General features: G+C 44.0%; 43 protein-coding genes (1 of these 43 running past the window's edge). 25 read left to right on the top strand and 18 right to left on the bottom strand.

Features of this window, described 5'->3' with window-relative positions:
• The 4 genes from ACLI09_RS11275 to ACLI09_RS11260 form a co-directional block, all read right to left on the bottom strand.
• On the bottom strand, window positions 1-710 hold the 5' end (the start) of the coding sequence (locus ACLI09_RS11275; protein ID WP_411419729.1) for a glycoside hydrolase family 3 C-terminal domain-containing protein. 1,540 nt of this gene lie to the left of the window's left edge; the window shows 710 of its 2,250 coding nt (coding positions 1-710); the start codon lies at window positions 708-710; its stop codon lies beyond the left edge, outside the window.
• A 94-nt stretch (window positions 711-804) separates the two neighbouring features.
• Window positions 805-2,805, bottom strand: a complete 2,001-nt coding sequence (locus ACLI09_RS11270) for a glycoside hydrolase family 97 protein (RefSeq protein ID WP_411419728.1) — start codon at window positions 2,803-2,805, stop codon at window positions 805-807.
• A gap of 67 nt (window positions 2,806-2,872) precedes the next feature.
• On the bottom strand, window positions 2,873-5,272 hold the full coding sequence (locus ACLI09_RS11265) for an alpha-xylosidase (protein WP_411419727.1): 2,400 nt from the start codon (window positions 5,270-5,272) through the stop codon (window positions 2,873-2,875).
• A 30-nt stretch (window positions 5,273-5,302) separates the two neighbouring features.
• Complete coding sequence (locus ACLI09_RS11260; RefSeq protein WP_411419726.1) at window positions 5,303-5,530, bottom strand: hypothetical protein; 228 nt, start codon at window positions 5,528-5,530, stop codon at window positions 5,303-5,305.
• A gap of 262 nt (window positions 5,531-5,792) precedes the next feature.
• Between ACLI09_RS11260 and ACLI09_RS11255 the strand changes: the two genes are divergently transcribed.
• Complete coding sequence (locus ACLI09_RS11255; protein WP_411419725.1) at window positions 5,793-6,512, top strand: NUDIX hydrolase; 720 nt, start codon at window positions 5,793-5,795, stop codon at window positions 6,510-6,512.
• Window positions 6,513-6,611: 99 nt separating this feature from the next.
• On the opposite strand, the gene ACLI09_RS11250 is transcribed toward ACLI09_RS11255, so the two are convergent.
• Together ACLI09_RS11250 and ACLI09_RS11245 are read right to left on the bottom strand one after the other, a co-directional pair.
• Window positions 6,612-8,510 carry a CASTOR/POLLUX-related putative ion channel gene (locus ACLI09_RS11250; RefSeq protein WP_411419724.1) on the bottom strand — a complete coding sequence of 633 codons (1,899 nt, stop codon included), beginning with the start codon at window positions 8,508-8,510 and terminating at the stop codon, window positions 6,612-6,614.
• A 39-nt stretch (window positions 8,511-8,549) separates the two neighbouring features.
• The gene (locus tag ACLI09_RS11245; protein ID WP_411419723.1) at window positions 8,550-9,944 is read right to left on the bottom strand and encodes a hypothetical protein; all 1,395 of its coding nucleotides are present in this window, start codon (window positions 9,942-9,944) and stop codon (window positions 8,550-8,552) included.
• Window positions 9,945-10,135: 191 nt separating this feature from the next.
• On the opposite strand from ACLI09_RS11245, the gene ACLI09_RS11240 reads away from it, so the two are divergent.
• Both ACLI09_RS11240 and ACLI09_RS11235 read left to right on the top strand, forming a co-directional pair.
• Window positions 10,136-10,810 carry a GDSL-type esterase/lipase family protein gene (locus ACLI09_RS11240; RefSeq protein WP_411419722.1) on the top strand — a complete coding sequence of 225 codons (675 nt, stop codon included), beginning with the start codon at window positions 10,136-10,138 and terminating at the stop codon, window positions 10,808-10,810.
• A 1-nt stretch (window position 10,811) separates the two neighbouring features.
• Window positions 10,812-11,954, top strand: coding sequence for a methionine aminotransferase (locus tag ACLI09_RS11235; RefSeq protein WP_411419721.1), 1,143 nt, complete (start codon window positions 10,812-10,814; stop codon window positions 11,952-11,954).
• 16 nt (window positions 11,955-11,970) lie between these two features.
• Here ACLI09_RS11235 and ACLI09_RS11230 read toward each other — a convergent pair whose 3' ends face one another.
• Genes ACLI09_RS11230 through ACLI09_RS11220 form a run of 3 tightly spaced genes read right to left on the bottom strand, consistent with a single transcriptional unit; the run spans window position 11,971 to window position 15,945 of the window.
• Window positions 11,971-14,493 (bottom strand): carboxypeptidase-like regulatory domain-containing protein, encoded by a 2,523-nt coding sequence (locus ACLI09_RS11230; RefSeq protein WP_411419720.1) that lies wholly within the window; start codon window positions 14,491-14,493, stop codon window positions 11,971-11,973.
• On the bottom strand, window positions 14,480-15,388 hold the full coding sequence (locus ACLI09_RS11225; protein ID WP_411419719.1) for a FecR family protein: 909 nt from the start codon (window positions 15,386-15,388) through the stop codon (window positions 14,480-14,482). Before ACLI09_RS11225 ends, ACLI09_RS11230 begins: the two co-directional genes overlap by 14 nt.
• A gap of 41 nt (window positions 15,389-15,429) precedes the next feature.
• The gene (locus tag ACLI09_RS11220) at window positions 15,430-15,945 is read right to left on the bottom strand and encodes an RNA polymerase sigma factor (RefSeq protein ID WP_411419718.1); all 516 of its coding nucleotides are present in this window, start codon (window positions 15,943-15,945) and stop codon (window positions 15,430-15,432) included.
• 101 nt (window positions 15,946-16,046) lie between these two features.
• Here ACLI09_RS11220 and ACLI09_RS11215 point away from each other — a divergent pair, with 101 nt between their 5' ends.
• The 4 genes from ACLI09_RS11215 to ACLI09_RS11200 all read left to right on the top strand — a co-directional run bounded on the left by ACLI09_RS11215 (window position 16,047) and on the right by ACLI09_RS11200 (window position 22,904).
• Window positions 16,047-17,060 carry a hypothetical protein gene (locus tag ACLI09_RS11215; protein WP_411419717.1) on the top strand — a complete coding sequence of 338 codons (1,014 nt, stop codon included), beginning with the start codon at window positions 16,047-16,049 and terminating at the stop codon, window positions 17,058-17,060.
• Between the two features lie 115 nt (window positions 17,061-17,175).
• On the top strand, window positions 17,176-18,636 hold the full coding sequence (locus ACLI09_RS11210) for a T9SS type A sorting domain-containing protein (RefSeq protein ID WP_411419716.1): 1,461 nt from the start codon (window positions 17,176-17,178) through the stop codon (window positions 18,634-18,636).
• Window positions 18,637-18,833: 197 nt separating this feature from the next.
• Window positions 18,834-20,849 carry a M43 family zinc metalloprotease gene (locus ACLI09_RS11205; protein WP_411419715.1) on the top strand — a complete coding sequence of 672 codons (2,016 nt, stop codon included), beginning with the start codon at window positions 18,834-18,836 and terminating at the stop codon, window positions 20,847-20,849.
• A 240-nt stretch (window positions 20,850-21,089) separates the two neighbouring features.
• Window positions 21,090-22,904, top strand: a complete 1,815-nt coding sequence (locus tag ACLI09_RS11200) for a hypothetical protein (protein ID WP_411419714.1) — start codon at window positions 21,090-21,092, stop codon at window positions 22,902-22,904.
• A gap of 68 nt (window positions 22,905-22,972) precedes the next feature.
• On the opposite strand, the gene ACLI09_RS11195 is transcribed toward ACLI09_RS11200, so the two are convergent.
• Window positions 22,973-23,653, bottom strand: a complete 681-nt coding sequence (locus tag ACLI09_RS11195; protein WP_411419713.1) for a Crp/Fnr family transcriptional regulator — start codon at window positions 23,651-23,653, stop codon at window positions 22,973-22,975.
• Between the two features lie 102 nt (window positions 23,654-23,755).
• Between ACLI09_RS11195 and ACLI09_RS11190 the strand changes: the two genes are divergently transcribed.
• The 8 genes from ACLI09_RS11190 (at window position 23,756) to ACLI09_RS11155 (ending at window position 32,449) form a co-directional block, all read left to right on the top strand.
• Entirely contained in the window at window positions 23,756-26,128 is a 2,373-nt protein-coding gene (locus ACLI09_RS11190; protein WP_411419712.1) for a heavy metal translocating P-type ATPase, read from the top strand.
• A gap of 144 nt (window positions 26,129-26,272) precedes the next feature.
• On the top strand, window positions 26,273-26,446 hold the full coding sequence (gene ccoS / locus ACLI09_RS11185) for a cbb3-type cytochrome oxidase assembly protein CcoS (RefSeq protein ID WP_411419711.1): 174 nt from the start codon (window positions 26,273-26,275) through the stop codon (window positions 26,444-26,446).
• A gap of 2 nt (window positions 26,447-26,448) precedes the next feature.
• Entirely contained in the window at window positions 26,449-28,647 is a 2,199-nt protein-coding gene (gene ccoN, locus ACLI09_RS11180) for a cytochrome-c oxidase, cbb3-type subunit I (RefSeq protein WP_411419710.1), read from the top strand.
• A 5-nt stretch (window positions 28,648-28,652) separates the two neighbouring features.
• Window positions 28,653-28,850 carry a CcoQ/FixQ family Cbb3-type cytochrome c oxidase assembly chaperone gene (locus ACLI09_RS11175; RefSeq protein ID WP_411419709.1) on the top strand — a complete coding sequence of 66 codons (198 nt, stop codon included), beginning with the start codon at window positions 28,653-28,655 and terminating at the stop codon, window positions 28,848-28,850.
• Between the two features lie 12 nt (window positions 28,851-28,862).
• Window positions 28,863-29,768: a cbb3-type cytochrome c oxidase N-terminal domain-containing protein gene (locus ACLI09_RS11170; RefSeq protein ID WP_411419708.1), complete on the top strand. Its 906-nt coding sequence runs from the start codon at window positions 28,863-28,865 to the stop codon at window positions 29,766-29,768.
• 5 nt (window positions 29,769-29,773) lie between these two features.
• On the top strand, window positions 29,774-31,192 hold the full coding sequence (gene ccoG, locus ACLI09_RS11165; protein ID WP_411419707.1) for a cytochrome c oxidase accessory protein CcoG: 1,419 nt from the start codon (window positions 29,774-29,776) through the stop codon (window positions 31,190-31,192).
• 11 nt (window positions 31,193-31,203) lie between these two features.
• A complete protein-coding gene (locus ACLI09_RS11160) occupies window positions 31,204-31,653 on the top strand; it encodes a FixH family protein (protein ID WP_411419706.1) in 450 nt (149 codons plus the stop codon).
• An 88-nt stretch (window positions 31,654-31,741) separates the two neighbouring features.
• Entirely contained in the window at window positions 31,742-32,449 is a 708-nt protein-coding gene (locus tag ACLI09_RS11155; RefSeq protein ID WP_411419705.1) for a sulfite exporter TauE/SafE family protein, read from the top strand.
• Between the two features lie 22 nt (window positions 32,450-32,471).
• Here the strand turns inward: ACLI09_RS11155 and hemN are convergent, their stop codons facing one another.
• Entirely contained in the window at window positions 32,472-33,836 is a 1,365-nt protein-coding gene (hemN, locus tag ACLI09_RS11150; RefSeq protein ID WP_411419704.1) for an oxygen-independent coproporphyrinogen III oxidase, read from the bottom strand.
• Between the two features lie 400 nt (window positions 33,837-34,236).
• On the opposite strand from hemN, the gene ACLI09_RS11145 reads away from it, so the two are divergent.
• Window positions 34,237-36,642, top strand: coding sequence for a gliding motility-associated C-terminal domain-containing protein (locus tag ACLI09_RS11145; protein ID WP_411419703.1), 2,406 nt, complete (start codon window positions 34,237-34,239; stop codon window positions 36,640-36,642).
• A gap of 35 nt (window positions 36,643-36,677) precedes the next feature.
• Window positions 36,678-37,484, top strand: a complete 807-nt coding sequence (locus tag ACLI09_RS11140; RefSeq protein ID WP_411419702.1) for a T9SS type A sorting domain-containing protein — start codon at window positions 36,678-36,680, stop codon at window positions 37,482-37,484.
• 105 nt (window positions 37,485-37,589) lie between these two features.
• Here ACLI09_RS11140 and ACLI09_RS11135 read toward each other — a convergent pair whose 3' ends face one another.
• From ACLI09_RS11135 to ACLI09_RS11125, 3 genes are all read right to left on the bottom strand, one after another.
• A complete protein-coding gene (locus ACLI09_RS11135) occupies window positions 37,590-38,015 on the bottom strand; it encodes a response regulator (protein ID WP_411419701.1) in 426 nt (141 codons plus the stop codon).
• Window positions 38,016-38,161: 146 nt separating this feature from the next.
• Entirely contained in the window at window positions 38,162-39,217 is a 1,056-nt protein-coding gene (locus ACLI09_RS11130; protein WP_411419700.1) for an AMP-binding protein, read from the bottom strand.
• Window positions 39,210-40,139 carry a lysostaphin resistance A-like protein gene (locus ACLI09_RS11125; RefSeq protein WP_411419699.1) on the bottom strand — a complete coding sequence of 310 codons (930 nt, stop codon included), beginning with the start codon at window positions 40,137-40,139 and terminating at the stop codon, window positions 39,210-39,212. The genes ACLI09_RS11130 and ACLI09_RS11125 overlap by 8 nt, the downstream gene beginning before the upstream one ends.
• 200 nt (window positions 40,140-40,339) lie before the next feature.
• Between ACLI09_RS11125 and ACLI09_RS11120 the strand changes: the two genes are divergently transcribed.
• Window positions 40,340-42,898, top strand: a complete 2,559-nt coding sequence (locus ACLI09_RS11120) for a TonB-dependent receptor domain-containing protein (protein WP_411419698.1) — start codon at window positions 40,340-40,342, stop codon at window positions 42,896-42,898.
• A gap of 113 nt (window positions 42,899-43,011) precedes the next feature.
• Here the strand turns inward: ACLI09_RS11120 and ACLI09_RS11115 are convergent, their stop codons facing one another.
• The 4 genes from ACLI09_RS11115 to ACLI09_RS11100 all read right to left on the bottom strand — a co-directional run bounded on the left by ACLI09_RS11115 (window position 43,012) and on the right by ACLI09_RS11100 (window position 47,797).
• Window positions 43,012-43,776: an SDR family NAD(P)-dependent oxidoreductase gene (locus tag ACLI09_RS11115; RefSeq protein ID WP_411419697.1), complete on the bottom strand. Its 765-nt coding sequence runs from the start codon at window positions 43,774-43,776 to the stop codon at window positions 43,012-43,014.
• Between the two features lie 73 nt (window positions 43,777-43,849).
• Complete coding sequence (locus ACLI09_RS11110) at window positions 43,850-45,490, bottom strand: UxaA family hydrolase (protein ID WP_411419696.1); 1,641 nt, start codon at window positions 45,488-45,490, stop codon at window positions 43,850-43,852.
• A gap of 17 nt (window positions 45,491-45,507) precedes the next feature.
• Window positions 45,508-46,815 carry an L-fucose:H+ symporter permease gene (gene fucP, locus ACLI09_RS11105; RefSeq protein WP_411419695.1) on the bottom strand — a complete coding sequence of 436 codons (1,308 nt, stop codon included), beginning with the start codon at window positions 46,813-46,815 and terminating at the stop codon, window positions 45,508-45,510.
• Window positions 46,816-46,945: 130 nt separating this feature from the next.
• Window positions 46,946-47,797, bottom strand: coding sequence for an AraC family transcriptional regulator (locus tag ACLI09_RS11100; RefSeq protein ID WP_411419694.1), 852 nt, complete (start codon window positions 47,795-47,797; stop codon window positions 46,946-46,948).
• Between the two features lie 145 nt (window positions 47,798-47,942).
• On the opposite strand from ACLI09_RS11100, the gene ACLI09_RS11095 reads away from it, so the two are divergent.
• The 7 genes from ACLI09_RS11095 (at window position 47,943) to ACLI09_RS11065 (ending at window position 57,443) form a co-directional block, all read left to right on the top strand.
• On the top strand, window positions 47,943-48,956 hold the full coding sequence (locus ACLI09_RS11095) for a zinc-binding alcohol dehydrogenase family protein (RefSeq protein ID WP_411419693.1): 1,014 nt from the start codon (window positions 47,943-47,945) through the stop codon (window positions 48,954-48,956).
• A 12-nt stretch (window positions 48,957-48,968) separates the two neighbouring features.
• A complete protein-coding gene (locus ACLI09_RS11090) occupies window positions 48,969-49,769 on the top strand; it encodes an SDR family oxidoreductase (protein WP_411419692.1) in 801 nt (266 codons plus the stop codon).
• Window positions 49,770-49,771: 2 nt separating this feature from the next.
• Window positions 49,772-50,608, top strand: a complete 837-nt coding sequence (locus tag ACLI09_RS11085) for an amidohydrolase family protein (RefSeq protein ID WP_411419691.1) — start codon at window positions 49,772-49,774, stop codon at window positions 50,606-50,608.
• 44 nt (window positions 50,609-50,652) lie between these two features.
• Window positions 50,653-50,985 (top strand): L-rhamnose mutarotase, encoded by a 333-nt coding sequence (locus ACLI09_RS11080; protein ID WP_411419690.1) that lies wholly within the window; start codon window positions 50,653-50,655, stop codon window positions 50,983-50,985.
• Between the two features lie 31 nt (window positions 50,986-51,016).
• On the top strand, window positions 51,017-52,963 hold the full coding sequence (locus tag ACLI09_RS11075) for a glycoside hydrolase family 97 catalytic domain-containing protein (RefSeq protein ID WP_411419689.1): 1,947 nt from the start codon (window positions 51,017-51,019) through the stop codon (window positions 52,961-52,963).
• Window positions 52,964-52,988: 25 nt separating this feature from the next.
• Window positions 52,989-55,601, top strand: coding sequence for a TIM-barrel domain-containing protein (locus ACLI09_RS11070; protein ID WP_411419688.1), 2,613 nt, complete (start codon window positions 52,989-52,991; stop codon window positions 55,599-55,601).
• 90 nt (window positions 55,602-55,691) lie between these two features.
• A complete protein-coding gene (locus ACLI09_RS11065) occupies window positions 55,692-57,443 on the top strand; it encodes an alpha-L-fucosidase (RefSeq protein ID WP_411419687.1) in 1,752 nt (583 codons plus the stop codon).
• The last annotated feature ends 228 nt before the right edge of the window (window positions 57,444-57,671 follow it).

Below are 57,671 nucleotides of genomic sequence, written 5' to 3'. Positions count from 1 at the left end.
GCTTTTGTAATGGCAGCTTCAAAAGCGGGTAAATAAATTTCGCGTAGTGTGCGTTCGTCCATCTGCACATCTACAGTACCACGGTTAGTTTCCTGGTTGTTAGCGGCAAAGTGCTTAATGCACGCCGCCACATCCTGTTCTTGCAGGCTAACCACATAGGGTACTATAAGGCTCTTGTTAAGAAAAGGGTCCTCAGTAAGGTATTCAAAGGTACGGCCTCCCACGGGGGTACGTACTATATTAAAAGCAGGGGCTAATAAAATATCCTTGCCACGTGCACGCGACTCTTCGCCTATTGATTTTCCAAAAGTGGCAGCCATTTCCGGGTTCCAGGTTGCAGACAGGCCACCTCCCGCAGGGTAAAAGGTAGCAAAGTCATCGGTACGTCCGGCTGGCTTCCAGCTCATACGCTCTATCTCTTCCCGAACACCCAGAGGGCCGTCGGCCATGTGCACTTCAGGGATGCCCAGATGCTCCACCCCCTGGTTAGTAAACATGCTGTAGCCGTGTAGCATGCCCACTTTTTCTTCGAGGGTCATCTTGCTTACAATCTCATCAATTTTGGCATCATACTCATCGCTCATGCCTTTTGCTTCATAGGTAGCGGCTACTTCGCCGGAAGAAGCGGTTTCATCTGTTGTTTTCTCTTCTTTGCATGAGGCCATGAGGAGGACAGCCGCAGCCGAAAAGCATAAAATTTTTTTGTTCATACGTGTGGGTTTGTAAAAAATTATTGGGTTACTATATTTCTTAATATAATTTCAGCCTAGACCTTGTGCCTGTAATAAAAGCGTTTGTACGTTGCTATAGTTTTTTAAAGCGTACTGCTGCACCTCCTGAACCGCCCAGGTTAAGCGTGAGCGCGTCTTTAGCTGTAACGGTTTTTCTGCTAACGGCAACTTCACCAGGGTTGTGGGTTTCATCTGTCCCCGGCGCGTCGGCATATATCTGTGCTTCATACTTCGCACCTTTTTCAAGGAAGCTTAACTGTACCTCCAGCTTACGTGCTTTTTCGTTGGTAAGGCTGCCCAGGTACCAGTCGGCGCTGTTGCGGTCTTTACGGGCTGTGGTTATATATTCGCCTATTTCACCGTTTAGCACTTTAGTATCTTCCCAGTCGGTAGGTACATCTTTAAGAAACTGAAATTCCGGCTGCCCGGTATAGTTCTCCGGAAGGTCGGCCAGCATCTGTATTGGTGAATACAGCGTTACATATAGCGCAAGCTGTTTGGCAGCAGTGGTATGCACACGCTTGCCGGGATAGCCCTGTTTTATTTCCACGTCAATAACGCCGGGTGTAAAGTCCATAGGCCCGGCCAGCATGCGGGTAAAGGGCAATATAGTTTCGTGGCTTGGCGGGTTGCCTTCGCTCCAGGCGTTATACTCCATGCCGCGCGCGCCTTCGCGTGCCATCATGTTAGGATAGGTGCGGCGCTCGCCGGTATCTTTTATAGGTTCGTGAAAGTTTACCGCGAGGCCATACTGCGCGGCTTTTTCGAGAACGTAGCGGTAATAACGTACCCCAAACTGCCCGTGGTGCCACTCCTTCATGTTGAGTTTGCTGCCTACCTGGCCTATTTTTACATTGTGTATGCCCAGGCGCTTGTAAAGCGCAAAGCCCTCGTCTATCTCTTTAAGGTAGTTAACAAGGTTAGAACCGGTTTCATGATACCCTATAATACTTACACCTTTTTTATTTCCGTACTCCACTACTTTTTCCAGGTCAAAATTATCAGCGTTTTTAGTAAAGCTAAACATGTGCATCTTGTTTTCATACCATGCGGGTGTCCACCCTTTGTTCCATCCTTCTATAAGCATGTAATGAAACCCTTCTTTAGATGTAAAGTCTATATATTCTTTAGCATGCTGAGTGGTTGCCCCTTGTATTTCGCCTTCCCAAAAGCTGTATTTGCCAATGTGCATGGCCCACCATATACCGGTGTACTTAAAAGGGTGTATATATGAAAGGTCTTTCAGCTTATTAGGTTCATTGAGGTTTAATATAAGGTACGATTCTATGAGGTCGCCCGGTTTTTCACCTATTTGTATGGTTCGCCACGATGAGGTAAAACTGCCTTTGTAGCGTGCCTTAATGCCGTCTGACCAGGGAACCAAATCAGATTTAAGGTTGGCTCCCGAAGTATGCTCGAGCACCATGCTGGGCCAGTCTGCAAGGTTAGCCTCGTGAAAGCTTATAACATTTTTTTTGTTTTCAACGGTCATGGGCGTATGCACCTTGCCCAGGGTGCTAACCGGCGCTGCTGTATACAGGTATTCGTATCGGTTTTCCTGGTAGGCAGGTATCGACCATGCTTTGCCGTCTTCCTTAAGGTTAAAGGTGGTAACTTCGTCCATAATAAAGATACTGTCTTTTACACCCTGTTCCGGGAATACATAGCGAAACGCCACGCCATCATCAAAAGCGCGAAACTCAATATTCAGTTTGTGTTTGTTTGCATCCTTGCTTTGCAGCTGCACCACCATCTCATTATAGTGGTTGCGGATGTTTTTCTTTTCGCCCCAAACCTGTGTCCATGTGTCATCATGTTGCGAAGTTTTGATAGCAGCCACCTCAAAGTTTTTGCTTAGGTCGTCACCTTTCAGCAAAAAGCCCATGGGCGAGGTAGTAATGATATCCTCCTTACCGTGCCGCACCGCATAGGTGGGAACGCCGTTCGTAAGGGTAAATGTTATGTTGTTTTTTTTGCCTGGGGAAGCAATCTGCTGGGTTTTATCCTGGGCCATGCCCGAAAGTGATGCAACCGATGCTACGATAAGCAGTATGTAATTCTTCTTTTTAGTCATAATCGTATTTAAATCATAGAAAACTCAAAAGCCTGGCAAGGCTGAATTAACTATCGAGGTATTTAGCTTATTTTATCCATTCTGTTTTAAACGTGGTTTTGCCATTAAGGGGGTTAGTGCCCACCTCAAAGCTGCTGCCTTTTTTTGCCATGCTTATAGTTTGTACGGCATCGCCACCCGGAAGGTACACTTTGCCTGTTGCCGTGTTAGTAGCGCCAGTAGCATAAACTTTTAATGTAAGCTTGCTCCAGTCCATATCCTGGGTGCTTTGCGCAAGTTTTATATGTGGGATAACTGCGCCGTTTCTAACTAAAACCACGATAGGGATATCGCCTGCCTTGATCTTGTGCCAGCCGCCCTGATAAACTTGTTTTGTTTGATAATCTATCCATTGCCCCGGCGGAAGGTAAACGTCGCGCTCGGTAACTTCTTCCAGCAAGGGCGCAACTAAAAGGTCTGAACCAAACAGGTACTCATTATCTATAAGCCATGAGCCAGGGTCGTTAGGGAATTCTACAAACAACGCCCGTAGCATGGGCAGGCCTTTTTCGGAACTTTCTTTTGCCTGCGCATAAATGTAAGGCATTAGCTCATAACGCATATTGTCGGCCTTTTGGTAACCTTTCAAAAAATCTTCGCTGTACAACCAGGGTTCGCGTGGGGGCTCTCCATGGCTGCGCACGTGGCTGGTAAGCATGCCAAATGGCGTCCACCTGCGGTATAGCGGCTCAGGCGATTTTGTTGCAAACCCGCCCAGGTCGTGGCTCCAGAAACTAAAGCCCGATAAGCCCAGTGACAATCCGCCACGAAGCGTAGCGGCAATAGCGCCGTTATTGGTTTCAGCATCGCCTCCCCAATGTAAAGGGTAACGCTGGCTGCCGGCCCAGGTGCTGCGAGCCCATATAAGGGTGTAGCCTTTTTCTTTTTGTGTAATCTCGGCCACAGCTTTATTGTAGCGCAACGGGTATAAGTTGTGCTCATAAAAACCGGTGCGGCCATTGCTGTAAATACCATCGGCGGGGGCTGCCTCGCCAAAGTCTACCTTAAACACGGCAACGCCCTGGTCAAACAAATGTTTTAGCTTGCCCTGGTACCAGGCTACAGTTTTAGGGTTAGTAAAATCAAGCACCGCATCTTCATACGGCAGATTACCCTTACGGTCTTTAACAGCAAGGTTTTGATCTACAATTTCTTTAAACAGGGTGTTTTTAGGCGTAAAGTACGGCAGTTGCCACAGGCATACGTTAAAGCCGTCTTTCTTCATATCGGCCATCATTTTTTGAGGGTCGTCAAAACGCGCCGATGCAAACTCATAGTTGTTTCTCCAGTCTACGTCAAACCAGCCGGTGTCAAAGTGGATAACATCACTGGGTATTTTATACTTACGAAGGTTTTTGGCAACTTCACGGCCTTCTTTCTCTGAAAAATAGGTGATGCGGCTCATCCACAGGCCAAACGACCATAGTGGCGGCATTGCGGCTTTGCCGGTAAGGTCGGTATATTCATCAAGGATGTCTTTTGGCTCACCGATAAAAAAGAACAAATCAGCCTCATCGTCGCCCAGCATCATTTTGTTAGCGCTGGAGTAGTATTTACCAAAGTCAACAGTAATAGGCGCAGAGGTGTGCATAAATACGCCGTAGCCGCGGCTGCTCATGTAAAACGGGATGGGTTTATACTGGGTTTCGTTCTGCACGCCATTAGCATCGTCCGTCCAGAGCACCATTTTCTGGCCGCGCTTGTTAAAGTTGGTAAACGATTCGCCACAGCCAAATATCTTTTCATCCGGCTCCAGGCTGAACACGGGCGCCATATTGCGGGAATAATCGCTGTTGCGGCGCACGTAGCTAAAGGGCAGGGTAGGGGTGTAGGTGTTTTGCAGGTCGCTGTTGTGAAGCGTTGATGTAAGCAGTTTTCCCGCAGCATCATATATTTTTACATGCCAGGGCTTTGCAATAATTTCTACCCAACCGTATTTGCCGGTATATTTGTGCCCGGTGGCTGTTTTGCTGTATTTCCAGCCTTCGGGGTGGTTTGGTGCGGTACCGTTTATCAGCATAAGCGATTCCTGCGGCTGGTGAAACTGCGGCCCCGATGTCATTTTTATGCGCACTGTGCGGTCTGATACAAATTGTATGGTAAACGGCTGCATAGGTTCTGCTTCATATTCGGTAGCGGGGAACTCGTTAGCAGTAACCAGTTCCGGCTTCATTTCTATGTTATTAAAAGCCTGTTTGGCTTTGTAATTATACCTTAGGTATTTAACAGTTCCTTTGCCCGTGGCAGGGTCAAACGAAGCTAGTTCGTCGGCAAAGTAAAAGGTATTAAGGTAGTCTTCAAAATCTTTGCTAACGTCAATAGGAACGTTAAGTACGTTTGCATTTTGTATCTGTGCAGAGAGTGTTTTAGTCCCTGCCAGAAACAGGGCTGCAACGGCTGCAAATACATAAAAATTTTGTTTGTTCATGGGGTTATAGTTTGTGAGCAACAGAAGCTTTTATAATTTTTGTCGATTAAAATATGCAGCCTCGCGACTTTTGGCTAATTGCTGCAAAATGCCTTTACAGTAGCTACGAAAGCCTTTTTTGTACTGATTTTGCCAGCCGAAAAAAAAAGGTGTAATTGCTAACTCAAAGTCAGGTAGTTTTACCGAAGCAGCAATCGGTTGTTTTTCAGTATTAAATACCGATAGTTTTGTAGAAGAACTGCCTGAATCGATTCCCAAAAACTGCATTAATTGTTATATATGTAATGATTTAAATAACAAAGCTGGGTTGTAACCAAAATAAACACGGAAAACGGGTTTCTAATGGTTAATTTGACCACAATTATACGAAATAAATTTCTGAAATTAACAAAAATTATCTATAATAATTTTATTATTCTTAAGCGTTTGATTAAATATTAAAGTATGCGGAAATTTTTAGGTTTACTGGCACGTTACCTAATTTTTGCTATATTCGTGCCTGTATTGTTGAAATAAGCCGATGCTGAAAAAATTTATAGATAAAGAGTCAGGAAAAGTAGTAGAGCGCACGGTAATAAATGCAATAACCATAGACTGTGTAGTGTTTGGTTTTGACGAAGGCAGCCTGGAAGTTTTGCTTGTACAGCACGGTGAAGGTATACGTAAAGGGGAGTGGGGGCTGCCGGGTGGCTGGATTAAGGAAACCGAAAGCACCGATGCCGCCGCGCACCGCATCCTGGCAGAACTTACTGGCCTTGATGATATTTACCTGGAACAACTAAAAGCCTTTGGCGAGCCAGACCGTTTCCCGTTAGGACGGGTTATAACCATAGGCTATAATGCCCTGATAAAGCGTGAAGATTATAATATTAAGGCAGGCTCTACAGCAAGCGCTGCGCAGTGGTATAAAATAAAAGACATACCCAGGCTTATATACGACCACAACGGTATACTCGATTACAGCCTTATGCACCTGCGCCACCGGGTAAAACAGGAGCCTATAGGCTTTAACCTTTTGCCCGAAAAATTCACCCTTTTTGAGCTGATGCGGCTTTATGAGGAAATTTTAGGAACGGTAATGGATAAGTCTAACTTCAGGCGCAAGTTTTTAAGGATGAAGCTGTTGGCGCCTTTGGATGAAAAACAAAAAGATGTATCGCACAGGGCGGCACAGTTGTATAAGTTTGACGAAAAAATTTATGAAAAACTCACTAAGAAAGGCTTTAGCTTTGAGTTTTAAATAAAAAAAATCCTTTATGCAAAGGATTTTTTTTATGGGTCGAACAATATCGGATTTCTCTACTTCAATGCATCTCGCTGTAGCGGTTTAAAGTAGCTGCTAATCTTCCGCAACAACTATTAGTTTATCTTCCGGGCTCAAGGTAATCGCGTCGCTTTTTACGGGGCTTACTTTTACACCATAAGCCTTTTCACTATCAAAGGCTTCGGCCTGTATCCGGTAGCCTATGGCAATTTCGCCTTTGCGGCGGGCACTTTCCAGCAGGGTATAGAATGTGGTGGTTTCACCTGGTTTTATGTAATTAGATGCAGGCTTCAGGTAAATTTCGCTTCCTTCGCTGTCCATAAGGTCTTCAAAAACGTCCATCAGTTTTTTATTTTCACTTACCTGGCTCATCATCAGGCTTATCAGTTTGTCGCTAACAATAAAATCATCTGCTTTGGTTACTTCCGCAAGGTCCCGGTTGCGGATGTCGAGCATTTCACTTACAATTTTAAGGTCTACATCTTTCTCCTCGCAAATGCGGCGCAGGTGCAGTAATGTTATCAGGGTGCCGGAGTCGGCCTCCTGCATTTCAAGGTCATCTTTATAGCACAGTACCTGTACGCTGTTGTAGCTTGTAACGTCAAGGTTGTCGAGCACGTCTTTACCGGTAGTGTCCTGGTGGGCAAATTCTATGGTAATATTTTGCAGTTCGCCCGCTACTTCCGCTACCTGTTCGCCATATTTATCAAAGGTAGAAACCACTTTTATAAACGAACCTGCGCCTACATAGTTATCAAGCTCCCGTATAATGATTTGTGCACGCTGGTTCCATCCAAGCAATAAAGTACGTTCTACACCCGGTTTTTCACTCTGGCCGTTTACAATTATACCCTCATCAATTTTGTACTGTGGGTTATTGTTTACAATAAGTGTGTCGTCGTCTTCGGTAATGGCAATAACTTTATCACCGGGCTGTATTACATAATCCATGGGCGGGTTTACCTTAACGGTACCATCGGCAAACTGCAGGCCAAATACGGTAGAATCTTCATAGGCAAAAAGGCTTTCGGCAAAGGTTTTGCCTACAAGCAGTTTTTCGTCGTTAAAATATATTTCGGCGCCGTCAAAATCCATGAGCTCCTGGTATACCATGCTCAGGCCACTTTGGCGGGAGGTTTGTACCATAATACGCGAAATAACATCGTCGGTAAGTATAAGCTCTACTTCATCCTTGCCTACCATGTGGGCCACCTCAAGGTTTTTTTTGTCTTTAATTTCAGCTACAATATGGTAGGGCTCGGTGCGCCGGTTAGGATTATTGGTAATGGCTAATATGGTTTTTATGGTTTGCGAATCGGCATTGCCTTCCTCGGGTGCCAGTATGATTATCGACTTAGAATCATACGGATTGGCAATATTAAGGTCGGTAAGGTCATTAGGCGAACCACTGCGGCAAATAACCTTCATATTTTTCATCTTGCCTATTTTGTCGCGTATTTCGTCTTCCATTTCTACCTTATCCTTATCGGCAAGAATTACAATGCGTGGTTTTTTCTGGTTTTCGCCGGCTATGCACAGTTCAGAAATTATGGTAAATACCTTAGACGACCAACCGAGTATAAGCGTATGGTCTTTTTCGATAACAAAGCTGCGGCCCTTCCGCATTTCTTCCAGCTGGCCTTCTATACCGCTGCTCAGTACACCAATAAGGGTTGAGATGATAAAGATACCGCCAAGCGTAACACAAAATGCCACTATACGGAAACTCCAGCCTTCGTCTCCGCCCATGGTACCGCTATCGAGCGTGCGCATAAGGCTTTGCCAAGAGCCTTCTACAAAGCCTATGGCATCGGCATCGCCCGGGCCTATGCCAAAAAGATAAATAACAAAACCGGCTAAGAGTACCACTAAAAGTGATAAGAGGCCGAGCAAGCCTATCATGGCCATGGGCCCCTTGCTCATAAGGTTGTCAAATTTGTAACGTAGTTTACTACCGGAGGTAATTTTGTTCATTGTTTTAAAGGTATTATGGTTTATGGTTTATGGTTTATTTTATTGCTTTGCCAGGGGTATTCTTTCAACTAAAGAATTAATTGTGCCTTCATACTGTTTGAGTTTCTCATTGTATTTTATGGTGTTGTACTTAATTTCTGTAAGCGGTTTTGCCTGGTAATTTATTAACCCGTATTTATTTCCCTTTTTCACCTGAATGTGCGAACTATAAAACAATAATTCATCATACAAAAAAGGGGTAAGCAACCCGGATGTATGTGCAAGTGCATAACTATTACCCTGCTTTACCGAAAAATATAGTGTAGGGTAGGTGTAATAGGATTCCAGTTTTATAGCATCATACGCTATATCTAGTACCGGTTTTCCGTCTTTGCGGAGCACGCCAAATTTTCCTTCATTTTCTACGAATAACAATTCCTCATCCACTTTTTCAATCTTATCAAAAAACATAACCTCTTTCCACGAGGGGAAGCTTATAAGGGCCTGCTTATTATTACGGACACCTATGAAAAGCAGCGGACCTGTAGTATATATGAGCTTTAAATCATCATATACATACGGATGTACCACGTTATATTTTGCGTCTATAAAAGTGGCCTTGCCGTCTTTTTTTACTTTCATATAGCCTTTTAACAACGGGATGGCCTGCCAAAAATCGTACTTTACCTCGCTATAGCTATCGCTTAGCTGTTGGTTTTTTATATCGATAAAAAAATAGGTGCCGTCTTTTTTTGCCAGCAACCCAAAAGGCGTATACTTTATATCATTGTAATCAAACGGTACCAGGGTTTGGTTTTTAGGGCCTATAACCCCAAAACGGCCCTTACTGCCTACCACAGCATATTGGTCATTTACAAAATTTACAGACAGCCCCGCCATGTTGTATAACGATTCGTCTGCCTTATTTTCCTTAGGGTTTATATCAAATTTAATTTCAGTGTAATTACCGTCTTTAAAAAATGGTCGATCGCTTTTTTTCTCTAAAATGGATTTTGGATTTATTTCCCCAGATTCGCTTACAACCAGATAATATGTGGGTTTAAAGCTTTTCTTGCTTTCTCTGTCTTTGCTAACGTAGTCATAAGAAGCTCTACCCGTTCCTCCTTCCTGTTTTGCAGGCTCTGTATATTTTTTTAAACGAATTGTGGCAAGGTAAGTGGCAGTATAAGTAGTAAGGCTAGTATTGTAAAGCGAAGCCGCATCATAAAAATAAACACTTAATGTAATGTAATCACGGTCGTTCCTAACATTGTACCCCGGAAAAAAATAAACTTGCTTTGAATCTTTAGCCTGTTTTAAGGTACATTCTTTTAAAATGCTGTACATGAGCTTCTCATCGCCGGTAAGCCCGGAGACCGGTTTAGCGTTTTCTTTTTGTTGTGCCCAACAGGAAACAGATAAAAACAATATGAGCAAAAAGTTATGCAGTGCCATTATAAAGGTTGGTTTTATACCTGAAATTTAACTGTAAAGATTTTCTCTTAAAAATATCTTAAATTTTAATTAGGAGTAAAGTTAATTAAAAAAACATCTGAATATAATTTGTGTTAAAAAAAGTGCGCCGTTTAACCCTGGCAAATGCATATTATATTTTTAAGTACATTTACGATTAATCAAAACACAAAATGAAAAAAAGGTTCTTAATAGCATTCGGCTTACTGGCAATGCTTTGTTCCGCGCAGGAAAACCACAAGTATGACTCGGATATAGCCACCATAAAAAAATATGACAACATCTATGAGCCTGCTCAAAATCCCATACTTTTTGTGGGCAGCTCGTCCATACGCAAGTGGGGGCATTTGCAGGAGGCTTTTGGCAATTATAATGTTATTAACCGTGGTATAGGCGGAGCCGTAACTGACGATATAACTCATTATGTTGACGACCTTGTGTTTAAATACAAACCGCGACAGATAGTGCTTTACGTGGGAGAAAATGATCTCCCCGATAACACTAAAACTGACGATATAATATTGCAAAAAACCATCTCACTCTATACTGCTATACGCGCAAAACTGCCCGAAGTACCCATTGTATATATAGCCATGAAGCCAAGCCCGTTGCGTGACAACTACCAGCAAAAATGTAAAGCGGCAAACGACAAGATTCGTAAATTTTTATCGACGGAAAAAAATGCTGTGTTCGTAGATGTCTATACGCCGATGCTGGCTAATGGCAAGTCGCGCCCCGAACTTTTTGTGGAGGATATGCTGCACATGAATGCGAAGGGATACAGCATTTGGGAGGAAGCGGTAGCACCCTATTTGCTGAAAGAAGAAACTGCAAAGAAAAAAATGTAGTATGAAGTTTAAATCGAAACTACCTTATATAGAGGGGCATATATTTTCGTATATGTCGGGGCTGGCAAACCAGTACAATGCCATAAACCTGTCGCAGGGGTTTCCAAATTTTGAGCCGGCGCAGGAACTTAAAGACCTTGTAGCCCGCTGCCTTGCAGAAAATACAAGCCAGTATGCGCCCATGCCCGGATTGCCTGCGCTGCGTGAAGAAATTGCCCGTAAGGCGCTTAAATGCTTTGGGATAAGCGTGAACCCTGATAGCGAGGTTACTATAGGTTGTGGCGCTACCGAAATGATATTTACTGCGATTGCCGCTTTTGTGTGGCCAGGCGACGAGGTAATTATTATTGAGCCGGGGTATGATTGCTACCGCCCGTCCATAGATGTTGCCGGCGGAAAGGTGGTTGTATACAAAATGAAAGCGCCCGAATTTAAAATAAACTGGCAGGAATTTGCGAACTACATTACGCCTAAAACCCTTATGATATGCATAAGCAGCCCTAATAACCCCACCGGTTCCCTTATGAATAAGGAGGATATGGATGCACTTGCAGGGCTGGTTAAAGGTACTGACATTATAATCCTGAGCGATGAAGTATATGAACACATGGTTTTTGATGGCGCCGTGCACCAAAGCCCGCTTATTTACCCGGAGCTTAGGGAACGAACAATATCGGTATTCTCTTTTGGTAAAACCCTGCACATAACCGGTTGGCGTATAGGCTATGCCATAGCGCCCCAACAGCTTACCAATGAACTTCGAAAGGTGCACCAAAACACAGTTTTCAGCGCCAGCCACCCGTTGCAAAAGGCCATTGCGCTGTATCTTGCCCAAAATGACAGTTACCTTAACCTACCCGAATTTTATCAAAAAAAGAGGGATGTATTCCTTCAGGCTATGGGCAAGACCAGGCTTATCCCGCTACAATGCAGGGGCTCCTACTTCCAGTTGTTTGATTATTCGGCAATCTCAGATGAAGGCGACTTTGCTTTTTGTGAACGGCTGGTTAAAGAGTATGGCGTTGCGGCAATACCGGTATCGCGGATGTATTCTGACCGGCATGACGACCGGCTGATTCGCTTTTGCTTTGCAAAAACAGACGATGTGCTTATTAGTGCGGCAGAGCGGCTGGATAAGCTTTAAAGGTTTTACTAACGTATTAAAACACTAGCTTAACACTCACATTCGGTGTCCTTTTTAGCCCATAAGTATCTACACTTTCTATATTGTTGTTGCTTTTATTAATGCGGTAGTAGCGGTTAATGCCGTTTTTGGTATTCAGTAAATTGAGTATCGAACAGCTTGCCGTAAAAAGCGAGCGGCTGTTTAAGTGCCAGGTTTTTGAAAGTGAAAAGTTTACCTGCACATTATCCTCAAGGCGGCTGTTATTGGGGCTGCTATAGGTTATATGTGAATTGGCAGGGTTATCCGGGTCTATAAAATACGATACCGGAGTGGTAAACGGTGTACCGCTGCGCCACTTTGCCCCCAGGGCGGCACGCAGGTTGTTCCATTCATACGTGCCGGCGGCGGTAACGGCATGCGGTATAGCAAAATTGTTACTGAAGCCTGGGGGTACAAAACCGTAAAAATAATAGTGGTTATCATTATAACTGTAAGAAGCCCAGGTGTAAAAGCTGCCGAATCTTTTCTGCAAAAGAAATTCAAGCCCCGTAACGGTGTAGTATCCGGTGCTTTCGGTAAATTCAAACTGGTTTTGAAACCCCTGGCTATTGCTGGCAATGCCGCTTATTTTTTTATAAAAGCCTTCTACAGCACAATACCACCCATTTTCCGAATAGTTAAGCCCCACTGCCGCCTGTTTACTTTTTTGTATTGGTATGTCATTATCGTTTGACAGTACCCAACGGCGTTTTTCTATTCCTAAAAAATCCTGTTGTAAATCGATAACCTGCGAAACCGTCTGGCTCTTTCGCTCTGCCGACACTTCCAGTTTTACAGCATTGTAGAGCTTTTGAGTAAATACAACCCTTGGTTCCAATAAAAACACGGTGTACTTATCAAAATAGGTTCCCCGTAGCCCGGCATATAATTTTGAACTCCCTTTTTTTGAGCTATAATTTACCTCTCCGTTAAAGGCATGCGACCTTGAAACCACCTTTTCGTTTTTAGAATAGGCAGGGATGTTTACCTCATCAAAATTTTTAACGCTTATTTCATTATACTGGTATCCGGCACTAAAATCAAGCTCCGGTAAAAGATCATAGCCATATTTAAACCGTGCCCCTTTATCAAATATGGTGTTGCCCTGGTGGGTTATCTGCTCATTTTCAATAGATTCGTTACTGGCGTTTACATCATAAACAGAGGCGTACACCTGCATTTCAGATGTGGTTTTCGCACCCCACTTTGACACCATAGCCGCACTGCCCCCCAGGCTGCGCTGTAAAAGGCTGTCATAACGGCGTGCAGAGGCGTTAGCCTGCAAAATGCTGAGGCTGTTCGCTATACCTATACCGTCGATAAGGAAGGTATGTTTTTTATTTATCGCATGGCTGTAGGAAAAAGACAGGTCATAAAAATAAAATTTCTCACGGGTTTGTATGGGTACGCCCTCATTTTGCAGTACATCGGTAATGGTGGTATTTTGAAATATCCTTTCGCGATAGCTTTTATAAGTGGGCGTAGTTAAGGCATCGGTAAAGCTCCTCCGGGCCGCCACCTGTAGCCTGCCTTTTGGCGATAGCCTTACATGCGAAACGGCATTAACTGTAAGCATATCGGCCGCAAAGGCGCTATAGGCACTATCCTGCGGCTGGGTATGGGTAGAAATATCTATGAGCGAAGAAACGCTTTCGCCATATACAGCGGGGCTTCCGTTTTTATAAATGGATATGGTAGTAGCAGGGAGGGGGTTAAAAGCCGATATAAGCCCAAAAAAATGGCTCGTCTGGAACATGCGGATGCCGTTCCATAAAAAAAGGTTCTGGTCGTGGGTACCGCCACGCACATTAATGTTAGATACTGTTTCGTCTGCACTTATAACGCCCGGCAGCTGCTGCATGGTTTGCAGTACATCGGGTTCGGTCATGCCGGGTAAAATGCCAAATTTCTGAGGCTTTATTACCAGCTGCCCGCCGTTTTTTTTTGATATGCCGCTGGCCAGGTAGCGCTGTGCCAGCACCTCCTGCAGTTGTATAGGCAGTTGTTCCATGTAAAATACAGGGCATGGGGGTACATATAATGCTACTGCATCAATTTCTGCCGTACGGTAACCCACATGGCTTATGCTAATTTTTCCGGTAACAGGGGGCAGGCTGAAATAACCTTTTTCATCAGTACTTACCTTTATTGCTGTACCGGATAGAGCTACAAGGGCATTTGGTATGGCAGTTCCGGTGCCAGGGTTAATTATATGCCCGCAAAGGGGTTTTTGGGCGCTTATATCGTTATAGGCTACATAGTAGCCCGGACTTACCGCCTCAAACCTTAACCTTGTTTTTTTTTCGATGTATCCAAAAGCCGCCTCAAGGGATATATCGTTATCGGGTGGGGCGAGACTATAGAGGGCAATCTCATCATCTATATAGCTTATTTTTACATTATAAGCTTTTGTAATGTGCCTGAGTATAGCCGTTAAAGGTACATTCCCGTTAGTTTGCGCTATACAATATAAGGGAAGAAAGAAGATGAGCAGTGTAAATAGTTTACCTTTTGGCATCAACAGCTTTCAGCAGGATTATAGTTCCTTGTTCCTGAATTTTAAGATGGTATAAGCGGGACAGGGCCTTTAATGCCCCATCTATATCATTTGCCGGCAGCACACCCGAAAACGTGCGCGCGGTTGTATAATCAGTTTGTATATCCACATCATACCTGCGCTCTATTTCGGCAAGTACGGCAGGCAGTTTTTCATTGCTAAAGCTAAGCGTATTTCCAGTCCACGAAGGATTATTTTCGGTCACCTGCGTTATGCCTCCGGCCATTTGGCCATCTTCTACAGTAAGCGCCATGTGCGGTGTAAGTATTGTCGATTTTCCATTATAGGTAACCTTAACCTTTCCTTCATAACACACTACATCAAGTCGGTTTTCCCGCGCTTTTACATTAAAATGCGTGCCTAATACAGTTACCGTGCCTAAGGAAGTAGTTACCGTAAAATTTTTTCCTTTGGCTACCTCAAAATATGCCTCTCCCTCAAGCTCAATGTTGCGGCTGTTATCCCAATTAAAGCTGCTGTAGCCCGATTTTGAACCTGCATTAAGAAGTACTTCCGAATTGTCCGGCAGGGTAAAGGCAAGGGTTTTGCCATAAGGTGCGCTAACTGTTTTTGGAAGCGTAAAATAAACACCCAGGCTAACCAATAGCAGTATAGTTGCAGCTATGCCCCTAAACCAGGCTTTCTGGTATAGCGGAACAACTTTTGGTGCCTTTTTAGGATTTTTAAATATGCTTTCCATCATAGCATCGCCGTCTAATAGTGGCTGCTCTATCTGCTCGAAATTCTCTTTAATGCGCATAAGTGTTGCATACCGGGGCGACTTTTTAAGTTCCTCCAGTTCCGGGCCGTCCAGTTCACCGGCAAGCCAGCGTGCAAGTTGGGTATCATCGTTCATAAGTATGCGTTTTTAATTTGACAAAGATGTAGGCTTAAACCCTACCTGAAATTTTCTATTTTTTCACTCATTGCTATTAATGCCCCGTGTATGCGCTTTTCTACCGCTTTTACACTAATACCCAGCATTTCGGCAATTTCCTTATATTTTTTTCCCTCTACCCTGTTAAGTAGTAATGCTGTGCGCTGTGCCTCAGTTAGTGAGGCGATTGCAGCATCAAACTTCCGGCGGAATTCTTTTTCTTCAAGCAGGTATTCCGGGTTTTGGTTGTCTAAAGCTGTAGAAGCATTATTTGCAGCATAGTTTAAAACCACTTTTTTATAGGCAGTGTGGTTTAGCGCGTTATTTTTTGCAACCGTATAAACAAACGATTTTGGGTTGCGCACCTCAGCACAGTGTTGCCATAATTTTATAAAGGCATCCTGGGTAATATCTTCGGCCAAATCCTTATCACCAAACTTATAGTAGATGTAATTGCGGAGCGTTTGCGCCTGTGCCTTAAAAAAAGCCGAAAAGATGAGCTTATTGCAAATGTCTTGTATTTCAGGCTTTTTCATAGATAATGTGCATTAATTTCGGCGTGAAGTTAAAAAAAAATACGATGGATGGTAGGGTAGTGTCATTTTTTTTTGTCTCTTAGTCATAAAGTCCCATTTTAATGAAACGACTGCTAATTTTAATCGCCACATGCTTTTTAACCCTGTCCTGCGAAACCGAAGAGACGGCTGTAAGCAATGTGCCCCAGGATAATCTTGTAACTAATTCAGCACTCAAAGGCAAATTGCTTAGGGTGCTGCAAAGCCCCACCACAGTAGATAATTTTATAGATGGTTCCGGTTGTTTTGCAGTGCAGTTTCCATATACGGTGGTGGCTAACGGGCAGCAGGTAAACCTAACCTCTGAGGCGGATTATGCCGAAGTATATAGCATACTGAATGCAAACGGCAGTAATGCCGATGTGGTTACCCTGCAGTTTCCAGTAACGGTAACCTATGCGGACTATACTGAGGCCACCCTAAACACACAGGCACAGTTTGATGCGGCGGTTAGCAACTGTACTGAATCTACAGAGCTATCGTGTATGGATTTTACCTATCCGGTGGGTATTAAAACGTATAACAGTAGTTACCAGCTTGCCGAATCGTTTGATATAAGTACTAAGGAAGCCCTCTACGGTTTTTTAAACACCCTTGAAACCTATGATGCCGTGGTGTTTGATTATCCGGTAGTATTTAATGTTCCCGATGCCGGTGCAGTAGCAGCAGCCGATAACCAGGCGCTTGAACAACAAATAGATATGTACGCCCCTCAATGTGGTAGTGCTGTATCCCCACCGGTGGTTTTAGAGGAGGTGCTTGTGCAGGATACATGGTATGTATCGTACTATTTTAGCATTACAGATCAAACTTCTGATTACCAAGGCTATGGTTTTACTTTTGCAAATGATAATACTATAGCGGTGAATGCTGGCACTCCGAGTTTTGGCATATGGGCTGTAAACGAAATTGATGGTCAAACAAAGTTAGGGCTGGCATTTATAGATCCTGCTTTGGCTGCTATCGGACCCATGCAGGCCTGGACGGTAACAGGCCTTACAGATACTGAAATTGTACTTCATATAGACAGTACCGGCACCGAACCAGAACGGTATCTTACCCTGACTAAAAACTAAGATAAAAACATATTGGAAATAATGCGCGGGCCCCAGCAGTTGGGGTTCCGGCAGGATACTTATTGCTTTTTTTATTTATAAAAATCAATTGATTAACATGAAAATTAATACTAATATGAAGAAACTATTATTCGCAGCAGCATGTTTTTTAACCATGCTTACCACCCATGCGCAAATTGAAGACGGCGAGATTGCGCCCGATTTTACTGTAACCGATGTTTTTGGCGTTACCCATACGCTATCAAATTACCTTGCCCAGGGTAAAACAGTTGTTTTAGACATTTCGGCCACCTGGTGTGGCCCGTGCTGGAACCTGCATAACAGCGGTACGTTTAAGGGGCTTCACTATTCGCTGGGCCAGGGGGGCACGGGCGAAGTAGTAATCCTTTTTATTGAAGGAGACAGCGACACGGGTGTTAACTGCCTGTTTGGCGACTGCCCGGAAAATTATACACAGGGCAACTGGGTAGAAGGCACTCCTTACCCGGTTATAAACGACCATGAAGTAGCGGATCTATTTGAAGACCTGTACTTCCCTGCTGTTTTTATGATATGCCCTACCGGTGTTGTAACGGAACTCACCCCGTCTGACGCACAGGACCTTATAGATGTAGTTTCAGAAGGTTGTGGCACCTCCCAGGGTATACAAAAAAATGCCCGCCCCAAAGTTGATGATTTTTTATTGTGTGAGGAGGGCCAGGCTGCACCGGTTGTACATCTTACAAACTATGGTACCGAAACCCTTACGGCAGCTACGCTAAACCTTTTGGATGGAGAAACAGTGGTGGCTACCAAAAACTTTACCGGGAGCGTAAGTACATTTAGTGAGGAAGAAATAACTTTTGACCCCGTTGCCATAGCAACAGGCCAGGATTATACCGTTAAGGTTGCATCTATTAACAGTAGCGTACCATTAAATGCTACAGCTACAACAACCTCTTTTTCATTGGGCCTGGCGCCTGAATCTGATAATAATATTACAGTACTGGTAAAAACTGATTTTTATCCCGGCGATATTTCGTGGGCTATAAAAGATAGCGAAGGTACCGTTGTGGCAACGGGTGGGCCATATATTGTGGGCACCGAAGACGATTTTGGCTACGGAGGCCCTGACGCCAATGTTACCAAAACACATGAAATACAGCTGCCGGGAAACACATCTGACTGTTACACAGTTGAAATGTACGATGCCTGGGGTGACGGATGGACTGGAAGTAACGAACCTACAGGTATGAAAATAATGTCTGGCAGCGAAATTATATTTGATAAATCAGGAAGGTTTAAGGACGAGCTTATAACGCCATCTGCCTTTAAATCAACCGGCCTGCTTGCTGCCCCTAACCAGCAGGTGCAACAGTTTTCGCTTTTCCCAAATCCTTCAAAAGGTATCATAACTTTTGCAGGTATTGAAAGGGCGGCTATAGTTATAACAGATATATCAGGTAAAATAGTATATACCGGCACGGGCATAGAACAAGGTACTCCTATAAACCTTTCTTCGTTGCAAAAAGGCCTTTATATAGCCCGCATTAGCGATAGCAATGCTACTAAAACCGAGAAAATAATACTCAACTAAAAGGTAACTAACTAAGTTTTATTGCAGTGTGTGCTCCTTAAGGGCTACATCTTTTTGTAGCCCGGCGGGATGCTACGTCCTTTTTTTTTGTCACAATGCATAAGCAATTACCTTAAAATAGGTTGGCCTACAAGCCAAAAAAACCATTATAAATTAAAAAGTGCAGCAACATATAAAACGAACAATAAATTATCCCCATGAGAAAGAGAGTAGTACAATTATTATGGGCAGCATGCATAATAGGGCTGCCCTTAAAGAACTTTGGCCAGGAGGCGAAGAGCGCAAAGAAAACAGTTTTTTGCGGCACATCAGAGTATGAGGCAATATTGCAAAAAAATCATCAGGGGCGTGCCACTACCGAGGGTTTTGAAACCTGGCTTGCCCCTAAGGTAGCCGCGATAAAAAACCGTAACACAAAAAGGTCAGCACAAAACACAAATGATATTTTTTCGATTCCGGTGGTGGTACATGTTATCCATAATGGCGACGCCGTAGGATCCGGAGAAAACATTAGCGATGCCCAGGTACTGTCGCAAATTACCGTATTGAACCAGGATTACGGCAAAATGGCCGGTACACCGGGCTTTAATGAAAATCCTGTGGGTGCAGATACAGGGGTAAGGTTCTGCCTCGCCCAGCGTGATCCTGATGGTATCGCCACAAGCGGTATAGTGCGCCATAACTTTAGTAATACATCATGGGATGTAAACACTATAGAACAAACTTTAAAGCCACAAACGCAATGGGACCCCAATATCTACATGAATATATGGGTAGTAAGTGATATTACTTTTGAAATTTTTGGCATGCAGATGCCCGGGATAAAAGGGTATGCGCAATTTCCTTCGGCCTCCGGCCTTGAAGGCATGGATGGCGAGCAGGATGTTGCGGGCCTGAGCGGTGTGGTTATAGGCCATAAATATTTTGGAAGCCCTGAAATATATCCACAGGGCACGTATGATTCTGCTGATGTAAGGGGGCGTACGGCATCGCATGAAATAGGCCACTTTTTTGGCTTAAGGCATATTTGGGGCGACGGCGACTGTACTATGGATGACTTTTGTGCCGACACGCCCGAAGCCGCATCGGCTACCGAAGGAACCTGCCCCGACGGACAAGATACATGCCCGGACAGCCCTGGGCTTGATATGGTAGAAAATTATATGGACTACTCCAGTGAGGGCTGTATGAACATTTTTACCACCGACCAGAAATACAGGATTATGGCAGTGCTGGAAAATTCGCCAAGGCGTGCCTCGTTAACCACATCTATGGCGTGTACACCGGCAGAAGAGCATCAAAATGACGGCTCGTTGCATATAGATGACGTTGAGGTTGTAACCTGTAGCAACACGTTTGCACCGGCATTGCGGTTGTTTAATGCGGGCACGCAGCCACTAACTTCGGCTACCATAAACTATTATATAGACAACCAGCCTGCCGTAGCATACAACTGGACCGGCACCCTGCAGCATGGGCAGGACAGCAGTATAACCTTGCCGGTTTTAAGCGCTGCACCGGGCCCGCACGTATTGCATGCAGCGTTAGCCACTGTTAACGGTGGCGCTGATGAAAGCAATTTTAACAACATCAGGTCGTATGCGTTTAAAATAGCGCTTAACCTTGATATTACGGAGGTTACTATTGATGTAAAGCAGGATGTTTTTGGCAGCGAAACAACTTGGGAGCTTACTAACTCATCAGGCGCAGTAGTGGCATCCGGCGGCCCATACCAGGACATTATGAATCCTAATGCCGAAACGCCGGTGCATACGTCTACAGTAGCCCTCGCAGCTAACCAGTGCTACACCTTTACGATAGAAGACGGCGGCGGCAACGGCCTTGTAGGGATGTTTGGCCAGGGGTATTACCATCTGTCAGCCGGCGAAAATATTATAGGGCAGGGCGGCGCTTTTGGAGACAGCGACTCAATATCGTTCGCGGCTAACCTCGCACTTGCCAGCCATGAGGTGCCCGGTTTGCAGGGTATAACATTATATCCGGTACCGTCGGCTACTGCTATTACTATCAATATACCTAAAAGCCTTTCGCCTGATGCTTATACCATTTTTAACAGCCTGGGCCAGGTAATTGAAAGTTCTGAAATAACAAGTCAGCCCACTATTGATATAAGCGGCCTCTCTCAGGGTATGTATTATATTAAAATAAGTGACGGTAAAGAATATAATATATTACCATTTATAAAAAAATAGTGTAAGAAATAAAAAGTATAAAAGCGTACTGCTTGTTAAAAGCAGCACATCAATTTTGGATTTTGGTTGGTTTATGTTAATTGGGGGCCGGTATGATTTCATGCCGGCCTTTTTGTTTGGAAACCATTTAAACTTCATAAAGCCCTGCATACACTCTTTGATTTAAAAAAAGTAATTACATGATATTTATCAGTTTTTAATACCCTCATATATTTAATATTTGCAGATAAATTTTGCACTATGACGCCACCTGAACCCCTGCACACATTTCATATCCCCGTAATGGGACTTGCGTACACTATAGACAGCCCTATCCGAGTGGCACACTACGGCATTGACTCTGTCATTTCTATCGTAGATGACGAACTTATGGAAAAGATGAATGCGTTTTACAGCAAAAAATTTGGCCTCCCTTACAGGGAAGTTACTAAAAAAATGCATGACTACCGGGCAGAGCGTATAACCTCTTACCTCAATTTAGTAGATAATATCGTAAAGCGGAAATACAGGGAATTTTGTAACGAACTGGCTACAAACAGGCAGGCGTTATATGATTTTATAGCCATGCTGCCACAGGCTTCAGCAGTTAAACAGGCACTGCAATTTTATGCTGCAAGCCCTTTTGACAAGGCGGGAGAAATACGCAGTTTTGTAGCAAAGCACCTGCATCCCGGTGCTATAGATGTAAATATAATGACTAAGGTAGACAGGGCTAATTATGCTAAAAACAGTGCCCTGCCTGCCGAGTTTAACGATGCCCATGCCGCCCTTCGCGGTTTTGCAAACAGCAACCTCAGTTCCTCATTAGTACTCTCGGCAGGCATGAACCCTTCTTTATACAACTATATTGGCGAGTTCAGTGACTTTTTGCCGGACACAAACAGCCAGCTTAAAAAAAAGGTAACACTCAAGGTAAGCGATTTCAGGTCAGCTTTGGTACAGGGAAGTTTCTTGGCAAAAAAAGGCGTTTGGGTAAGCGAGTACCGTATAGAATCGGGCCTTAACTGTGGCGGGCATGCCTTTGCTACCGATGGCCTGCTGCTTGGGCCAATACTGGAGGAGTTTAAACACCGTAAGGCCGAACTTGTAACTACTACACATCAACTGATGGTTAAAGCGCTTACGTTAAAAGAAATGCCTTTCCCTGAGAAGCCTTTAACGGTTAAAATTACAGTACAGGGTGGGGTAGGCACCGCCGGGGAGCATGAGTTTTTGCTACAGCAATATAATACAGATGCGGTGGGCTGGGGCTCGCCTTTTTTGCTGGTGCCACAGGCTACCGCTACCGATGCGGTAACCCGTACCCTGTTGGCAACTGCTACCGAAGCGCATTTTTACCGAAGTGCAATTTCGCCATTGGGCATACCATTTAACACCGTTACAGGTACCACAAACGAGCACATTAAAAACTCGCGTATTGCCCATAACAAAGCCGGCAGCTCCTGCCCTAAAAAGCTTTTGGCACTAAGCACTGAATATGATGACCAGGGTATTTGTACCGCATCACGCAAATACCAGCAGCTAAAACTGGGCGAACTCGAGCTTTATAGAGACAGTATAAGTGCTCAGGAATTTAAACAAAAGCAGGAAGCCATAACGGTAAAATCATGCCTGTGCGTAGGCCTTGCCAATACGGCTTACCTGGAAAATGAAATACCCATAAAAGGCGAAGCTCAGGGTGTGGTAATTTGCCCCGGGCCTAACCTGGCCTATTTTGATAAAGAGGTTTCGCTTAAAGATATGGTGCGGCATATATATGGATATACGTCTGTTTTAGCAAAGGGTTACCGGCCGAACCTTTTCATAAAAGAATTACAGTTGTATGTTGATTATTTTGCAAAAGAAGTAAATGATACGGCACAGGAAATTAGTAAAGCCCGGTTAAAAAAATGGGCTGCATTTAGGGCCAACCTGTTTGAAGGAATTGCGTATTATAACAACCTTTTTGCTAACAACAATTTTTTTGAAAAAGGCAGGCAAGATATCCTGGATAAGCTGGAATATTATAAAGATGCATTAGAAAGCATTATCCTGCCTGAGCAGGTTTTGGTTTAAATTGTCAGCTACAGCTACAGTACTGCCCAAAGCTAAATTATAACTAACTGTATTTGTGGCTAACCCTTTTAATTAATGAGCCTTGATAACTTAACGGCATCCAAAATCGTAATTTTTTTGCCGGATAGTGCTATTACCCCCAGCTTATTAAATTCAGACAGTAACCGGATGCAGCTCTCGGTGGCCGTGCCTACCATACCGGCAAGCTCTTCGCGGGAGAGCTTTACTTTAAGGCTGTTATCGCTATTGGTGCCAAAGGTATCATTAAGGTACAGCAGCGTTTCTGCCAGGCGTTGCCTTACCGATTTTTGTGCCATTGCAACAAGGTGGTCATCGGCTTCTCTAAGGTCGCCACAAATGGATTTCATAACGTCCATAGAAAATTTGTTGTTTTGGTTAAAGAACCCCATTATTTCCGCTTTAGGTATAAAACACACCTCCATATCTTCCAGCGCAATGGCGCTAAGGTTTACAGGTTCTTCGCTAATCATGGACCGCTGGCCCAGCAGTTCGCCTTTCGTAATAAGCTTTATTACCTGGTCATTGCCGTTAGCGCTAAGTTTGGTAAGCTTGCATATACCATCCTTTATACAAAAAATGCCGTTCACATTTTCGCCTTCGGTAAAAATGGGCTCACCTTTTTTAATAGTATACGATGATTTACAGTCGGCTATCCTGAGCAACTCATCTTTATTCAGTGCTTTTAACGAACTGAATTCCCTTACTATGCATTGTTCACACTTGCTCATTGTTATACCTTATTGTACAGCAAATTTACAACTTTGTATGATAAATATCATAGTTTATTTTTTGTACCGGTGCCAATTTTGTACCAGGTAAATGAGTAGCGTATGAGCACACAATATTGTTTTCACTGCGGGTTAGGCGTAGAAAAAAAGCAGGAGATAACCTTTGATGAGAAAATTTTTTGCTGTAGTGGCTGCAAAACTGTATATGAAATTTTCAGCCGTAACGGATTAACTGATTACTATAGTTTTGAGAAGTCTCCGGGCAGCACCCCCGCTTACAGCGGCAGAAAATTTGACTTTTTGGATAATGCCGATATTGCAAACCGCCTTCTTGATTTTAACGAACAAGGTACGCACATTGTATCCCTTTATGTCCCTCACATCCATTGCAGCAGTTGTGTTTGGATATTAGAGAACCTCAACAGGCTTAATGGCGGTATAGTTAGTTCGCAGGTTAACTTCCATGAAAAAAAAGTCCGCATTATTTTCAATCCCGATGTGGTTTCGCTTAAGGAGGTAGTACTGTTGATAAGTTCCATTGGTTATGAGCCCTATATAAGCCTTGATAATTATAACAACACGAAAAAACCGGCCGACCGTTCGTTACTTTACAAGCTTGGGGTGGCCTTTTTTTGCTTTGGCAACATTATGCTCCTTTCGTTCCCGGAATATTTTGAGGAGAACGATTTTTGGCTAAATAACTACCGTGGTTTCTTCCGTTGGCTGGTTTTTGCCCTTGCGCTGCCGTCTTTTTTATATTCGGCCAGTGGATATTATGTATCGGCATTTAAAAGCATACGGGCAGGGCTGCTTACCATAGACATTCCTATAGCACTGGGTATAGTGGTAATGTTTGTGCGCAGCACTGCAGATATTGTTTTTGGCTACGGGCAGGGGTTTTTTGATAGTCTTACCGGCCTGGTATTCTTCATGTTGCTGGGTAAGCTATTTCAGCAAAAAACCTACAATTTCCTGTCGTTTGAGAGGGACTTTAAATCATATTTCCCGATAGCGGTTACAAAAATCACAGGCGGTACTGAGGTTGCTGTCCCTGTGTATGATGTAGTGGCAGGCGACAGGCTGCTTATCCGCAATAGCGAACTTATTCCTGTAGACGGCATATTAATAAGCGGAAGCAGCAGTATAGACTACAGTTTTGTAACCGGGGAAGCCGAGCCGATAACAAAAAAGGAGGGCGATAAAATATATGCGGGCGGGCGGCAAATGGGCAGTGTAGCAGAGATGGAAGTGCTGAACACTGTATCGCAAAGTTATCTTACCCAGTTGTGGAGCAATGAAGTATTTGCCAAAAAAGCTGCCCGCGGCTACAAGACCCTTACCGATACAATAAGCCGCTACTTTACACCATTGCTGTTACTGGTAGCCCTGGTATCGTTCGTCATCTGGGTATTTATAGATGTTACAACGGCTTTTAATGTGTTTACGGCGGTGCTGATAGTAGCATGCCCATGTGCCCTTGCCCTAAGCGCGCCTTTTACACTGGGCAATGTACTGCGAATAATGGGCAAACGTAAGCTGTACCTTAAAAACGCCACGGTTATAGAACAGATGGCTAAGGTAGACACCATAGTTTTTGATAAAACAGGCACGATTACAACTAACAAAAAATCAGAAATTGACTATGAAGGTATGCCGATAGACAGTAAGCAAATGTCCTTTATAAAGTCGTTGCTGCGGGGCTCTAACCACCCGCTGAGCAGGCGGCTATATGATTTTTTACCCGATGCTGCGCTGCTGCCTGTAGATGATTTTAAAGAAATTTCGGGCAAAGGCCTACAGGGCGTTATAGATGGGTTCAGCATAAAAATAGGGTCGGCTGTCTTTGTAGGGGAGACTCCTGATACCACATTGCACACCAGTGTATACATAACCATAAACCGCAATTACCTGGGCAGGTATATTTTTAATAACCAGTACAGGGAAGGCCTTGCTGCCCTGTTTGCCCAAATAAGCAGAAGCTACACAATAAAAATACTTTCAGGCGATAATGAGGGCGAGCGTACACTATTGCAAAGCATAGTGCCGCCGGGTACCGAGCTTGTTTTTAACCAGAAACCCGAACAAAAACTGGCGTTTATTGAAAAATTGCAACAACAGGGTAAAAACGTGATGATGGTGGGCGATGGCCTTAACGATGCAGGTGCGCTGGCGCAAAGCAATGTAGGCATATCCATATCAGAGGACATAAATGTATTTTCACCGGCCTGCGACGGTATACTGGATGCCTCACAATTTAAAAAGCTGGGCTGGTTCCTCAGGTTCTCTAAAAATACAATCCGCACCATCAAGATGAGCTTCACGCTCTCGCTGCTGTATAATGTGGTGGGCCTGTCGTTTGCCGTTACCGGAAAACTTGAGCCTCTTGTGGCGGCTATTATCATGCCGTTAAGTACAGTTACAATTATAAGTTTTGTAACGCTTATGAGTAATTATTTTTCGAGAAGGAGCTACTGAGCCGCTTGGCTGCTGAGCGGCCTGAGCTGGTGGAAGCCTCCTGAACTAAGTAGTTCAACTGCTTAAAATAGTTCTTAACCATGACAAATATCATATTTTATCTACACTGCCAAACCTAAATTTGTTAACATAAATTTAAGAAGTATGAGCGTTATTTATTTATTAATCACCATTAGTATCATCGTTGCGCTGCTGTTTTTATACGCCTTTATAAAAGCTGTAAAACAAGGTCAGTTTGACGATGATTATACACCATCAGTCAGGATGCTTTTTGACGACGAAACCAAACAAAACGATACAAAATCTAACAAGGACTAACCATGGAGATGCAACAATTTTATTACGATAATAAAATAGTAAAAAAGTTTCTGTATGCAACCATATTGTGGGGTGCTGTAGGAATGCTTGTAGGGCTGGTAATAGCCTGTATGTACCTTTTGCCGGGCTTGACCGATGGTATTTCTTGGCTTAGCTACGGCAGGCTCAGGCCATTGCATACTAATGCGGTAATTTTTGCTTTCGTGGGCAATGCTACTTTTGCGGGTATATATTACTCAATGCAGCGTCTGCTTAAGGCCCGTATGTTTAGCGATGTGCTCAGCAACATCAACTTTTGGTGCTGGCAGCTTATTATAGTTGCCGCCGCCATATCGCTGCCTCTGGGCTACACTTCATCAAAAGAGTATGCCGAGCTGGAGTGGCCCATAGACATAGCCATAGCATTGGTATGGGTGGTTTTTGGCATCAACCTGATAGGCACCATTTTAAAACGGAGGGAGCGCCACCTGTATGTAGCCATATGGTTTTATCTGGCCACATTTATTACAGTGGCCATACTGCATATATTTAACAGCCTGGCCCTTCCGGTAAGCGCCATGAAAAGCTACTCTGCCTATGCCGGGGTACAGGATGCGCTGGTGCAGTGGTGGTACGGCCATAATGCGGTGGCCTTCTTCTTAACCACGCCGTTTTTAGGGCTTATGTACTATTTTGTACCCAAGGCCGCTAACCGCCCGGTATATTCATACAGGCTGTCTATCATACACTTTTGGAGTTTAATATTCATTTATATATGGGCGGGACCCCACCACTTATTATATACCGCGTTGCCCGACTGGGCGCAAAACCTTGGCGTGGTATTTTCTATCATGCTTATCGCGCCATCATGGGGCGGTATGATAAACGGCCTGCTTACTCTGCGCGGCGCATGGGATAAGGTGCGGACAGAACCGGTTCTCAAATTTTTTGTGGTTGCCATTACCGGCTATGGTATGGCAACGTTTGAGGGCCCTATGCTCGCGCTTAAAAATGTAAACGCAATTGCCCACTTTACCGACTGGATTGTGGCGCACGTGCACGTGGGCGCACTGGCATGGAACGGCTTTTTAACCTTTGGCATGATTTACTGGCTAATACCCAGGATGACCAAGACTACCCTGTTCTCTACAAAGTTAGCCAACTTCCATTTCTGGATAGGCACGCTGGGAATCATTATGTACACCCTGCCCATGTATGTTGCCGGTTTTACACAGGCATCTATGTGGAAACAGTTTAACCCGGACGGTACGCTTAAGTATGGAAACTTCCTGGAAACGGTAAAAGAGATAATGCCCATGTACTGGATGCGCGCCATAGGCGGAACGCTATACCTGATAGGTATGTCTGTGCTGGTATACAACATTATACAAACCATCCGCCAGGGCCAGAAAGTTGAAGATGAGCTGGCACAGGCGCCGGCGCTACAACGCATCAGCACTAAAAGGCTTAAGGGCGAAAAATTCCACCCGTGGCTGGAGCGCAGGCCCATACAACTTACTATACTGGCAACTATTGCGGTGCTTATAGGTGGTATTATACAAATAGTGCCTACCCTTATGGTTAAGAGCAACATACCTACTATATCTACCGTAAAGCCCTATACTCCCCTTGAGCTTGAAGGACGGGACTTGTATATACGCGAAGGCTGCGTGGGCTGCCATACCCAGATGATACGCCCCTTCCGCAGTGAGGTAGAGCGCTATGGCGAATACTCTAAATCAGGTGAATATGTATATGACCACCCATTCCTTTGGGGCTCTAAGCGCACCGGGCCAGACCTGATGCGGATAGGCAGCAAGTATAGCGACAGCTGGCACTTTAACCACATGTGGGATCCGCAGAGTGTATCGCCGGGTTCTATTATGCCTTCATATAAATGGCTGTTTGACAATACTCCGGCTCACTATGAAGATACTAAGAAAAAGATGGAAGTTATGGCGGCACTGGGTGTACCGTACAGTAAAGAAGATATTGCCAATGCGCCACAGTCTATAAAAGAACAGGCACTGAAAATAGAAAAAAGCTTATATACCGACCCTGATTTTGTAAAAAGCTATGAACAAAGCATGAGGCAGGCAGCGGCCGCAGGTACAACGTTTACCGCCATGCATGACCGCGAAATTGTTGCCCTTATTGCCTACCTGCAGCGCCTGGGTACCGATATAAAAGTAAAAGAAGCAACCGATAATACTAAAAAATAAAAGATATGCTTAAGTTTTTTAAACAAAACCTTGACACCATAGACGGGGTAGCCATATACCCTATACTATCATTGCTAATATTCTTTCTGTTTTTTGTGGCGCTGTATACCTGGACCTATACCTACAAGAAGGAAAAGATAAACGAAATGAGCAAAATGCCATTTTCTGACAGCAATGAAGATGAGACCAACTTATTCATTTAACAATACAGTACAATGAAAAAAATCATTCCCGTATATGTAAGGGTTCCTGTAATATTTGCCATGGTGTTTATGGCACTGGAGTACTTTATAGATTCAGGCGACAGGCCTGCATTTATAAAATATCCGCTGGTATCGTTGTTTCTTTTAGTATTCATATTTATACAGATAGCCATAGAAGTAGTGGTTATGGCTATAGACCGTGTTACCTATGCACTACTGACCGAAGAGCAGAAAAAACAACTTGCTGAGGCCGACGCCTGGGATTACCGCGACAGCAAATGGTATAAAAAACTAAAAGGTTTTTTTATCCGCACTACGCCCATTGAAGAAGAAGGCACCATACTGTTAGACCATGATTATGATGGTATTAAAGAACTGGACAATGTATTGCCACCGTGGTGGGTAAACCTTTTTTATGTTACCATAATCTTTTCCCTGGTATACCTTGTAAGGTACCATATACTTGATGGTAAAGGGCAGGCTGCTGAATTTGAAACTGAAATGGCCGAAGCTAAAATAGCGGTTGAAGAATATAAAAAAACAGCTAAAGACCTTATTGACGAAAGTTCGGTTACCCGGCTTACCACGCCGGCAGATCTCGCTGCGGGCAAAGCGGTATTTCAGGCAAACTGCATACCCTGCCACAGGGCCGATGCCGGTGGCGCTATAGGCCCTAACCTTACCGATAGATACTGGCTGTTAGGCGGTGGGATTAAAAATATTTTTCACACAATTACTAAAGGTGGCCGCGACGGCAAGGGCATGGTGGCCTGGAAGGGTACCCTTAAGCCATCTGAAATTCAGGTTGTAGCGAGTTACATACTTTCGTTAGAAGGCTCAAACCCGGCAAATCCTAAAGAACCGCAGGGCGAAATATGGGTGGATGAAACGGCCAAAAAAACAGAACCTGCAAAATAGACACAATGGGCGCTACACCGGATGATGAATTTCGCGACAGGCTGGGCACTATAGATGAAGACGGCAAAAGGGCATGGGTATATCCAAAAAAGCCAAATGGTAAATGGTATAATTACCGCAAAATTACCGGTTGGGTGTTACTGGCGTTCCTTTTTGCCGCGCCTTTTATAAAAGTTAATGGTAACCAGTTACTGCTGTTTAATGTGCTGGAACGCCGGTTTAATGTTTTTGGGTTTCCGTTTTGGCCGCAGGATTTTTACCTCGTTGTATTGTGCATGGTTATAGGGGTAGTATTTATAGCCCTGTTTACCGTGGTATTTGGCCGCATTTTTTGCGGATGGATATGCCCACAGACCATTTTTATGGAGATCGTTTTCCGTAGGATAGAATACCTTATAGATGGCGACCGCAATGCCCAGATAAAGCTTGACCTCCAGCCCTGGAACGCCGAGAAAATAAGGAAACGGTTGTTAAAGTGGAGTATTTTTTTTATTATATCTTTTGCCATCGCTAATCTATTTCTGGCCTACCTTACCGGTAGCGATACCCTGGTAGGGATGGTGACAGACGGCCCTGAACAACATATTGGCACATTAATAGCACTGCTTATTTTTACGGGTGTATTTTATTTTATATATGTGTGGTTCAGGGAGCAGGTATGCATTATTGCCTGTCCTTACGGAAGGCTGCAGGGCGCATTGCTTGACGATAAATCTATTATTGTAGCTTATGACCACGTGCGTGGCGAAAAGGAAGCCGGGCGTGGCAAGGTAATTAAAAATGAAAACCGCCTGCTGAGCGGCAAGGGAGATTGCATAGACTGTAAACTGTGTGTGGCCGTATGCCCTACCGGGATAGACATACGCAACGGTACCCAGCTGGAGTGTATAAACTGTACGGCCTGTATAGACGAATGCAACACGGTAATGGATAAGGTAGGGTTGCCGGGAGGGCTTATACGTTATGCCAGCGAAGATGAAATAACAAGAAAAGCGAAGTTTGTGTTTACTCCCCGTATGAAGGGTTACACTGCGGTATTAGTAATATTAACGGGCATATTAACAGGCATGCTCTTTTTGCGTAATGATATTGAGGCTACGGTGCTGCGCCTGCCGGGGCAGCTGTTTGAGCATAAAGGGGCGGTAATAAGTAATGTATATACCTACAGGATAATAAACAAAACGTCTGCTGATTTTAACAGGGTACACTTTGAAATAAAGGGAATAAAAGGTAGGGTAAAACTGGTGGGTAAGCCTGATTTTAAAGTGCCAAGAGAGGGTATGGTTCAGGGAACCTTGTTTGTAGAAATAAACCCGGCATTGCTTAAAAGTGATAAAACGACAATAACACTTGAAGTATACGAAGGCAACAGGTGTATAGAGACAGAGTCTACCAACTTTTTAGGCCCAAGGCGTTTTAACTAAAACTGATAATTATGAAAATTAACTGGGGTAGCGCTATTGTAATAGCCATTGTATTATTTATGGGTTTTATACTGTTTTTTGTATTTAGCGTTCAGTCAAACCACAAATATGATAACGAGCTTGTTGTAGAAGAATATTACAAGCAGGAGCGCGTACTGCAAAAAAAGATAGACAAAGAACAAAATGCCGCCGCCTTACCCAGTAAGGTAACGGTAGCAAATACTGCACAGGGTATAATAATTACCTTCCCAATGGGATTTGATGTAAAAGATATTAAAGGGAAAGTGTCCCTCTACAGGCCGTCTGGCCAGGGGCTGGATTTTGATGTGCCCATTTCATTATCCCTGCCATACCTGCTCATACCTAAAAGTGACCTGGCAGGCGGCCGCTGGGACATTACTATAGACTGGACATACCATGGCACAGGGTATATAAGCAGCGAGAAGCTTACCATTCAGTAGATTTAAGATGACAGGTAATAGACGAAACATCCTTACGATCTATTTTGCCCTTCAATTATCTCTCCACTACATTTCAAAGTTTTAAAAAATGCTCTACTCCGCACTCTTACTCGGCCTCATATCAAGCCTGCACTGCATGGGCATGTGCGGACCCATAGCCATGATGCTGCCGGTAGACCGTAATAATCCCGCAAAAAAAGCGGGGCAAATTTTAGTATACCATCTTGGCCGGCTTTTGGCCTATGGTAGCCTGGGTTTGCTTTTCGGGTTATTAGGTAAAGGGCTTTACCTTGCCGGTATGCAGCAGCAACTTTCCATTATTGCAGGTACAATTATAATAACTATTGTACTGCTGCCTGAAAAATTATTTGCCAGGTATAATTTTTCGAAGCCCGTTTACCACATTATCTCCACTATAAAATCCGGCCTGGGCAACCAGTTCGCGAAGCGGGGCAATAAAGCGTTATTTATTACAGGCCTGCTCAACGGATTTTTACCCTGCGGGCTGGTATATGCAGCCCTCTTTGGCGCAATTGCCATGCAAAATGCGGTATTGGGTACATTGTATATGCTGCTTTATGGTGCCGGTACCATACCGCTCATGAGTGCCGTTGTATATGCGTCGGCATTCCTTAAAAAGCCATGGCGAAATACTATAACTAAAGCCGTGCCTTATGCCGCAGTAATTATTGGCCTGCTCTTTATAGCGCGCGGACTGGGATTAGGAATCCCGTATCTTTCCCCGGGTAGTATAAGCCTTTTTGTAACAGCAGCCCCTGACTGCACGGCACACTAGCCCCAAAGGGGGGGCGGGTTGTCTATACCACCATAGAGAACAATTGGGTTTCCGGAGCTTTTCGTTTCAGCCTTAGGTCAAATGCCATGCAAAGGTTGCGTACAAAAGGCCTGCCCTTGGTTGTAACCGTTATACTGTTTTTATTTATTTCTATAAGTCCGTCAATTTCCATTTCTTTCAGGCTTGTAAGTACATCCGGCAGTTCTGTAAACCAGCCGTTTGAAACATCCCACCGTGTTTCAAAACGGCACATAAGACTTAGTATATGCTGGCGGATGATGAGGTCTTCAGTAGTAAGTATATGTCCTCGAAATACAGGCAGTTCATTCAGCTCTATGCGTTTATAATAGTCTTCCAGCGTTTTTTCATTTTGGGCAAAACCATACCAGCTATCGCTTATAGATGATACCCCAAGGCCAATCATCAGTTGGGTTTTAGAGGCGCTGTAACCCATAAAGTTGCGGTGAAGCCTCCCGCTTTTAAAAGCATTGTATAAACTGTCAGATTCTAATGCAAAATGATCCATCCCAATCTCGTGGAACCCTTTTTGCGACAAAATGTATTTGCCCAATTCATACAGCATACGTTTCTCATTATCCTGTGGCAGGTTCTCTTCGTTAAAGCCCCGCTGTCCGTTACCTTTTATCCAGGGCACGTGGGCATAGCTATAAAATGCCAGCCTGTCAGGATTCAGGGCCTTTGTTTTTTCAATCGTGTCTACAATGCTTTCAACCGTCTGGAACGGCAGCCCAAAAACCAGGTCGTGGCTGATGGATGTATACCCTATTTCGCGTGCCCATAGTGTAACTTTTGCTACATTATGAAAAGGCTGGTAACGGTTGATTGCCTTTTGTACCTTATCGTTATAATCCTGAACACCAAAGCTTACCCGCCTGAAGCCAAGGTTGTATAGCGTTTGCAGATGGCCCCGTGTGGTATTGTTAGGATGGCCTTCAAAGCTAAACTCATACCCTGCTGCTCTGTTTGCCTGGTCGAAAATACCGTTTAAAAGTACTTCAAGGTTTTCGGGGCTAAAAAAAGTAGGTGTGCCGCCGCCCAGGTGCAGTTCTTTTATAACAGGTTTTTCGGGCAGGATTTCGCAGTACAGTGCCCATTCGGTTAGCACAGCAGTGATGTAAGCTGTTTCTACCTCATGGCGGCGCGTTACCCTTTTATTACAGCCGCAAAATGTACACATACTTTCGCAAAAGGGCAGGTGTATGTAAAGGCTGATACCTTCATTACTATTGCTTTCAGTAAAAGACCTGATAAAACTATCTTTCCACTTTTCTGTTGAAAATGAGGTATCATCCCAGTAAGGAACGGTGGGGTAGCTGGTATATCTGGGACCCGGCACATTATATTTTTGCACTATAGAAGTTTCCATGAATGTCGTTTTTTTCAGTACCAAAAGTATAATGGTATTAAAAGTTAAAAAATGATATAAGTCATCTTTAAGGTTTTCAATACTGAAATGGTGTGAAGTACGATGCAACCCTAAAACTTTGATTTACTTATAACCGATGTACCATAATGATACCCACTGCTAATTGATTAATGTGCTTATACCTTTAAGTATAAGAATTGCTTACGCCTAAAAATTTAATCTGTTTTAGTTAAATTGAAAGGTTAGGGGTAGGGTTGGGGTGTATTTTTTTGTCCTTCATAGAAATCAGTAGTTACAATGAAGTCAACCGAGATAGTAGCAGTATACTGTATTGCCTGCTCATTAGGTAAATGACATTGCAGGAAACAGGCCGGTTAATTTATACACAAATCTACATGCTATGAAAAGATTATTAGTTATCTCTTTTACAGTACTAGTCTGCTATGTACAGGCGCAGCGGCAAAACGAGAATTGGTTTTTTGGGGAGGGTGCCGGGATAAATTTTGAAAACGGTATAGCAGTCCCTTTTTATTTAGCCCCTATGGGCGCTATTGAAGGATGTGCCACGCAAAGTGACGCAAATGGTAATTTTTTATTTTTTACTGATGGCATGCGTGTCTATAACAGCGAGGGAGACTGGATGGAGAACGGCTCAGACCTGCTTGGTGATTATTCAAGCGCACAAGCCGTTATTGTTCAAAAACCTGGCTCAGACACCATTTACTATATTTTTCATGCTGCTTCCGGTAGCGTGCAGCCACTTTTTACAGGCGTACGCTACAGCGAGTTAGACATGAGCCTTGATGGCGGCCTGGGGGATGTTACGGCCAATAAAAACATACAAATATTGGACGATGGCACTGAGCAGGTAGCAGCCACGCGGCACCGCAACGGTGTAGACATATGGGTACTGTGCCATGGCATGGGCAATGCTTATTATGCATTTTTAGTAACAGCAGATGGGGTGCAGCCCCCCGTAATAAGTTATGCGGGGCTGGAAGTTACACAGGCCTCCGCGATTACCGGAATGCACAAGTTTAGCCCCGACGGCTCTAAAGTAGCCGCTTCACTTTATTTTGAAGGCCTGTTTCTGTATGATTTTGATAATGTTACCGGCATAGTAAGTAATGCCCAAACCTTAGATAATACTGAAGATTATTGGTATGGCGTTGAATTTTCTCCAGATAGCAGCCTGCTTTATGCCGCAGTTGCTGAAGGGAGTACACACCTGTTCCAGTATAACCTTGCCGCCCCGGATATACCCGCTTCAGAGTTTATGTTGTACAGTACCTTATTATCAGGAAGTGGTGCATTGCAGCTGGCACCCGATGGTAAAATTTATATGTCGCAGGGCTATAGGCCAAAGTTATCGGTTATCAACAACCCTAACGGCCTGGGAGCCGACTGCCAGTTTACCTTTCACACGTTCGACCTTGATGGCAGGCTTGCCATAGGTGGGCTGCCACCCACAAATATGTTTCCGCTGCCGTTATCAATCGCTGCCGCCGATACAGCCTGTAAAGGGGAGGCCGTACAGTTTACCTCCCAAACAACCATTGACTTTGACAGCCTGCTTTGGGATTTTGGAGACGGTACTACGGCCACTGCCCCTAATCCTGAACATACCTACACCGCCGCGGGTACTTATACCGTTACCCTTACCGCTTTTTTGCCGGGTGTAGAAAGAAAAGAGACCCTGGTTATAACAGTAACCGCACTGCCTGCATCGGGCCTGGAAACCCAATATACCATTTGCGAAGGCACGCCTTTGGTATTAACCGCCCCCACCGGGTTAACACATAGCTGGTCTACCGGGGCGCAGACGCAAAGTATCGAAATTGCCACCGCGGGCAGCTACAGCCTCACGCTAAGCAATGGCGCGTGTAGCGAAACCCACAGTTTTGAGGTGCAGGTAATTACCTTGCCGCCATCCGGGCTGGAAAGCACCTATACCCTTTGCGAAGGCACACCCCTGGCATTAACTGCCCCCGTTGGTTTAGTATATAGCTGGTCTACCGGCGCACAAACGCAGATTGTTGAAATTGCCACGGCAGGCAGCTATAGCCTTACTTTAAGCAACGGCGAATGCAGTGAGACCCACAATTTTGAAGTTGATGTAATTACCCTGCCTGCATCCGGTTTGGAATCCCAGTACACCATTTGCGAAGGCGTACCGCTTATCTTAACCGCCCCCGATGGGTTAGAGTATGCCTGGTCTACAGGGGTGCAAACGCAAACCATAGAAATTGCCACGGCAGGCAGCTACAGCCTTACTTTAAGTAACGCCGGATGCAGTGAGACCTTTGATTTTGAAGTTGATGTAATTACCCTGCCTGAATCCGGTTTGGAATCCCAGTACACCATTTGCGAAGGCGTACCGCTTATCTTAACCGCCCCCGATGGGTTAGAGTATGCCTGGTCTACAGGGGTGCAAACGCAGAGCATAGAAATCGCCACGGCAGGAAATTACACCCTGACGTTAAGTAATGGCGAATGTAATGAAACCCACAATTTTGAGGTTATAGTAACGAATTGCCAGGAAGAAGAACCCATAATACAGCGGGGCATTTCGCCAAACGGGGATAACCTGAATGACTTTTTTGACTTGAGCAGGAATGGCCAGCTTAACCTGAGCATTTACAACCGCTATGGGCAGGAAGTATATAGCAGGAAAAATTACACTACCGAATGGATAGGGCAAACTAATACCGGCCAGGAGCTGCCTACAGGTACTTACTATTATGTTATACAGCAGCTTTCGGGTATGGCCAGTACCGGCTGGATATACATAAACAGGGAACAATAACAAAGACTATATTACTAATACCAAAGTTTACTATCATGAAAAAAATTATCTCAACAGTAGCTGTACTATGCAGCATGCAATTTACGGCTATTGCGCAATGCAATCCGGTAAACCTTCCTTATGCCGAAGATTTATCTAATGTAGTGGGCACTACAATGCCTCAATGTTACACTACACAGGCAGAAACATTCAGCTCAAACGTATGGCAGATTTCAAGCGGGGCGGCAGGTTTTGACGACAACTACTTTATATTTTATACCCAAAACGATAATGTACCAAATGTTGCCGCGAGCCTGTATGTAAGGCAACTGAACCTGGTGGCCGGAAAAACCTACAATGTTTCCTATAAATGCCAGAACAGCCTGAACCAGTTCGAACTTTTTTCGCTTTATCCGGATATCCGTAAGGCGGGGGGAAACAGTGTTTATAATCATGCTACTATAGTATACGATGGTACGCTTACTAATGTATCCAGGGAGTTTGAGGTAACTGAAACAGGTGTTTATTATTTTTTGTTTACACTGTATACTACTTCTAATACCGGAGATTTTTACCTGGATGATATAGTGGTGGAAGAGGTGGATGATACTATGGCTGCTAACGATGTAACCGCATACAGCTTTCAGGTATATCCTAACCCTGTAGAGCAAATCGCGATAATTACAGGCAATGTTAGTATTGATAAAATAGAATTGGTTAGTACAACAGGGCAGCTTTTACAAAGCCGCCAGCCAAACGCTGCTGAAACCCGGATTGACCTCTCTGCACTGGCAGCAGGAGTATATTACTTAAATATAAATTCGGGCAACGAGATAATCCGGAAAAAAATAATAAAGCAATAAAAAAAGCAGTGCAAGGGATATTCTGATAACTATAAGTAAGTTAAAACCTGGGCTTAACACAGTAACTATGCGGTAGTAAGCCCAGGTTTTATTTTAAAAGTTGTACTACTTTATATAATTTGGCGAAACACATATTTGCCAGTAGTATACAATGGCGTGTATAGTATCTTTAAGCTCACCATAAGTTGAGGGCTTGACAAAGAACCCCTGTATTGATTTTGAATAGGCATTTATTACATCCTGCTGTTCTGCCTGGGTAGAAAAAAAGAGGTAGGGGATAGACTTAAGGCGCAGGTCTTCATTTTGGTGCACTTTTGCACGCAGTTCCATACCTGTTAGCTTAGGCATATTGATATCAGAAAATATAATAAATGGCTCCACCTCGGTCACTGTTAAGTAGGTAAGTGCTTTTTCTCCATCGCTAAAAAATATTAACTCATTTGCATAATTAAGTTCTTTAAATACCTCAGTTATAATTTCCTGGTCGTCTAAATCGTCTTCAATAAATATTATTGGGCCTGTCTTATTCATGATATACTTTTGTATATATAAATTTAAGAGCTAGCTATATAAAATGTATGTAGGGTAGCAAAATTTTAATAAAAATTTAAAAAACTTGCTAAGCATATTTACACCATTTCTAATTTTGCTCAAAATTGAGCAATTAATGTAAATTTTTATCTTGCGGCAGCAACTGTTTCGCCGCGTTGTACCTTACCTGAACCCGTTTCAGCAAATTTATTTACAAATAATATGGTTTTAGGTTTTTCATACTTATCCAGATTGCTATAAGCCTGGTCGGGTATCGTAACCGGTGACCCCTCAACTACAAGTATCAGCTTCTCGCCAAGTACCTCATCGGGCAGGCCATATACAAAAAAGCGCTGGGTAAGGTAAGGCGCAAGTTTTTCTTCCACCTGCTCGGGGAACAGCTTTATACCACCGCTGTTTATTACATTATCATAGCGGCCCAGCCAGGTAAATCGGTGCACGTCTTTCACTTCGGCAAGGTCGTTAGTAACCACGGGCATATCGGCAACTTTAGGCGCATCTATAACCAGGCAGCCCCGTGCATCTGTAGTAACCTTTACACCCGGCAGTGTGGTAAACGCAGTTTCGCCAATGCGCTTTGCGGCTACGTGCGTTACCGTTTCGGTCATGGCATACGTTTCCCAGATTGCTACCGGCAGCGGCTGCAATTTTTCTGAGAGTACGCTGCTTACCTTACCTCCGCCCAGTATTATTTTTTTAACCTGGCTTAATTTCCCTAAAGATTGCTCTGCCTGTAGCGGTACCATTGCGGCAAAGTCGTATGTTTTTTCATTTCCCGCCAAAGGCGTAGATGATGGTTCTAAAACATCAATATCCCAACCGATTATAATAGCGCGTACCAGCATCATCCTGCCCGCTATGTACTGGGCAGGCAGGCAGTGCAGTGCGTGGGTATTTGCGCCCACCTTAAAAAAAACAGACGTTGCCAGCGCGCTGTTTATCATGGCACGTTTTGATAGTTGTATCGTTTTAGGTGTCCCGGTAGTGCCGGAGGTTTTCATTATTACATAAGGTTTAGGGTCAAACCAGTCCAGTAAAAAAACGCCTATGGCTTTTTCAAACGGTTTGCCTTCTTTTATATAATCGTATGCTGCATTAAGAAGGGTACATGCATCCATACTGTTGCCATTTATCCGGAAGCGTGGGTGCACATAGCTGGGTTCATATACATAATCATTCATGGCCTATACTTTCAATTTCAGTTTTTTCCGTTAGTATCACTTTTCCTGCCAGCTTGTCTTTCCAGTTAGTCCACTTATATACTTTGGCAAATACAATAAGCAGCAGCGGGTAAAAAATAAATATGGGCAGTAGTACATCAAAACCTGCTGAAGGCTCGCTTAAATCTTTAAACACAGAGGGCGTTTGCAGCGCGCTCCAGTCAGATGTTATGAGCAGGCAGGCCACGAGGTTATTGGCGGCATGAAAGCCCAGTGAGAGTTCCAGGCCTTCATCCATTAACGTTATGATGCCCAGAAAGAACCCGGTGCCTATATAGTACAGCAGTATAAGGTAGCCCATCTTTTCCACTTCAGGGTTAGAGATGTGCATAAGACCAAATAGTACCGATGTAAATATGAGCGGGAAAATTTTGCTTTTTGTGGCCACGCCTATGCCCTGCATGAGGTAGCCGCGAAAAAGATATTCTTCAAAGCTGGTTTGCATGGGTATTAACACTATCGAGAATGCTGCAAGTATAAGGAAAGGCTTAAGCTGGAAATTTAACTCAAAGCTTTCCGGTTCCTGGTAATAGGCCAGTAGTATAGAGCCACCGCTGATGACCGCCCATAGACCAAACGCGAAAAAAATGCGTTTCCAGCTTACACTCGGGCGTGATGTAGTAAGGCTAAGGATGGTTTGTTTGTGTACATATCTGACATAAAATAGTAAGGCCACCAACAAAATATCAAGGAATACCAGCGACTGTATGAAGATTGACATTTCGCCCTGCTGTTCTATAGCATCCTGCATCAGTTTTTCGCTGTCGCCATCCATTACCTGTAATATTAAGAAGTTTAGCAGCATAAGCACAAACAAAAAGGCAGGTATGGGCAGGTATTTTATAAAGTTAAAGCGCTTGTTGTAAGCCTGTTCTATATACATAGGTTTTATAAATTTATTACTACTAAAGTACTCAAATTTTTTGAAGAATTAAGTAGGGCCGCCAGTCCTGGGATTACTACACTTTTACAGGAGACAAGGCTAAGTGTAATTTTAACATTTATTTAAAGCTTGCCCGTTAAACCCTGGGCAGCTTTTTGTGTCATACCATCTCATTAAAAAAACTTACTATACCCCATTTCATGAAACATTTGCAATTTTCACTCCTCTTATTTTTTACACTTGCTTTTTCTTCCGCGTTTGCGCAGGGTACCGTAAAGGTTACCGGAAAAATAGTAGAGCAGGGCAGCAAACAGCCTTTAGAGTTTACTAACGTTATTATACAAACCCCCGAAAATGTTACCGTAACCGGTGGCCTTACCGATGCTAATGGTGAGTTTAGCCTCGATGTAAAGCCGGGTACTTATAATATAAAATTTGATTTTATTTCTTTTAAGCCGCAGGTAATTACCGGCAGGCAGATAAACACCTCTGTTAACCTGGGCCTTATAACCCTGGCTCCCGATGCTACTGTTCTTAATGCAGTAGAAATAACCGCAGAGCGCAGCACAGTAGAAATTAAGCTTGATAAGCGCGTATATTCTGTGGGCAATGACATGATGGTGCGTGGCGGTACCGTGAGCGATGTTCTGGATAATGTGCCATCACTATCGGTAGATGCAGAGGGTAATGTAGCCCTTAGGGGCAACCAGAGTGTTACTATACTTATAGATGGCCGCCCCAGCACGCTTGCGGGCAGTAACGTGGCCGAAGTATTGCGGTTGCTCCCGGCAGACTCTGTAGATAAGGTTGAAGTTATTACAAACCCATCTGCCCGCTACGATGCCGAAGGCGGTGGCGGTATTGTTAACATCATTCTTAAAAAAGGTAAGGCTAACGGCTTTAACGGGTCGATTATCGCTACCACGGGCGACCCTGCTAATCACGGGCTGAGTACCAACCTGAATTACCGCAGTACTAATTTCAATTTATTTAGTAATTTAGGATACAACTACCGCAATAACCCGGGCAACTCGTTTACTAACAGCCGATACCTTGATGAAAACGACAACACTACCAGCTATACTAATGAGCGCCGTACCAATGAGCGCCTGCGAAAGGGTTATAATGCCAGCCTTGGCCTGGAATGGTTTATAGACAGCACCTTTACCTGGACAAACTCTTTAAGCATACGCCGCAACCTGGGGGATAACCCATCAAAAACATTTTACGACAATTATGATGCCGACCGCAACTTTTTGAGCACGCGTTACCGTTACAGCCTTGAGGATGATGAAGAAAGTAATGTTAACTATTCTACCAGCTTTATTAAAAAGTTTAATAATAAGGGGCACCAGGTTAAGGTAGATGCTTCTGTATCCAGCAGCCTTGAGGAAGAAAATACTAATATTACCGACGAGATAGTAAACACTTCGGATACTTCAAACAATTCCTACCAGCGCACAAGTAACGATGAAAACGATACAAGGACGCTTTTGCAGGCAGACTATGAACTCCCGGTAGGGGAGGGCGGTAAGTTTGAAGCGGGGTATCGGGGCAGCTTTGCTACTACCGAGACCGATGCCCGTACCGAGACACTCGAAGGCACGGATTGGGTTAATGACCCAAATTATACTAACAACTTAGAATATAAAGAAAAAGTAAACGCCCTGTATACCCAGTACGGCAACAAAGCAGGGAAATTTTCTTATATGGCAGGCCTGCGCTGGGAAGACTCTAATATAGATGTTAACCTTATCAACGTGGGTAATTATAACAATAAGCGCTACAACAATTTTTTCCCGAGCGCATTTTTAGGATACGAAATTAACGACGGCAGTAACCTTACCCTTAGCTACAGCCGCCGGATAAACCGCCCGCGCGGCAGGTTCCTTAACCCGTTTGCAGGCCTGCAGAGTAATATTAACATCTTTAGGGGTAACCCTGACCTGAACCCGTCTAAAACACATGCTATTGACCTTGGCTACATAAAAAAATGGAAAAAGCTTACCTTAAGTTCGTCGGCTTATTTAAATGTAACCGATGATAACTTTCAGTTTGTAAGACAGCAAAGCGGCGACTTTATTACCCAGCAGGTGGGCGGGGCGGATATAGTAGACCCTGTAACCGGTGAAGTTACCGTAGTAGACGGCCAGGATATCCGCACGCCGGTAACGCTTACCACGCCTGTAAACATAAGCCAGGAATACCGTTTTGGTTTTGAATTTAACATCAACTACAATCCGTATAAATGGTGGAGGATAAACAGCAACTTTAATTTTTTCCGTAATGAGACAAAAGGTGATTATACCTTTAACGGAGACGATGGCAACGGCAACCCGGTTATCTACTACCAGAATTTTAATAACACAGCCTATACCTGGACAACCCGTGTAAACTCAAAAATTACATTGCCATACAAAATAGACTGGCAAATAAACGGCGATTACCGTGGCGCGCAAAAAAATGCGCAGGGCAGAAGCCGTGGCGTAGCGGCAGTTAATACCGCGCTTAGCAAGGACATCCTTAAAGATAAAGGGACCCTGTCGCTTAATGTACAGGATATTTTTAACTCGCGCAAAATGAAGAATGAAACCTTTATATCAGGACAGGTAGAGTCATACAGCGAAATGCAGTGGAGGCAGCGCCAGGTAACTTTTTCGTTTACCTACCGCTTTAACATGACCAAGGCCGACAGGCAGAAAGAACAGCAGCAGCAACGCCAGGACAACGGTGGGGGAGAGGAATATATGGGAGGTTAATTAGTTATTTTTTGTATATTGATTAAGGGGCCGCAAGGCCTCTTTTTTGCTTTATTAAAGAATATTGGCAGGTATTGACTACGCTTCAAATTATGTAAAGTTTATTTTTTATTTTAGTTGTTAAGGGTAGTAAAACCGCCATCTATTGGGTAATCTACACCGGTTATAAATCCGGCTTCATCGCTGCAAAGATACAATGCCAAAGCTGCTACTTCTTCCGGTTCAGCCATACGGCCTATCGGCTGCGTTTTAGACAGTTTTTGAAACATTTCGTCAATACTATCCGGATAATTTTTCTGAAGGAAACCATCAACAAAAGGAGTATGTACCCTAGCAGGTGAAATAGAATTGCAACGGATGTTCTCTGTAATGTAATCTTTGGCCACACTCATGGTCATTGCCTTAACCGCACCTTTAGCCGTACTGTAGGCAAACCTGTCCGGTATACCCACCAGTGCCGCGATAGATGCCATGTTAATAATAACGCCGCCACCGGCCAGCCTTAGTTGTGGGATGGCTGCAAACAAACAGTTATAAACACCTTTTACGTTTATACGCATTACCCTGTCAAAATCATCCTCGTTTGTAGTATCGGCTTTGCCTATATGGGCAATACCGGCATTATTAACCACTATATTAACGGGTCCTATTGCTTTAAAGGTATTTAAAACGGCTTGCTGGTCAGATACATCACACACATGCGCCGTGGCCTTACCCTTACTATTAACAATTTCAGAAACTGTTCCGGAGGCCTGCTCGGGGCTAATTTCTAAAACGTGCACTTCGGCACCCTGTTTAGCAAGCAGTACAGCAATGGCACGGCCAATACCGCTGCCCGCGCCGCTTACCACCGCTGTTTTATTTTGTAATGAAAACATTTTATATCTAAACTTTAAATTCAAAAAATTAAAGAATGCCCACCCAGTAATATAATTCAGCGTTTAAGAAAAATCATAAACTCACACCCCGTTTCCACGGAATAAAATCATCCTGGTTTAGTTGCACAGCTTTAGGAACTTCCTCTCCGCTTGCCACTTTAATGCAATACTCAAGTATATCTTCACCCATTGCAGCAATGGTTTTTTCGCCGCGTATAACAGCACCCGTATCAATATCAATAATATCTGCCATACGATTGGCCAGGTTAGAATTTGTAGCCACCTTTATGGTAGGGCAAATCGGGTTGCCGGTAGGTGTGCCAAGCCCGGTAGTAAACAGTATAAGAGTTGCGCCCGATGCTGCCTGGCCCGTGGTGGCCTCTACATCATTTCCGGGTGTGCATACAAGGCTAAGGCCGGGCTTAGTAGCCGGCTCGGTATAGTCAAGCACATCTACCACGGGCGATGAGCCTGCTTTTTTTGCCGCCCCGGCAGATTTTATGGCATCGGTTATAAGCCCGTCTTTAATATTACCCGGAGATGGGTTCATAAAAAAGCCCGAACCTACACTATGTGCCTGTGCGTCGTAGTCGGTCATCAGGCGAATAAATTTCTCTGCCACAGGCCGGCTTACTGACCTGTCTATTATTTCCTGCTCTACGCCACACAGTTCCGGGAACTCCGCTAACAATACTTTAGCGCCAAGCCCCACCAGCAAATCAGAGCAATGCCCCACGGCCGGGTTTGCAGAGATACCGCTAAACCCATCAGATCCGCCACATTTAACACCCACTGTAAGTTTATCCAGCGTGGCCGGTAGGCGTTCCTGTTTGTTAGCTTCAATTAAACATTTAAACGTTTCGCGTATAGCCTGCTGTATCATCTGCTCCTCGCTTTGCGCGGTTTGTTGTTCAAACTGTAGTATGGGTTTATCAAAACCGGGGTTACGTGCTAAAATATCCAACTTAAATTCCGGGAGTTGCAAATGCTGGCATCCCAGGCTTAGCACTGTAATACCTGCAACGTTAGGGTGATCGGCATAAGCGGCCAGTAACTTACTAAGGACTTCAGAATCCTGCCTTGTACCGCCGCAGCCGCCGTTGTGGTTTAAAAATTTTATACCGTCTATATTTTTAAAAACGCGTTTTTCTTTAGGGGAACTATCCGGCTCAAAAGAGATATTGCTGATGTCTAAACCTTCTTCATACGCCTTAACTAACTTATGGGTATACGATTTATATTTATCGCTCACAGCATATCCCAGTTCGGTGTACAGCGATTCTTTTATAATATCCAGGTTACGGTTCTCACAAAATACGGTGGGCATAAAAAGCCAGTAATTTGCAGTACCTACCGCGCCATTTTTACGATGGTAACCGTTAAAGGTGCGGTTAGCATATCTACTCACGTCTGGGGCTTGCCACTTGTAATCAACTTCCCGGTAAGCAAAGGGCTCTGCGGCGTGGCTGGTATTTTCTACGCTCATGCGCATGCCCTGTTTAACATCATATTGCACTTTACCCACCAGCACCCCATACATTATTATTGCTTCACCGGCTTTCATATCCTGCATAAAAAACTTGTGCTTGGCAGGAACGGCTTCTAAAATATTGTATGTATAGCCTTCATAAGTAACCTGTGAACCCGTATTAAGATTTTGTAGTGCAACAAGCACATTATCCTTGTTGTTTATTTTTAAAACTAAAGAATCCATTCTTAGAAAATATTGTTTTATAGTTCTTTTAAAGATAGTGGAGCTTCTGTAACTACAGGCTTCCATTTTTTATACCCAAAGATAAAAACAACTAAAAAGCACACAAATGGCACCACATACCCGTATTGTATATTGCCTGTAATATCTGAGATATAGCCTAAGCCCAACGGTAACAATGCCCCGCCCACAATAGACATTACAATGAGCGAAGAACCCAGTTTGGTATCTTTACCCAGGCCTGAAATACCCATTGAAAATATGGTAGGAAACATAATAGACATAAAAAAGGCTATGCCAATCAGGGCATAAACGGTTAACATGCCATGCGCGAAAATAGCTACTATAGTTAAAAGCATACTGGCAAACGCATAAAGCATTAAGAGGCGATTAGGCGCTATATACTGCATAAAAAAGGTACCTGCAAAACGGCCAATCATAAAGGCAAGGCCCGCGCCACCGGCATACCACGCGGCCTGCTGCTCTGCAAGTCCTGCCGATGTTGTTACAAACCGGATAAAAAAGCTAAGCACGCACACCTGAGCGCCCACATAAAAGAACTGTGCAATTATAGCCCACGACAAGTGACTGTGGCGTAATGCATGGCGAATATTTGAACCCTCTATCTCATCTTTATTTTCTTTTATATCAGGTAGTTTTGTAAATATAAAAGCAAGGGTTACAATTATAATTATAATACCCATTACCATGTACGGGCCTTTAACGCTACCTGCTTCCTGCAACAAATAGGCTTCTTTTTCATTCGGCAGCATGGCTGCCAGCTGGGCATCGCTATAGTTTTTGCCCGAAAGTATAAACATACCGCCAATAACGGGCGCAAGAAAGGCTGCAAGCCCATTAAACGACTGAGAAAAATTTAAACGCTGTGTCGCCGTTTTGGGATCGCCCAATATAGTAACATAAGGATTTGCGGCTGTTTCCAGGAAGGTAAGCCCGCAGGCAATTATAAATAGCGCCCCCAGGAAAAAAATATACTGCCGGGTATCGGCGGCAGGCAGAAATAATAAAGACCCGACTGCAAACAGGCTTAGCCCTAATATAATGCCGCTTTTATAGCCATACTTTCGCATAAAGTAACCTGCAGGCAGTGCCATAACAAAATAAGCAATAAAAACGGAGAAATCTATAAACGCCGTTTCAAGGTCAGTCAGGCGGAAGGCTTTTTTTAGGTGCGGAATTAATACCGGGTCTAAATTATGTACAAATCCCCAAAAGAAAAACAGGCTCGTTATTAAAATTAACGGAAAAACGTAAGAGGTTTTTGTTTTAGCGGGCTTTTCTGCAACGCTGTCAGGTATGTTGTTCATTTATATAATGTGTTTCTAATAGTATGAAGCTGCAAAATGCTGTGGGGTTATTGTCAAAACTATACAATCCTGAGCCATATAAAGTAAGTTAGATTATCCATTAATTAAGGAAAAGTAAACTATTTGCGGCCTACTTATACGACCTTTGGTATTTTAAAGGCGTTTGCCCTGTACTGTCTTTAAAGCATTTATGAAAGCTTGAAAAATTAAGGAACCCGCTTTCAAAACAAATCTCCTTGACAGTCAATTTTTTCTCAATTAGCATTTTGCAGGCATTTCCTACTCTTATTTCGTTCAAAAAAACAGAATATGTTTTACCTGTCCGCAGCTTAAAGAATTTGCAAAATGAAGTCCTGCTCATCTTGGCAATTTTTGCAATAGTTTCCAGGCTTATCTGTTCCTTATAGTTCTTCAGGGTATAATTGTAAATGTTTTGTATCCTGTCGCGCTCAGATTCCTGAAAATTTGCCTTGAAGCCAAGAGACACTAAATACTTGCTATTACTACACTTGCCTATCTCTAAGAGAACTTCTATAAGGCTTAGTATTTTTTTTGTGCCCTGTGTTTCTATAATCCTTACTATAGCCTCGGTTAGGTAAGTGTTGTTGCTTTCCTTAATCTGTATACCCTGGCCAGACTTTTCTATAACCTTTAATAGCTCTAGGTTTTCAGGTAAAGTAAGAAATTCCTTTCCCCAAAAATATTTATTAAAATGCACCACATACACCTCAATAGCGGCGTCTTTAAATTGTTCGCTAAATTGCCAGTAGTGGGGCAGGTTACTCCCTACAAGAACAATATCACCATTTTTGAAGTTGCTTATGTTGTCGCCCACAAACTGTGTGCCGCTGCCATTTTTAAAGTAGATGAGTTCCAGTTCATCATGGTAATGCCACCAGTTATTAACATCGGGCAAAACTTCACATTTTGCGGAAAACGACTTTGTAGAATCTGTAGCTATAGCAAGGTGATGCGGCTTCAACGATAACGGTTTTTTAAGTAAATATACGTTTAATATTATATATTAAATTATCTTAGGATAATATTCCGCAATGATTGGATAATAATACGAATTTTTTAGATGTTAAATTGATATTAATTTGTGACAGGTCGATAATCCTTAACGTATGAAATATATTGCTTGTGAAAAGCCGCACGAATTTTTGCTGAAACAAAAACCGGTGCCGCAGCGTGAACCAGGAGAATCTTTATTGAAAATAAAAAGGATAGGGATATGCGGTACAGATATACACGCCTATGGAGGCACACAACCCTATTTTATTTACCCAAGGGTTTTAGGACATGAGCTCGCGGCAGAATATATTGATGGTGAGGCACCCGGTTTTAACACCGGCGATAAAGTAACCTTTATACCTTATTTTCATTGCGGCAAATGCATAGCCTGCAGAAACGGGTTAACAAACTGCTGCGTGCGCATGCAGGTATTTGGGGTACATATTGATGGCGGTATGGCCGAATATGTTTGCATAAAAGATGAATATTTACTTCACGGAGGCAGTCTTGGTTATGATGAACTCGCCCTTGTAGAGCCACTTGCCATTGCCGCCCACGGAGTACGCAGGGCAGGGGTTACTGAAAATGATACCGTATTGGTAATGGGTGCCGGTCCTATAGGCATCGGGCTTATCCAGTTTGCGCAGAAGGCAGGGGCAAGGGTTATTGCTATGGATACTAATCAGTTTCGCCTTGATTTTTGCGGGGAGTCCCTTGGTGTAAACGCATGCATTAATCCGTTAGAGGCTGATGTTGCAGAAAGCCTTTCACATCTCACCAACGGGGATATGCCTACTGTTGTGTTTGATGCTACAGGCAACCGTAATGTAATGAACGCCGCATTTAACTATATTGCACACGGTGGAAGGTTTGTATTGGTAGGGCTTCAAAAAGGGGAGCTGGCCTTTAGCCATCCTGATTTCCACAAGCGTGAATCAACGCTAATGAGCAGCCGCAATGCCACAAGGCAGGATTTTGACTATGTGCTGCAAAGCCTTAGGTCGGGCGCTATTGACCCTAAAAAGTACATTACACACAGGGGTTCGTTTGACAGCATCATCGAAAAATTTAGTGAATGGACCGACCCAAAGAATAATGCGATTAAGATAATTATAGACGTAGCTTAAAACATACCGTATATGGATTTAGGGCTTAAAAACAAAGTTGTTGTAGTATCGGGCGCTGCGGGAAAGGAAGGCAGCATTGGCGAAACCATTATAAAAAGGCTGGCAAATGAAGGTGCCATCCCGGTGTTGATAGACCGCAACGAACGGGGTATTGAATATGCCGAAAACCTTAAGGCTAAGGGTATTGATGCCCTATTTTGTAAAACCGACGTAACAGACCCAGTTCAAATAGAGGCAGCGGTTGCCGGAATTATACAAAAGTATGGCCGAATAGACGTAGTTATTAATAATGTAGGCGTAAACGACGGTGTAGGATTAAACGCTACTTATGAGGAGTTTATGGAGTCGCTAAAGCTTAACCTGGCAAGTTATTTTTTGTTAATTAAATATGCACTACCCTATTTAAAAAAATCTAAAGGCAATATACTAAATATAGGTTCTAAAGTAGCACTTACCGGCCAGGGTGGCACATCGGGCTACGCGGCGGCTAAAGGGGGCGTGTTAGCGCTTACCCGAGAATGGGCGGTAGATTTGATACCCTACGGTATTAGAAGTAATGCTCTAATTATTGCCGAAAGTTTTACTCCCGCCTACGATGAGTGGCTAAAAACCCTGCCCGATGGAGATGCTGCCCTGGCAAAAATAAATAAGAGCATTCCCCTGGAATCGCGGATGACCCGCCCGGAAGAAATTGCTGATACCGTATTGTTTCTTATTTCAGGGCGCTCATCGCACACTACGGGGCAGTTTGTATTTATAGATGGCGGTTACGTGCACCTGGACAGGGCATTGATTAATGATTTAAACCCATAGCCGTGCAGCATAGAATAGACAGCCACCAGCATTTTTGGAAATACAACCCTGATATTCACGGGTGGATAGACGCTACCATGCACAAAATACAGCGGGATTTTTTGCCGGAAGATTTACAACCGCTCTTAACCCAAAACCATTTTTCCGGCTGTGTGGCCGTGCAGGCCGACCAGACTGAAAAGGAGACAGAATTCCTTCTGGCTTTGGCAGAAGAGCATAATTTCATAAAAGGTGTAGTGGGCTGGGTAAACCTGTTGGACGAAAAAGTAGCTGAACGCCTTAACTATTTTTCGACGGAACAAAAACTTAAAGGCTTCAGGCATGTGGTGCAGGGAGAGCCGGATGGCTTTATGCTCAGGGAAGATTTCAGGCGGGGGATTGCCGCCATTAAAGAATTTGACTATACATATGACATACTGATATTCCACCACCAGCTGCCCGATGCGATCAGCCTCGTTACTCATCTCCCAAGCCAGCCTTTTGTGCTGGACCATATCGCCAAGCCCAATCTTAAAACGCGCGATATTGCAAAATGGAAGACCGATATTAAAGAGCTTGCAAAAGCAGATAATGTACTGTGCAAGGTATCGGGCATGGTAACAGAAGCCCACTGGGACAGATGGACGGCTGATGACATAAAGCCCTGCCTTGATGTGGTATTTGAGAATTTTACGGCAGACAGGATAATGTTCGGGTCAGACTGGCCGGTATGCAATGTTGCCGCACATTATAACCAGGTAGTAAGCACCATACAGGATTATATTGCCCAACTACCGCAAGCGGAGCAGGAACAGGTATGGTTTAAAAACGCACAGGCATTTTATAACCTTGATCGGTAAATTAAACATCCTGATATATAACATACCGTTCAATAGCAAATAACATGAAAAGATATTGCCTTGCCCTCGACCTAATCGATGATATCCGCCTGATAGCTGAATATGAACAGTATCATCAGGAAGTCTGGCCTGAAATAAAAAAAAGCATTTTAGACTCGGGGATCACCCAAATGGAAATTTACCGTACCGGCAACCGCCTGTTTATGATTATGGAAACAGAAGAAAATTTTTCGTTTGAAGAAAAAGCACATCAGGATGCAGCCAACCTTAAAGTGCAGGAATGGGAAACCCTGATGTGGAACTACCAGCAGGCACTGCCCGGCGCGAAACCCGGTGAAAAATGGATTATTATGAACCGGATTTTTACGCTGCAATAAAATTGCATACCACAACATCTAACAACAACGCATGATGATAAAGTTAAAGTTTCTATTTTCAGTCGTTTGCTTCATCATTTTTTCTCAGGGGGGTCACTCGCAACAGGCGACACTATATTCACCCAATAAAAAAATTAGTGCAGCGCTTTATAATGACGGCCCGGATAAAAATAGTAAAGCCCGGTGGTACCTTACACTGTCGTATGCTGACAGTAACCGTACTAATATTGTTATACCACGCTTAGATTTAGGATTGGTTACAAACAGGCATGATTTTTCTAAAGGGTTGTCGTACATAAAAACCGGAAAAACAATACCCGTAGCAGAAAACTATACTGCCATTCATGGCAAGCGTTCGGTATGCGGCAACCAAGGCAATGAGCAAACCCTGTACTTTAAAAATGAAAATAATGTGAGGTTCAATATCATTTTAAGGGCTTATAATGATGGTTTTGTATTTCGGTATGAATTACCCGAAAAAAAACAGCAATTGATTGTGGGAGATGAATTAACGGTGTACAACATACCGTCAGGCACTATCCGCTGGCTGGAAAAATGGAATACCGCTAATGAGGGCTTATACAGCACGCAGCAAAAAGAAAGTATTGCGCAGGGCGAATGGTGTTATCCGGCACTGTTTGCTACTGAAAATAAATCGTGCTGGTTTTTGCTGCACGAAGCCGGCCTTGATAAAAATTACTGCGGATCTAAACTAAGCAATGCTGCCGACGCTTCTACCTATAAAATCACGTTCCCTGACCCTGCCGATGCTCGGGGCACAGGCGTTTCCCAACCCACGGTTTCACTGCCATGGAAGTCGCCCTGGAGGGTAATAATAATGGGGCAGCTGCAGGATATTGTGGCATCAACACTGGTTGACGATGTATCTGCTCCCAGCATACTGAAAGATACCGGATGGATTAAACCCGGCTTAGTATCATGGAATTACTGGTCAGACAACCACGGCACTAAAAATTATAAGACCGTTACGGCATTTGCCGACCTTGCTGCGGAAATGCAATGGCCGTATACCCTGCTCGACTGGGAGTGGGATGCTATGGCAAACGGGGGTAACCTCGAAGATGCCTTGCGCTACATAACATCAAAAGGCATAAAACCCCTTATATGGTATAATTCCGGCGGAAACCACACGTGGGTTTCGGCCACTCCTAAAGACCGTATGCTCACCCATGAAAACAGGATTGCAGAGTTTGAGAAATTAAAAAAACTAGGCGTTGCGGGCGTTAAGATTGATTTCTTTGAGAGTGAGAAACAGGACATGATACAGTATTATATCGATATTTTAGAAGATGCCGCGAAGTATGAAATGATGGTATATTTTCATGGATGCATTGTGCCCAGGGGATGGTCGCGCACCTATCCGCACCTTATGACCTATGAAGCGGTGCGCGGGGCAGAGTGGTACAATAACGGCCCTGAGTTTACAATGTCAGCCCCGGAGCATAACACTATTTTGCCCTTTACACGCAATGTGGTGGGCCCTATGGATTATACCCCAGTCACTTTTACAAATTCCCAGTACCCGCACGTTACCTCTTATGCGCACGAACTCGCACTGAGCGTAGTGTTTGAATCGGGTTTGCAGCACATGGCCGACCGCCCAGAAGGGTATTATAATTTGCCCACTGCCGCTAAAACATTCCTTATGGATGTACCGGCTGCCTGGGACGAAACCAGGCTGGTTGACGGTTATCCGGGCAAAGAAGTGACCATAGCACGTCGCAAAGGCGACGTATGGTATTTAGGCGGCATAAACGCCGAACTGAAAGAAAAGGATAAAAAAATAAGCCTTGGTTTTTTAAAGCAGGGCGTTACCTATAAACTAACCCTTATTGCAGATGGTACGCACGACAAAGATTTTAAAACTACATACATGGTAGTAGATAAATCATCCACTTTAAGTGTAAAACTGTTGCGCCGCGGGGGCTTTTCGGCAAGCATCACGCCATTACAGTAATGCCGTTATTCTATTCTATTATATTATGAAAAAACTGTGTATACTTTTTTTATTGCTTACTACCGCGATTGGCTTTGCACAAAATTATGTAAGCCATACCGTGCACGAAAAAGGCCTGTCCATAACCCTGTCAGAAGGCATATTACATATTGAACCATTAAGTGCCAAAGCTATTAATATAAACTGGGAAAAAGGCTTGGTAAAAGAAGATCAGGAGCTGGTACTTGTAAACAAGATACCCATACCTGAGTTCAAAACATCAGAAACTTCACGGAAAATTAGGCTCTCTACCGCTTTTGTTACGGTAACGCTTTACAAAAAGACCGGAGTATTAGAGTACAGCGACCCTAAGGGCAAGGTATTTTTAAAAGAAAAAGCAGGGAGCCGTAAACTGGAACCCGCTACCGTAATGGCGCAGGACTGTTTTGAGGCACAGCAAAGTTTTATTGCCGATAACGACGAATCCTTATTTGGGTTGGGCCAGTTCCAGGACGGTAATTACAACCTGCGTAACATAACCCGCAAGCTGGTGCAGGTCAATACACAAATTGCCATTCCGTTTTTGTATTCCAGTAAAGGTTATGGCATATTGTGGCACCAGTATGGCCTCACTGATTTTAACCCGGCTGATAACCAGGTACAGCTTACCAAGGGCAATGAAGCAGGTAATAAACAGGAAGTTGAAGTAACCACCACTGCAGGTACCCAAAAAGTGTCACAGCAACAATCCGTTTATACAGGAGAATTTTCCGTAGCGAAAGAAGGAGATTATAGTATAATGCTCGATTTAGGGGCTATGGAAAACCGCCATTTCCTGGCCATTGACGGCGACCCGGTTATAGACCAGTCAAACCTATGGCTGCCGCGTGGGGCGGGCAAAATTATCCATTTAAAAGCGGGCAAACATACCACGCATATAATCTGCCGCAGCACAAATGTGCCAAAATTGACCTATAAAGCCGCTGATAATACAACCACCTTTCGCTCACCCAATGCCAAGTCACTGCGCTATGTGGTGTTTTATGGAGAAGATGCCGATGATGTAATTTCCGGTTACCGTAACCTTTCAGGCAATGTGCCCATGTTGCCTTTGTGGGCTTATGGCTTTTGGCAGTGCAGGGAGCGCTATACATCCGGCACGCATTTGATGGAAACCGTAAAAGAATTCCGCAAGAGAAACCTTCCTATGGACGTTATTGTGCAAGACTGGCAGTACTGGGGAAAATACGGCTGGGGAGTACCAAAATTTGACGAAACAAATTACCCCAACCCTGAAGGTTTTATTAAAGAGCTTCATGGCCTTAATGCGCACTTTTCCGTTTCGGTTTGGGAAAATCTCAATAAAGATTCAGAGGTAGCAAAGCCCTACATTGCTAAAAACCTGTACATACCGGACAGCCCCTGGATTGATATATACAATCCGTTAACACCGCAAACCCACTGGAACGCGCTTAACGAAAACCTGTTTAGCAAAGGAGTAGACTCCTGGTGGATGGACGCTACGGAACCGGAAAATGATGCCCTCGCTGGAAAACAAACCTATTTAGGTCCCGGCGATTTTTACCGCCTTACCTATCCGCTGTTTGTTAGCAAGGCCGTATATGACGGTCAACGTGCCACCGACCCCTCCAAGCGCGTAGCCATACTTACGCGTTCGGCATTTGCCGGCCAGCAGCGGTATGGTACCATAAATTGGTCGGGCGATATTGGTTGGGACTGGGATACCTACCAACGCCAGATTGTGGCCGGGCTTAACTACAACCTTACCGGCATGCCCTACTGGACTACCGACATAGGTGGGTTCTTCAGGCCCGGGCCAGGCCAGTATACCGATGAAAAGTATCATGAAATACTCACGCGCTGGTTTCAGTGGGGGGTGTTTAACCCTATATTCCGCATCCACGGGTACCAAACGGAAACCGAGCCGTGGAAGTACGGCCCCACCGTAGAAGCAAATATGAGGGAAATGATGAACCTGCGCTACCGCCTGTTGCCCTACATTTATTCTGAGGCGTGGCAGGTACATAAAAACGGCTCAACAATCATGCGACCGTTAGTTATGGATTTTAGCCAGGATGCCAAAGCCGTAGCGCAGCCATTTCAGTACATGTTTGGAAGTGAATTATTAGTAGCACCCGTTACAAAACCTGGTATCCAACACTGGGATGTATACCTGCCCAAAGGAGCTGAGTGGTACAATTTCCGGACAGGAGAGAAATATAAGGGCGGGCAAACCATTAGTACCCCGGCACCCCTCAGTACAATTCCCGTTTACGTAAAAGCCGGTGCTATACTCCCCATAGGCAAGGTGATACAGCATACCAGCGAACCGCAGAAAGATAATCTCGAAATCAGCGTGTATAAAGGCGCTGATGGCAGGTTTGAGCTGTATGAAGATGAGGGCGATAATTATAATTATGAAACCGGTAAGTACAGTATAATACCGTTTGAGTATAATGAAGAAAATAAAACGCTTACCATTAAAGCGATACAGGGCGGCTATGAAGGCTGTATGAAACAACGCACATTTACTATTGTATTTATAAATAGTAAAAATGGTTTGGGAGCCGTGCAAAGTGATGCAGGAAAGCAAATTGTATATACCGGAAAAGAAGTAGTAATAAATGAAAGACGATAAAAACTACCCTACAGGATCAGTAGAAAAAGATTCAATACAGGTCTAATTCAGTGTAAACTTCTATCATACAAACTTGTATAAAAATAAAGAATGAAAAAATCCTTAAAAACATTGGTGCTCACTATAGCAGCCATATATTCCTTAAATGCCCAAAACACAAATACAGTTGAAGTGCCCCCAATGCCTGAAATTCCTGCCAGGCAGCCGTTAAACAGTGTACCGATGGGAGACTGGAAATCTTTTAACGAAGTAAAACTGGATATTCCTATAGCGGAAGGGCCTTTTGAGCCCACTTGGGAATCTATCGAAAAAAACTATCCCGGCGAGCCGCAATGGCTGCGTGAGGCCAAATTTGGTATTTGGGTACACTTTGGGCCACAATCTGCCGGAGAAAGTGGCGACTGGTATGCCCGTAAGCTTTATTCACCGGGGAAAAGGGCATATGAAAACCACCTTAAAAGATATGGTCACCCTTCTGAGGTAGGTTATAAGGAAGTACTGCGCGACTGGAACCCAACAAAACTTGACCCTGCGGCACTTACAAAAATATACCAGGATGCGGGGGCGCGTTTTTTAATGGTACAGGGCGTTCACCACGACAATTTTGACCTGTGGAATTCCAGGTACCATCCCTGGAACTCGGTAAACATGGGCCCCAAGCGCGACCTGATTGGCGAATGGGCTAAAGCCAGCCGCGCCGCAGGGATACACTTTGGCGTAACGTTTCACCACGAATACAGTTGGTGGTGGTGGCAAACGGCTTTTGGCAGCGATAAGGAAGGAAGTAAAAAAGGTATCCCATATGACGGGAATTTGACGCTAGCCGACGGGAAGGGAAAATGGTGGGAAGGGTACGACCCCAGGCTGTTGTACGGCATTGATTTGCGCGAATACATCGGCGTAGAAGAAAAATCCCACACCGACTGGTCTCCGGCGCCGGCAGGCATCTTTTCAAACCATCTTGAATATGATAAATGGTATGCTACACAATGGGCGCTAAGGATGATGGATGTTGTCGCGCATTACGACCCTGATTTTATCTATACGGATGGAACCGTCCAGGGGCCTTTTACAGGCAGCGGAACCGGAACCGGCTTTAAAGCTAATGCAATGCAAACGGTAATGGCCGATTTTTATAACCGTACCCTCGCAAAGCGGGGCGAGGTAAACACCTTTAGTATCGTTAAATTTCGCCACAAAACCAATGGTACGGTAAATACAGAAGAGCACGGTATTCCGGCTAATATAAAGACCGACCAGCCCTGGATTGCAGAGGCGCCTGTGGGCGACTGGTTTTATGCCCCGGGCTTTACTTACGATTCAGGCATGATGATACGCTATGTTGTCGAAGCGATATCGAGGGATGGTAACGCGGCACTATGCATATCCCTGCTGCCTGATGGTTCTATTGATGAGGGCAGCCTTAACATGCTAAAAGAGGTAGGTACCTGGATGCGCCGCAATGGTGAGGCTGTTTATGGAAGTCACGCCTGGCTTATACCGGGCGAAGGCGAAATTGTTGACGGAAAGTTAAGGATGCTTCCCGGTGGTGCATTGGGGCGCAAACAGGCAGAATTTAAATTTGGTCGGCAGGATTTTCGTTTCACAACAGGAAAAAATGGCGCTTTATATGCCTTTTGTATGGTTGCTCCATCAGCAGGCACAAAATTAAAAATCAAGGCGCTGGGTAAAGATGCAGAATATCTCCAAAAAAAGATTAAAAGCGTTAAATTATTAGGATATGAGGGCAAATTGAAATGGAAACAGGAATCTGATGGGCTTAGCATTACATATCCTGAAGGGACCTCGTTCGCAACTTCGGTTGTATTTAAAGTTGACTGATGCCTTTATTGTATGGGCTTAAACTAAATAAATCGCGTAACTAATCCTAACAAGCCGCCAAGGCATAAAAATGTACTTTTAAACAGGATATGATCACCGCCTTCGTGCCTTTGCGTGATTTAAAACCTACTCCATCCATATACGCTTCTAAGTTCTCAGCAGCTCAGTGCCTAAGCAGCTCAAAAAAAAAGCCCCACGCGTTAGCGTAGGGCTTTTTGGTATGCAAAT

Origin of the sequence: Flavobacterium sp. RHBU_24 (assembly GCF_046613695.1) — a bacterium.
Taxonomy (GTDB): Bacteria; Bacteroidota; Bacteroidia; order Flavobacteriales; family Flavobacteriaceae; genus Flavobacterium.
This window is presented reverse-complemented; position numbering and strand designations above follow the sequence as displayed.

Excerpts from the sequence above, each read along its gene's own strand:
- ACLI09_RS11270 (WP_411419728.1), bottom strand. The coding sequence starts at position 2,805 with ATGACTAAAAAGAAGAATTACATACTGCTTATCGTAGCATCGGTTGCA.
- ACLI09_RS11265 (WP_411419727.1), bottom strand. The coding sequence starts at position 5,272 with ATGAACAAACAAAATTTTTATGTATTTGCAGCCGTTGCAGCCCTGTTT.
- ACLI09_RS11255 (WP_411419725.1), top strand. The coding sequence starts at position 5,793 with ATGCTGAAAAAATTTATAGATAAAGAGTCAGGAAAAGTAGTAGAGCGC.
- ACLI09_RS11250 (WP_411419724.1), bottom strand. The coding sequence starts at position 8,510 with ATGAACAAAATTACCTCCGGTAGTAAACTACGTTACAAATTTGACAAC.
- ACLI09_RS11245 (WP_411419723.1), bottom strand. The coding sequence starts at position 9,944 with ATGGCACTGCATAACTTTTTGCTCATATTGTTTTTATCTGTTTCCTGT.
- ACLI09_RS11240 (WP_411419722.1), top strand. The coding sequence starts at position 10,136 with ATGAAAAAAAGGTTCTTAATAGCATTCGGCTTACTGGCAATGCTTTGT.
- ACLI09_RS11235 (WP_411419721.1), top strand. The coding sequence starts at position 10,812 with ATGAAGTTTAAATCGAAACTACCTTATATAGAGGGGCATATATTTTCG.
- ACLI09_RS11230 (WP_411419720.1), bottom strand. The coding sequence starts at position 14,493 with ATGCCAAAAGGTAAACTATTTACACTGCTCATCTTCTTTCTTCCCTTA.
- ACLI09_RS11225 (WP_411419719.1), bottom strand. The coding sequence starts at position 15,388 with ATGAACGATGATACCCAACTTGCACGCTGGCTTGCCGGTGAACTGGAC.
- ACLI09_RS11220 (WP_411419718.1), bottom strand. The coding sequence starts at position 15,945 with ATGAAAAAGCCTGAAATACAAGACATTTGCAATAAGCTCATCTTTTCG.
- ACLI09_RS11215 (WP_411419717.1), top strand. The coding sequence starts at position 16,047 with ATGAAACGACTGCTAATTTTAATCGCCACATGCTTTTTAACCCTGTCC.
- ACLI09_RS11210 (WP_411419716.1), top strand. The coding sequence starts at position 17,176 with ATGAAGAAACTATTATTCGCAGCAGCATGTTTTTTAACCATGCTTACC.
- ACLI09_RS11205 (WP_411419715.1), top strand. The coding sequence starts at position 18,834 with ATGAGAAAGAGAGTAGTACAATTATTATGGGCAGCATGCATAATAGGG.
- ACLI09_RS11200 (WP_411419714.1), top strand. The coding sequence starts at position 21,090 with ATGACGCCACCTGAACCCCTGCACACATTTCATATCCCCGTAATGGGA.
- ACLI09_RS11195 (WP_411419713.1), bottom strand. The coding sequence starts at position 23,653 with ATGAGCAAGTGTGAACAATGCATAGTAAGGGAATTCAGTTCGTTAAAA.
- ACLI09_RS11190 (WP_411419712.1), top strand. The coding sequence starts at position 23,756 with ATGAGCACACAATATTGTTTTCACTGCGGGTTAGGCGTAGAAAAAAAG.
- ccoS (WP_411419711.1), top strand. The coding sequence starts at position 26,273 with ATGAGCGTTATTTATTTATTAATCACCATTAGTATCATCGTTGCGCTG.
- ccoN (WP_411419710.1), top strand. The coding sequence starts at position 26,449 with ATGGAGATGCAACAATTTTATTACGATAATAAAATAGTAAAAAAGTTT.
- ACLI09_RS11175 (WP_411419709.1), top strand. The coding sequence starts at position 28,653 with ATGCTTAAGTTTTTTAAACAAAACCTTGACACCATAGACGGGGTAGCC.
- ACLI09_RS11170 (WP_411419708.1), top strand. The coding sequence starts at position 28,863 with ATGAAAAAAATCATTCCCGTATATGTAAGGGTTCCTGTAATATTTGCC.
- ccoG (WP_411419707.1), top strand. The coding sequence starts at position 29,774 with ATGGGCGCTACACCGGATGATGAATTTCGCGACAGGCTGGGCACTATA.
- ACLI09_RS11160 (WP_411419706.1), top strand. The coding sequence starts at position 31,204 with ATGAAAATTAACTGGGGTAGCGCTATTGTAATAGCCATTGTATTATTT.
- ACLI09_RS11155 (WP_411419705.1), top strand. The coding sequence starts at position 31,742 with ATGCTCTACTCCGCACTCTTACTCGGCCTCATATCAAGCCTGCACTGC.
- hemN (WP_411419704.1), bottom strand. The coding sequence starts at position 33,836 with ATGGAAACTTCTATAGTGCAAAAATATAATGTGCCGGGTCCCAGATAT.
- ACLI09_RS11145 (WP_411419703.1), top strand. The coding sequence starts at position 34,237 with ATGAAAAGATTATTAGTTATCTCTTTTACAGTACTAGTCTGCTATGTA.
- ACLI09_RS11140 (WP_411419702.1), top strand. The coding sequence starts at position 36,678 with ATGAAAAAAATTATCTCAACAGTAGCTGTACTATGCAGCATGCAATTT.
- ACLI09_RS11135 (WP_411419701.1), bottom strand. The coding sequence starts at position 38,015 with ATGAATAAGACAGGCCCAATAATATTTATTGAAGACGATTTAGACGAC.
- ACLI09_RS11130 (WP_411419700.1), bottom strand. The coding sequence starts at position 39,217 with ATGAATGATTATGTATATGAACCCAGCTATGTGCACCCACGCTTCCGG.
- ACLI09_RS11125 (WP_411419699.1), bottom strand. The coding sequence starts at position 40,139 with ATGTATATAGAACAGGCTTACAACAAGCGCTTTAACTTTATAAAATAC.
- ACLI09_RS11120 (WP_411419698.1), top strand. The coding sequence starts at position 40,340 with ATGAAACATTTGCAATTTTCACTCCTCTTATTTTTTACACTTGCTTTT.
- ACLI09_RS11115 (WP_411419697.1), bottom strand. The coding sequence starts at position 43,776 with ATGTTTTCATTACAAAATAAAACAGCGGTGGTAAGCGGCGCGGGCAGC.
- ACLI09_RS11110 (WP_411419696.1), bottom strand. The coding sequence starts at position 45,490 with ATGGATTCTTTAGTTTTAAAAATAAACAACAAGGATAATGTGCTTGTT.
- fucP (WP_411419695.1), bottom strand. The coding sequence starts at position 46,815 with ATGAACAACATACCTGACAGCGTTGCAGAAAAGCCCGCTAAAACAAAA.
- ACLI09_RS11095 (WP_411419693.1), top strand. The coding sequence starts at position 47,943 with ATGAAATATATTGCTTGTGAAAAGCCGCACGAATTTTTGCTGAAACAA.
- ACLI09_RS11090 (WP_411419692.1), top strand. The coding sequence starts at position 48,969 with ATGGATTTAGGGCTTAAAAACAAAGTTGTTGTAGTATCGGGCGCTGCG.
- ACLI09_RS11080 (WP_411419690.1), top strand. The coding sequence starts at position 50,653 with ATGAAAAGATATTGCCTTGCCCTCGACCTAATCGATGATATCCGCCTG.
- ACLI09_RS11075 (WP_411419689.1), top strand. The coding sequence starts at position 51,017 with ATGATGATAAAGTTAAAGTTTCTATTTTCAGTCGTTTGCTTCATCATT.
- ACLI09_RS11070 (WP_411419688.1), top strand. The coding sequence starts at position 52,989 with ATGAAAAAACTGTGTATACTTTTTTTATTGCTTACTACCGCGATTGGC.
- ACLI09_RS11065 (WP_411419687.1), top strand. The coding sequence starts at position 55,692 with ATGAAAAAATCCTTAAAAACATTGGTGCTCACTATAGCAGCCATATAT.